Origin of the sequence: Aurantimonas marianensis, from assembly GCF_024195285.1 — a bacterium.
GTDB lineage: Bacteria > Pseudomonadota > Alphaproteobacteria > Rhizobiales > Rhizobiaceae > Aurantimonas > Aurantimonas marianensis.
The window spans coordinates 1-56,914 of record NZ_JALHBS010000090.1; the positions used below are offsets into that span (position 1 = coordinate 1).

The 56,914-nt window shown below is 63.5% G+C and carries 52 protein-coding genes and 1 pseudogene (1 of these 53 cut by a window edge); 30 read left to right on the plus strand and 23 right to left on the minus strand.

Annotation, left to right across the window (positions count from 1 at the left end):
* Positions 1–304: pseudogene (glnA, locus tag MJ956_RS14530) on the plus strand (glutamine synthetase); the annotation flags it as partial.
* 564 nt (positions 305–868) lie between these two features.
* Here glnA and ldtR read toward each other — a convergent pair.
* Both ldtR and MJ956_RS14540 read right to left on the minus strand, forming a co-directional pair.
* A complete protein-coding gene (gene ldtR / locus MJ956_RS14535; RefSeq protein ID WP_253965161.1) occupies positions 869–1,378 on the minus strand; it encodes a transcriptional regulator LdtR in 510 nt (169 codons plus the stop codon).
* 158 nt (positions 1,379–1,536) lie between these two features.
* On the minus strand, positions 1,537–1,959 hold the full coding sequence (locus MJ956_RS14540) for a DUF6163 family protein (protein ID WP_253965162.1): 423 nt from the start codon (positions 1,957–1,959) through the stop codon (positions 1,537–1,539).
* Between the two features lie 339 nt (positions 1,960–2,298).
* Between MJ956_RS14540 and hemB the strand changes: the two genes are divergently transcribed.
* From hemB to MJ956_RS14565, 5 genes are all read left to right on the plus strand, one after another.
* Positions 2,299–3,264 carry a porphobilinogen synthase gene (gene hemB / locus MJ956_RS14545; protein WP_253965220.1) on the plus strand — a complete coding sequence of 322 codons (966 nt, stop codon included), beginning with the start codon at positions 2,299–2,301 and terminating at the stop codon, positions 3,262–3,264.
* A gap of 97 nt (positions 3,265–3,361) precedes the next feature.
* On the plus strand, positions 3,362–3,832 hold the full coding sequence (locus MJ956_RS14550) for an RDD family protein (protein WP_253965163.1): 471 nt from the start codon (positions 3,362–3,364) through the stop codon (positions 3,830–3,832).
* A gap of 81 nt (positions 3,833–3,913) precedes the next feature.
* Positions 3,914–5,740 carry an SLC13 family permease gene (locus MJ956_RS14555; protein WP_253965164.1) on the plus strand — a complete coding sequence of 609 codons (1,827 nt, stop codon included), beginning with the start codon at positions 3,914–3,916 and terminating at the stop codon, positions 5,738–5,740.
* 16 nt (positions 5,741–5,756) lie between these two features.
* Positions 5,757–6,506 carry an arginyltransferase gene (locus MJ956_RS14560; RefSeq protein ID WP_206455067.1) on the plus strand — a complete coding sequence of 250 codons (750 nt, stop codon included), beginning with the start codon at positions 5,757–5,759 and terminating at the stop codon, positions 6,504–6,506.
* Positions 6,507–6,623: 117 nt separating this feature from the next.
* On the plus strand, positions 6,624–7,550 hold the full coding sequence (locus MJ956_RS14565; RefSeq protein ID WP_253965165.1) for a DMT family transporter: 927 nt from the start codon (positions 6,624–6,626) through the stop codon (positions 7,548–7,550).
* A 57-nt stretch (positions 7,551–7,607) separates the two neighbouring features.
* Here the strand turns inward: MJ956_RS14565 and parC are convergent, their stop codons facing one another.
* On the minus strand, positions 7,608–9,860 hold the full coding sequence (gene parC / locus MJ956_RS14570; protein WP_253965166.1) for a DNA topoisomerase IV subunit A: 2,253 nt from the start codon (positions 9,858–9,860) through the stop codon (positions 7,608–7,610).
* A 214-nt stretch (positions 9,861–10,074) separates the two neighbouring features.
* Between parC and MJ956_RS14575 the strand changes: the two genes are divergently transcribed.
* Positions 10,075–11,256 carry a hypothetical protein gene (locus tag MJ956_RS14575; protein WP_253965167.1) on the plus strand — a complete coding sequence of 394 codons (1,182 nt, stop codon included), beginning with the start codon at positions 10,075–10,077 and terminating at the stop codon, positions 11,254–11,256.
* A 79-nt stretch (positions 11,257–11,335) separates the two neighbouring features.
* Here MJ956_RS14575 and aspS read toward each other — a convergent pair whose 3' ends face one another.
* Complete coding sequence (gene aspS, locus MJ956_RS14580; protein WP_253965168.1) at positions 11,336–13,123, minus strand: aspartate--tRNA ligase; 1,788 nt, start codon at positions 13,121–13,123, stop codon at positions 11,336–11,338.
* Between the two features lie 185 nt (positions 13,124–13,308).
* On the opposite strand from aspS, the gene rnd reads away from it, so the two are divergent.
* Positions 13,309–14,466: a ribonuclease D gene (rnd, locus tag MJ956_RS14585; protein ID WP_253965169.1), complete on the plus strand. Its 1,158-nt coding sequence runs from the start codon at positions 13,309–13,311 to the stop codon at positions 14,464–14,466.
* A 10-nt stretch (positions 14,467–14,476) separates the two neighbouring features.
* Here rnd and MJ956_RS14590 read toward each other — a convergent pair whose 3' ends face one another.
* The 5 genes from MJ956_RS14590 to MJ956_RS14610 all read right to left on the minus strand — a co-directional run bounded on the left by MJ956_RS14590 (position 14,477) and on the right by MJ956_RS14610 (position 20,895).
* Positions 14,477–16,036: a Ppx/GppA family phosphatase gene (locus tag MJ956_RS14590; protein ID WP_253965170.1), complete on the minus strand. Its 1,560-nt coding sequence runs from the start codon at positions 16,034–16,036 to the stop codon at positions 14,477–14,479.
* Positions 15,984–18,230 carry an RNA degradosome polyphosphate kinase gene (locus MJ956_RS14595; RefSeq protein WP_253965171.1) on the minus strand — a complete coding sequence of 749 codons (2,247 nt, stop codon included), beginning with the start codon at positions 18,228–18,230 and terminating at the stop codon, positions 15,984–15,986. Before MJ956_RS14595 ends, MJ956_RS14590 begins: the two co-directional genes overlap by 53 nt.
* A gap of 116 nt (positions 18,231–18,346) precedes the next feature.
* On the minus strand, positions 18,347–19,060 hold the full coding sequence (locus MJ956_RS14600) for a P-loop NTPase family protein (protein WP_253965172.1): 714 nt from the start codon (positions 19,058–19,060) through the stop codon (positions 18,347–18,349).
* Between the two features lie 12 nt (positions 19,061–19,072).
* A complete protein-coding gene (locus MJ956_RS14605) occupies positions 19,073–20,242 on the minus strand; it encodes an AI-2E family transporter (RefSeq protein WP_253965173.1) in 1,170 nt (389 codons plus the stop codon).
* Positions 20,239–20,895, minus strand: a complete 657-nt coding sequence (locus MJ956_RS14610) for a CDP-alcohol phosphatidyltransferase family protein (RefSeq protein WP_341482732.1) — start codon at positions 20,893–20,895, stop codon at positions 20,239–20,241. Before MJ956_RS14610 ends, MJ956_RS14605 begins: the two co-directional genes overlap by 4 nt.
* A gap of 41 nt (positions 20,896–20,936) precedes the next feature.
* Here MJ956_RS14610 and purM point away from each other — a divergent pair, with 41 nt between their 5' ends.
* The 5 genes from purM (at position 20,937) to MJ956_RS14635 (ending at position 23,976) form a co-directional block, all read left to right on the plus strand.
* Positions 20,937–22,004, plus strand: coding sequence for a phosphoribosylformylglycinamidine cyclo-ligase (purM, locus tag MJ956_RS14615; RefSeq protein WP_253965174.1), 1,068 nt, complete (start codon positions 20,937–20,939; stop codon positions 22,002–22,004).
* A complete protein-coding gene (purN, locus tag MJ956_RS14620) occupies positions 22,001–22,693 on the plus strand; it encodes a phosphoribosylglycinamide formyltransferase (protein WP_253965175.1) in 693 nt (230 codons plus the stop codon). Before purM ends, purN begins: the two co-directional genes overlap by 4 nt.
* Positions 22,694–22,749: 56 nt before the next feature.
* Positions 22,750–23,010, plus strand: coding sequence for a type II toxin-antitoxin system ParD family antitoxin (locus MJ956_RS14625; protein WP_253965176.1), 261 nt, complete (start codon positions 22,750–22,752; stop codon positions 23,008–23,010).
* Positions 23,000–23,287 carry a type II toxin-antitoxin system RelE/ParE family toxin gene (locus tag MJ956_RS14630; RefSeq protein WP_253965177.1) on the plus strand — a complete coding sequence of 96 codons (288 nt, stop codon included), beginning with the start codon at positions 23,000–23,002 and terminating at the stop codon, positions 23,285–23,287. The genes MJ956_RS14625 and MJ956_RS14630 overlap by 11 nt, the downstream gene beginning before the upstream one ends.
* Before the next feature lie 92 nt (positions 23,288–23,379).
* On the plus strand, positions 23,380–23,976 hold the full coding sequence (locus MJ956_RS14635) for a hypothetical protein (protein ID WP_253965178.1): 597 nt from the start codon (positions 23,380–23,382) through the stop codon (positions 23,974–23,976).
* Here the strand turns inward: MJ956_RS14635 and MJ956_RS14640 are convergent, their stop codons facing one another.
* Both MJ956_RS14640 and MJ956_RS14645 read right to left on the minus strand, forming a co-directional pair.
* Positions 23,977–26,088 carry a molybdopterin oxidoreductase family protein gene (locus tag MJ956_RS14640; RefSeq protein WP_253965179.1) on the minus strand — a complete coding sequence of 704 codons (2,112 nt, stop codon included), beginning with the start codon at positions 26,086–26,088 and terminating at the stop codon, positions 23,977–23,979.
* A gap of 155 nt (positions 26,089–26,243) precedes the next feature.
* Positions 26,244–27,356, minus strand: coding sequence for an alkene reductase (locus MJ956_RS14645; RefSeq protein ID WP_253965180.1), 1,113 nt, complete (start codon positions 27,354–27,356; stop codon positions 26,244–26,246).
* A gap of 202 nt (positions 27,357–27,558) precedes the next feature.
* Here MJ956_RS14645 and MJ956_RS14650 point away from each other — a divergent pair, with 202 nt between their 5' ends.
* From MJ956_RS14650 to MJ956_RS14660, 3 genes are all read left to right on the plus strand, one after another.
* A complete protein-coding gene (locus MJ956_RS14650) occupies positions 27,559–28,401 on the plus strand; it encodes a 23S rRNA (adenine(2030)-N(6))-methyltransferase RlmJ (RefSeq protein ID WP_253965181.1) in 843 nt (280 codons plus the stop codon).
* Positions 28,402–28,467: 66 nt separating this feature from the next.
* Complete coding sequence (locus tag MJ956_RS14655) at positions 28,468–29,004, plus strand: hypothetical protein (RefSeq protein ID WP_253965182.1); 537 nt, start codon at positions 28,468–28,470, stop codon at positions 29,002–29,004.
* A 15-nt stretch (positions 29,005–29,019) separates the two neighbouring features.
* Positions 29,020–29,619 (plus strand): glutathione S-transferase family protein, encoded by a 600-nt coding sequence (locus MJ956_RS14660; RefSeq protein ID WP_253965183.1) that lies wholly within the window; start codon positions 29,020–29,022, stop codon positions 29,617–29,619.
* A gap of 37 nt (positions 29,620–29,656) precedes the next feature.
* Here MJ956_RS14660 and MJ956_RS14665 read toward each other — a convergent pair whose 3' ends face one another.
* Positions 29,657–30,325, minus strand: a complete 669-nt coding sequence (locus tag MJ956_RS14665) for an outer membrane protein (RefSeq protein WP_253965184.1) — start codon at positions 30,323–30,325, stop codon at positions 29,657–29,659.
* 386 nt (positions 30,326–30,711) lie between these two features.
* Between MJ956_RS14665 and uvrC the strand changes: the two genes are divergently transcribed.
* From uvrC to MJ956_RS14685, 4 genes are all read left to right on the plus strand, one after another.
* Positions 30,712–32,757: an excinuclease ABC subunit UvrC gene (gene uvrC, locus MJ956_RS14670; protein ID WP_253965185.1), complete on the plus strand. Its 2,046-nt coding sequence runs from the start codon at positions 30,712–30,714 to the stop codon at positions 32,755–32,757.
* Between the two features lie 90 nt (positions 32,758–32,847).
* A complete protein-coding gene (pgsA, locus tag MJ956_RS14675) occupies positions 32,848–33,429 on the plus strand; it encodes a CDP-diacylglycerol--glycerol-3-phosphate 3-phosphatidyltransferase (RefSeq protein ID WP_253965186.1) in 582 nt (193 codons plus the stop codon).
* A 53-nt stretch (positions 33,430–33,482) separates the two neighbouring features.
* Positions 33,483–33,692 carry a MoaD/ThiS family protein gene (locus MJ956_RS14680; protein ID WP_253965222.1) on the plus strand — a complete coding sequence of 70 codons (210 nt, stop codon included), beginning with the start codon at positions 33,483–33,485 and terminating at the stop codon, positions 33,690–33,692.
* Between the two features lie 2 nt (positions 33,693–33,694).
* A complete protein-coding gene (locus tag MJ956_RS14685; protein WP_253965187.1) occupies positions 33,695–34,210 on the plus strand; it encodes a molybdenum cofactor biosynthesis protein MoaE in 516 nt (171 codons plus the stop codon).
* A 125-nt stretch (positions 34,211–34,335) separates the two neighbouring features.
* Here the strand turns inward: MJ956_RS14685 and ndk are convergent, their stop codons facing one another.
* Positions 34,336–34,758, minus strand: a complete 423-nt coding sequence (gene ndk, locus MJ956_RS14690) for a nucleoside-diphosphate kinase (RefSeq protein WP_253965188.1) — start codon at positions 34,756–34,758, stop codon at positions 34,336–34,338.
* 182 nt (positions 34,759–34,940) lie between these two features.
* Here ndk and MJ956_RS14695 point away from each other — a divergent pair, with 182 nt between their 5' ends.
* On the plus strand, positions 34,941–36,848 hold the full coding sequence (locus MJ956_RS14695; RefSeq protein WP_253965189.1) for an ABC-F family ATP-binding cassette domain-containing protein: 1,908 nt from the start codon (positions 34,941–34,943) through the stop codon (positions 36,846–36,848).
* Positions 36,849–36,975: 127 nt separating this feature from the next.
* A complete protein-coding gene (locus tag MJ956_RS14700; protein ID WP_253965190.1) occupies positions 36,976–37,653 on the plus strand; it encodes a hypothetical protein in 678 nt (225 codons plus the stop codon).
* A gap of 61 nt (positions 37,654–37,714) precedes the next feature.
* On the opposite strand, the gene MJ956_RS14705 is transcribed toward MJ956_RS14700, so the two are convergent.
* Both MJ956_RS14705 and MJ956_RS14710 read right to left on the minus strand, forming a co-directional pair.
* The gene (locus MJ956_RS14705; protein ID WP_253965191.1) at positions 37,715–38,167 is read right to left on the minus strand and encodes a DNA polymerase III subunit chi; all 453 of its coding nucleotides are present in this window, start codon (positions 38,165–38,167) and stop codon (positions 37,715–37,717) included.
* A 24-nt stretch (positions 38,168–38,191) separates the two neighbouring features.
* Positions 38,192–39,697 carry a leucyl aminopeptidase gene (locus MJ956_RS14710; protein ID WP_253965192.1) on the minus strand — a complete coding sequence of 502 codons (1,506 nt, stop codon included), beginning with the start codon at positions 39,695–39,697 and terminating at the stop codon, positions 38,192–38,194.
* A 247-nt stretch (positions 39,698–39,944) separates the two neighbouring features.
* Between MJ956_RS14710 and MJ956_RS14715 the strand changes: the two genes are divergently transcribed.
* The 6 genes from MJ956_RS14715 (at position 39,945) to rsmA (ending at position 47,693) form a co-directional block, all read left to right on the plus strand.
* Positions 39,945–41,138 (plus strand): LptF/LptG family permease, encoded by a 1,194-nt coding sequence (locus tag MJ956_RS14715; protein WP_253965193.1) that lies wholly within the window; start codon positions 39,945–39,947, stop codon positions 41,136–41,138.
* Positions 41,135–42,217, plus strand: coding sequence for an LPS export ABC transporter permease LptG (gene lptG / locus MJ956_RS14720; RefSeq protein ID WP_253965194.1), 1,083 nt, complete (start codon positions 41,135–41,137; stop codon positions 42,215–42,217). The genes MJ956_RS14715 and lptG overlap by 4 nt, the downstream gene beginning before the upstream one ends.
* A 48-nt stretch (positions 42,218–42,265) precedes the next feature.
* Positions 42,266–44,710, plus strand: a complete 2,445-nt coding sequence (locus tag MJ956_RS14725; protein WP_253965195.1) for an LPS-assembly protein LptD — start codon at positions 42,266–42,268, stop codon at positions 44,708–44,710.
* A 150-nt stretch (positions 44,711–44,860) separates the two neighbouring features.
* Positions 44,861–45,805: a SurA N-terminal domain-containing protein gene (locus tag MJ956_RS14730; protein ID WP_253965196.1), complete on the plus strand. Its 945-nt coding sequence runs from the start codon at positions 44,861–44,863 to the stop codon at positions 45,803–45,805.
* On the plus strand, positions 45,802–46,860 hold the full coding sequence (gene pdxA / locus MJ956_RS14735) for a 4-hydroxythreonine-4-phosphate dehydrogenase PdxA (protein ID WP_253965197.1): 1,059 nt from the start codon (positions 45,802–45,804) through the stop codon (positions 46,858–46,860). Before MJ956_RS14730 ends, pdxA begins: the two co-directional genes overlap by 4 nt.
* The gene (gene rsmA / locus MJ956_RS14740; protein WP_253965198.1) at positions 46,857–47,693 is read left to right on the plus strand and encodes a 16S rRNA (adenine(1518)-N(6)/adenine(1519)-N(6))-dimethyltransferase RsmA; all 837 of its coding nucleotides are present in this window, start codon (positions 46,857–46,859) and stop codon (positions 47,691–47,693) included. Before pdxA ends, rsmA begins: the two co-directional genes overlap by 4 nt.
* Before the next feature lie 3 nt (positions 47,694–47,696).
* On the opposite strand, the gene gmk is transcribed toward rsmA, so the two are convergent.
* The 8 genes from gmk to MJ956_RS14780 form a co-directional block, all read right to left on the minus strand.
* Positions 47,697–48,362 (minus strand): guanylate kinase, encoded by a 666-nt coding sequence (gmk, locus tag MJ956_RS14745; protein ID WP_253965199.1) that lies wholly within the window; start codon positions 48,360–48,362, stop codon positions 47,697–47,699.
* Positions 48,359–49,246, minus strand: coding sequence for a YicC/YloC family endoribonuclease (locus MJ956_RS14750; protein WP_253965200.1), 888 nt, complete (start codon positions 49,244–49,246; stop codon positions 48,359–48,361). Before MJ956_RS14750 ends, gmk begins: the two co-directional genes overlap by 4 nt.
* Before the next feature lie 39 nt (positions 49,247–49,285).
* Positions 49,286–50,380, minus strand: a complete 1,095-nt coding sequence (gene mltG / locus MJ956_RS14755; RefSeq protein WP_256477901.1) for an endolytic transglycosylase MltG — start codon at positions 50,378–50,380, stop codon at positions 49,286–49,288.
* A gap of 127 nt (positions 50,381–50,507) precedes the next feature.
* On the minus strand, positions 50,508–51,773 hold the full coding sequence (gene fabF / locus MJ956_RS14760; protein WP_253965202.1) for a beta-ketoacyl-ACP synthase II: 1,266 nt from the start codon (positions 51,771–51,773) through the stop codon (positions 50,508–50,510).
* Positions 51,774–51,813: 40 nt separating this feature from the next.
* A complete protein-coding gene (locus MJ956_RS14765; protein WP_026358398.1) occupies positions 51,814–52,050 on the minus strand; it encodes an acyl carrier protein in 237 nt (78 codons plus the stop codon).
* Between the two features lie 178 nt (positions 52,051–52,228).
* Positions 52,229–52,966, minus strand: a complete 738-nt coding sequence (fabG, locus tag MJ956_RS14770) for a 3-oxoacyl-[acyl-carrier-protein] reductase (protein WP_253965203.1) — start codon at positions 52,964–52,966, stop codon at positions 52,229–52,231.
* Between the two features lie 42 nt (positions 52,967–53,008).
* Positions 53,009–53,944, minus strand: coding sequence for an ACP S-malonyltransferase (gene fabD / locus MJ956_RS14775; protein ID WP_253965204.1), 936 nt, complete (start codon positions 53,942–53,944; stop codon positions 53,009–53,011).
* A 129-nt stretch (positions 53,945–54,073) separates the two neighbouring features.
* A complete protein-coding gene (locus MJ956_RS14780) occupies positions 54,074–54,418 on the minus strand; it encodes a hypothetical protein (protein WP_253965205.1) in 345 nt (114 codons plus the stop codon).
* Here MJ956_RS14780 and MJ956_RS14785 point away from each other — a divergent pair.
* Together MJ956_RS14785 and rpsF are read left to right on the plus strand one after the other, a co-directional pair.
* Positions 54,305–56,275 carry a putative bifunctional diguanylate cyclase/phosphodiesterase gene (locus MJ956_RS14785; RefSeq protein ID WP_423724889.1) on the plus strand — a complete coding sequence of 657 codons (1,971 nt, stop codon included), beginning with the start codon at positions 54,305–54,307 and terminating at the stop codon, positions 56,273–56,275. The genes MJ956_RS14780 and MJ956_RS14785 overlap by 114 nt on opposite strands.
* 389 nt (positions 56,276–56,664) lie before the next feature.
* A protein-coding gene (gene rpsF / locus MJ956_RS14790; RefSeq protein WP_253965207.1) for a 30S ribosomal protein S6 crosses the window boundary here: on the plus strand, positions 56,665–56,914 show its 5' portion. Its footprint extends 197 nt past the window's final position; 250 of the gene's 447 nt are visible here — the first part of the coding sequence; the start codon lies at positions 56,665–56,667; its stop codon lies beyond the right edge, outside the window.

Consider the following 56,914-nt stretch of genomic DNA (forward strand, 5'->3'; position numbering starts at 1 on the left):
CCTCGCCTTCGCGGCCATGCTGATGGCGGGTCTCGACGGCATCAAGAACAAGATCCATCCCGGCGCCGCCATGGACAAGGATCTGTACGATCTGCCGCCGGAGGAACTGAAGGAAATCCCGACGGTCTGTCGTTCGCTTCGCGAGGCGATGGAAGCCCTCGACAGCGATCGCGACTTCCTGAAGGCCGGCGGCGTCTTCGACGACGACCAGATCGATGCGTTCGTCGACCTGAAGATGGCGGAGGTGCTGCGGTTCGAGATGACGCCGCATCCGGTCGAATTCGACATGTATTATAGCGTCTAGCTTCGGCGCCCCGGATCGAAGGATCAGCCGTCTTTTCGAGGGGCTGGAGCTGAGCGATGGAAAATGGCTCGGATTGTGGGGCGGAACGCCCCCGATCCGAGCCATTTTTCTATGCGAGCACCATCCGGCAATTGCCCTTCGGCACCGTGGCGCGGTCCGGATATATGTTCGCGACGTACCGCATGATCCTCTAGGGACTGTGGCGCGGCGATGTCGGAAGCTCTTCCCGGGAACCAGTGCCAAAGGGGCGGCTGTTGGGCGCGCGTGCGAGCCTCGCCAATGAACGCGGACATTTCGTTATCCAGCGGTCAAATTCGAAGGCCGCCGGGCTATGCGGGGACGATGAACCCGCCTCGGGCAACACTGCGTGGAGGCGGCATGGAAAACGCTTGTTCCCATGGCACCGTCCATGAAGCATGATGAAGAGCTTCAGGCAGTGCCAAGGTCTGAAGTTCCCCCATAACCGCGGGCACGCCAGTCTACGACGGAGCCGACCTGCCGAGCCTCAGGGGCGCACGCCATACCACGGAGTAGATCGGACCACGGCGAATTCCACGCTTCTCACTAGAGGCGGTAGAGGATCTGATCGTTCCAGAAACGATCGAGCCGCTGCAGCGAGCGGTTCATCTTCTGAAACTCCTGCTCGTCGAGTCCGCCGACCTTGTCGATGGAGCCGATGTGGCGGTCATAGAGTTCCGCGACGATGGCCGCGACGGCCATGCCCGCCTCGGTCAGCGAAACGCGCACGGCGCGGCGGTCCACCCGCGACTTCTGATGATTGATGAAGCCGAGATCGACCAGCTTCTTGAGATTGTAGGAGACGTTGGAGCCCAGATAGAAGCCGCGGCTGCGCAGTTCACCGGCGGTCAGCGTGGAGTCGCCGATATTGAAGAGCAGCAGCGCCTGCACGGCGTTGATGTCGGTGCGACCGTTGCGATCGAACTCGTCCTTGATGACGTCCAGAAGCCGCCGATGCAGCCGCTCGACCAGTTGCAACGTTTCGAGATAAAGCGACTTCAGTTCGTTTTTCGCCGAGGGCTGCGTGGCGACTTCGCTCTTGATCTGCGCGTTCATAGTATTGCTCCGATGTTGTCTTGATGGATGTTCTATGTCGACCCCATCTTGAGAACCAATCTATGCGACGCATCTAAAATTCGACTTAAACCGCAGGCTTAATGCAAGCTTACGCTCACCCGAACAATTTTTTTGCTTAACAAGACCTCTCCCGTCGGTCAGTAGCCGCGGGCCAGCCGGCGCTCGCGCCAAGCCAGAAAGCGGAGAATGCCAAGCAGAGACAGACCCGATGCATGAAAGGCGAGCCGCAGCAGCCCGGACCCGAAGAGCTCGGGAAAGCCGAGATACATGACCGCCTCGAGCATCGCGATCAGGATCCAGACGACCGAACCCCAGCCCACTGTCATCCACAACCCGATGCCCGCTACCGGATAAAGCACCGCCAATGTCGGAGCGGTCAGCTTCCACCAGATCGGCATCAGGTCGAAGCGCGCGAGAGGGCCGGCTTCGATGCCGACAAGCCGAATCCAGTAGCCTACACCCGCGACGAACATGGCAATCGCCGATACGCGGCAGAGCCATGTGATCAGGCTGCGAGTCAGGCTCCCGACCTTGTCTTGCGGCGCAAGTCCGATCGTCACATCTTCCCTTTCCCGGCCTGCGAATGGAACCCGGTCGCAATTACCCCGCGAAAACGGTCGACAATCGAGACCGGTGGCGAGGAATCGGCGATATGTCCATTCGTAGCCGGACCCTATTGTCGCGCGGCCGACCCCGTCAATCTTGAACTCGCGCGTCTGACCGCATAGGCAAATCCGTGTTGGCGCCTTGTGGACCTTGTCCGCAGCAGCAGGTGAGACACCCGCATACGATTGCGCAAGACCAAGAACGAACAAAGGACGGACACCCCCATGACTCAGCCGAGCGGTTCCCTCCCTTCCATAAGCGAACGGATCGATGCCGCGACCGGCGGCCTGAGAATGCGGCGGCTGCGGCAGGCGGACTGGTCCCGGCGGCTGGTTCGGGAGACCGCTGTCGGGGTTGATGACCTGATCTGGCCGATTTTCGTGCGCGACGGCGACGGCGAGCCGGAATCCGTGCCCTCGATGCCGGGCGTATTCCGTCTCTCGGTGGAAGGCTGCGTCGATGCCGCGCGCCGAGCGCGCGACCTCGGCATTCCGGTCCTCGCGCTGTTTCCCTACACCGACGCCTCGAAGCGCGACGAAGGTGGTTCGGAGGCGCTGAACCCAGCCAATCTCGTCTGCACCGCAAGTCGGGCGATCAAGGCCGCCGTGCCCGATGTTGGCATTCTTTGCGACGTCGCCCTCGACCCTTATACGAGCCATGGCCATGACGGCCTGCTGGTGGGCGATCGCATCCTCAACGACGAAACGGTGGACATGCTCTGCCGCCAGGCGGTCGTGCAGGCGGAGGCCGGCTGCGACATCATCGGGCCCTCCGACATGATGGACGGCCGCGTCGCCTGCATCCGAGCCGCGCTCGACGCGGCCGGCCATCGCGATACACTGATCATGTCATATGCGGCGAAATACGCCTCGGCCTTCTATGGGCCGTTTCGCGACGCTGTCGGCTCGGGCTCCATGCTCAAGGGGGACAAGCGGACCTATCAGATGGACTACGGCAATCGCGACGAGGCGATTCGCGAGGCGGCCCAGGATATTGCCGAAGGCGCCGACATGATCATGGTCAAGCCGGGCATGCCCTATCTCGACGTCGTCGCCCGCCTGGCGGGCGAGCTCGGTGTGCCGACCTTCGCCTATCAGACGTCGGGCGAATATGCGATGATCATGGCGGCGGCCCAGAACGGCTGGCTCGACGGCGATCGGGCGATGATGGAGAGCCTTGGCGCCTTCAAACGGGCGGGGGCAGCCGGCGTGCTGAGCTATTTCTCGCCAAAGGCCGCCGAAGCGCTGCGCCGCCGCTGAGCCCTCCTTCGGGAAGGTGTCGGCACGTTGCGCCAATGCGATCCCCTCCCCATCTCAGCCTCACGCAACCAAGATGAATGACAGAGGGCCTGCCGTGATGGACCGAACCGCGAACCTGTCGAAGGATTTTTCGACCACCGATCTGGATTCGCCGCGCCTTTACGAAGGCGTGCGGACGCGCCGGATCGCTTCTTTCGTCATCGACTATGCCCTGGTGCTTTTCCTGTCGGTGCCCGTCGCGATTCTCATCTTTCTTCTCGGCATCGTCACGCTGGGAATTGCCTGGGGCCTCTATGCGGTTCTGCTGCCCTTGATCGCGATCGTCTATATCGGCTTCACGATGGGCGGAAACAGGCAGGCGACCCCGGGCATGCGTTTTGCCGGCGTCCACGTCGCGCGCCTCGACGGCGAACGCGTCGACCCTGTCCTCGCCGTCCTGCATGGCGTTCTGTTCTGGGCCTCGGCCTCGGTCCTGACCCCGCTCGTTCTGCTGGTCAGCCTTTTCACTGGTCGCAAGCAGCTGCTGCACGATCTTCTGCTGGGCACTGTCGTCGTCCGCGATCGCTGAGCCAGGACAGAAAGAGACGCAGGTTGCCAACGGGGTAGCGGAGAACGATAAGGTTCCGCGGGCAACGGAACGCGGCGCCACATGGATTCGATACACGTCTGGGCCACCTATCTTCTCATTCTGGTGAGCGTGGTCGCCTATGCATGGGAGCGATGGCCGATCGAGGCCGTCGCGGCGGCTTCGCTCAGTGCCTTCCTGCTCCTCTTCGCAATCGCGCCGTATCGGGATGCCGCGGGCTTCGCGGTCACGAGCGGCGACCTGCTTTCGGGATTTTCCAATCCGGCTTTGATCACGGTGCTCGCGCTGCTGATCGTCGGACAGGGACTTTTCGCCACCGACGCCATGGCGCAACCGACGCAGTGGCTGACGGAGATCGGCGGCTCCGTCGGCGCGCGCGCCATCGTGATTGTCCTTCTCAGCGCGGCCTTGCTTTCGGCATTCCTCAACAACACCCCGGTCGTCGTCATCTTCATTCCGATCCTGACGATGCTCGCGACCCAGCGCGGCATCTCGCCGGCCCATGTCTTCATGCCGTTGTCCTTCCTGTCGATTCTCGGCGGCATGACGACGCTGATCGGTTCGTCCACCAATCTTCTGGTCGCGGGTGTCGCCGCCCGATCTGGCATCGAGATCGGCTTTTTCGACATCACCGTTCCGGGTCTCGTGATCGCGATCGTCGGCGGAATCTACGTGATCCGGTTCATGCCGCGCATCCTCACACCGCGGCAAGGATCCGAGGGCCGCGTCGCGGATGCCGGCGGCAAGCAGTTCCTCGGCGAGATCGACATCACCGAGGGCCACGCCTTTGAGTGGCTCACCGCGAGAGCGGGCCTGTTCCCGGGTCTCGGCGATCTGATGCCGCGCATGATCCTGCGCGGCGAACGAACGATACTACCGCCCTTCGACGACATCACGCTGGCGGCCGGCGACCGTTTGATCGTGACGGCGACGCGGCGCGCCTTTTCCAAGGCGCTGTCCACCGGCAATCTGACGGTCAAGACGCTGGACCCCTCGGCGGAAACACTGAGCGACCAGACCAACAAGATCGGCCCCGACATGGTCATGGCGGAGGCGGTGGTCGCGCCGGGATCGCGCTATGCCGGCCGCACGATGCAATATTCGGGACTGCGCACCCAGTTCGGCATCACGCTCTTCGGCCTTCAGCGCAAGAGCCGTATGGCGCGTTCCGCGCTGTCGGAAATACGGCTGGAGCCCGGCGATACCTTGCTGCTTTGCGGTCAGGCGAGCGCGATCGCGAAGCTGAGGGGCAACCACGACCTGCTGCTGCTGGAATATTCCGCCCAGACGATTCCGCAGAGCGCCAAGGCGGGCCTCGCCGCGTCCATCTTCTTCGCCATCGTCCTCATGGCGGCGACCGGCGCCCTCCCCATCGAGGTGCTCGCGGTCGTCGGCGCCCTCCTGATGGTCGCCACCGGATGCCTGACGGTCGGCGAAGCGGCGCGCGCGTTCGATCGATCGATCTTCATGCTGATCGGCGCCTCGATCGCCGCCGCGGTAGCACTGGAACGAACGGGCGGCGCCGCGATGATCGCCGAGGCTGCCGTCGCGGCCCTGGCAGGACTGACGCCCTGGGCCATCCTGTCCGCCCTCTTTCTGGTCATCGCGATCATGACGAATCTGCTATCCAACAACGCCACTGCCGTTCTTTTCACGCCAATCGCGCTCGATCTGTCGCGACGACTGGGAACCTCGCCGGAGGCGTTTCTCGCCTGCGTCATCTTGGCCGCAAACGCGTCCTTCGCAACGCCGATCGGCTATCAGACCAACCTCCTGGTCATGGGGCCGGGGCGCTATCGCTTCATCGACTTCGCCAAAGCCGGTGTTCCCCTCGTGATCCTCGTGTGGTTAACATTCTCGATCGTGGCACCATGGTATTATCCACTCTGAGGGAGGCGCTTCGGCAGTGACAGTTCATCACCCGCAAACGCCGCAATTCTTCCTCACGTCGCCCTCCCCCTGCCCGTATCTCACAGGTCAGGCCGAGCGGAAGGTGTTCACGCACCTAGTCGGCGAGCGCGCCCCGAGCCTGCTCGACCTCCTCAGCCAGGGCGGATTCCGGCGAAGCCAGAACATTGCCTACAGGCCGGCCTGCGAATCCTGTCGAGCTTGCGTTTCCGTCCGCATACTGGTCGACGAGTTCAGGCCGAGCCGCTCTATGCGCCGAATCTTGGCGCGCAACCAGGATCTGGTCGGCCGTATGGGCATGCCGGCTCCGTCGAGCGAACAGTATTCGCTGTTTCGCCGCTATCTCGACGATCGGCATACCCATGGCGGGATGTCGGAGATGAGCGTCCTGGACTACGCGATGATGGTCGAAGACAGCCAGGTCGACACGCGGCTGGTCCAATATCGCCTGCGGGGACCGGATTCGTTCTTCAGCGAGCAGTCTGACGGCGATCTCGTCGGCGTCGCGCTCAGCGACGTGATGGGCGACGGAATGTCGATGGTCTACTCGTTCTTCGAGCCGGAGGAGAGGTCCAGAAGCCTGGGCACCTACATGATCCTCGACCATATCGAGCGGACCAGGAATCTCGGCCTGCCCTATCTCTATCTCGGCTACTGGGTGAACGGCTCGTCGAAGATGGACTACAAGATCCGGTTTCAGCCGCAGGAGCACCTGATGCCCAAGGGCTGGGAGCGCTACGCTGGCTGAGCGGCGCGTCGTCGGATGCGCATTTCCGGCCGCCGTGTTTCGCCGTCGCTCGCGAAACTGCTAAGGTGAAGCGTATCGGCACGATCCGGCGGCGCCCCTCGTTCATTACGGAATTTTATGTCTGTCCCGCCGCAAGCGAGTGTATCGTCGTCGTCATCCTACGCGCAGGGCCTCGCGCTTGTCGGGTTCGGTGGTTTCGTCCTGTCTTTCGATATTCCGCTCATCCGGTTGTCGGAGAGCGCCTTCTGGACCGTCCTGCTGGTGCGCGGCGCCCTCACCTGTCTTGCGGCGGTGCTCATCTGGCGGATCGACCGCGCGCTGTTCCCGCGCGGCCAGAAACTGATCGCCGGGCGCGCGGGGCTTGTTGTCACGGGCATCTATTCTCTCGCGGCCGCGAGCTTCGTCTTTTCGGTCTTCAACACGAGCGCCGGCAACGTCGTCTTCATCCTTGCCTTCAATCCGATGTTTTCGGCGATCCTGTCCTGGCGGCTGGTCGGCGAGCGGCCGTCGACACCGACGCTGCTGGCCATTCCCGCAACCCTCTTCGGCGTTCTGCTGATCATCGGAGCCGGCTTCGAGACCGGTAACTGGATGGGCGCCCTCGCCGCGCTCGCCACCGCCTTTCTTATCGCACTCGCGATCACGCTTGCCCGACGCAGCCGCACCGACATGCGTTACGCCGCGGCGCTCGGCGCCTTCCTGCCGGCGCTGATCGCCGTTCCGTTCGTTGCCGCCGAGGGCATCCATTCCGAAGCGATCGGTTGGCTGGCGCTGAATGGCGCGGTGATCATTCCGATCGCGTTGATCTGCCTCGCGCTCGGGCCGATGTTCGTGCCGGCGCCGATCGTTTCCATGGCCTATCTGGTGGAGACCGTCCTCGCGCCCGTCTGGGTCTGGATGGTGTTCGCCGAGCGGCCGACGGATTTGGCGCTTGCCGGCGGCATCGTCGTCGTCGGGACGCTCGTGGTGCACTCACTCGTCGAACTCGGCCGCGCGCGGCGATCCCGGCGGCGCAGCATAGCGGTCGCATCCCGCCACGTGTGACGGGAGCGACAGGCGCTCACTTCGTCAGCGATCGAGTCGACGCGATGCCCGGCGACCTCAGCCGTCGAACTTGTTGGTCTTTGGAAAGCCCTTCGGCACCAGACGGCCGGCCTGCGCCCGGTCGCCGCGCCATTCCAGCAGCTCGGCTTCGGAGCGAGTGAACATCCGACCGGCGGAATCCGACCACACCAGGCCGCCCGCCATCCGGAAGACCTTGGCGTCCGAGACCCCGCCATCCTTGTAGCGCTGCAGCCGCACGCCCTTGCCGCGCGTCATCTGCGCCACCTGCGATAGCGGGAAGACCAGCAGCTTGCGGTTCTCGCCGACGATCGCGACGTGATCGCCCTCGCCGACCGTCGGTGCCAGCGACAGTGCGGTCTTGCCCGAAAGGTTCATCAGTTGCTTGCCCTTGCGCGTCGCCGAGAGCATGTCGGCTTCCGCCACGACGAAGCCGTTCCCGTCGGACGAGACGAGCAGACGCCGGCGGTCTGGATCGGCCACGAAACCAATGGCGATGTCCTGCTCGTCGTCGAAGTCGAAGGCAAGACGAATCGGCTCGCCCTGCCCGCGCCCGCCCGGCAGCTTGTCGGCGCCCAGCGTGAACGCCCGTCCGCCCGTCGACAGAAACAAAAGCTTGTCGGTCGTCATGGCATGGAAGGCGAGCTTCAGACCGTCGCCTTCCTTGAAGGTCAATGTCGAGAAATCCGCCAGATGCCCGCGCATGCCCCGCAGGAAGCCCTTTTTGGACAGAACGACGGTCACCGGCTCCTTCTCGATCAGCGCGACGGCGATGTCGTCGAGTGCCCGGCTGGGCGCGTCGGCGAAGAGCGTGCGGCGGCGCCCGAGTCTGGTCTTCTTGGAATAGGTTTCGAGGACGTCGCGGATCTCGCCGGCCACCGACGACCATTGCTTGTCATCGGAGGCGAGAAGCGCTTCCTTTTCGGCTTTCTCTTCGGTGAGCCTCCCGAACTCGCGTCGCAGCTCGAACTCCTCCAGCTTGCGCAAGGAGCGCAAACGCATGTTGAGAATCGCCTCGGCCTGCACGTCGGTCAATTCAAAGGTTCGGATCAGCACCGCCTTCGGCTCGTCCTCCTCGCGGATGATCCGGATCACCTCGTCGAGGTTGAGAAAGGCGATCAGATAGCCGGCCAGCACCTCCAGGCGCCGCTCGATCTGCCCGAGCCGATAGCGGGCTCGCCGCACCAGCACTTCGCGCTGGTGGGCGAGCCACTCGCTCAGCACCTCCCTGAGCGACATGACCTTCGGCACCTTGCCGCCGGACAGGACGTTCATGTTCAGCGGGATGCGCGATTCCAGATCGGTCAGCCGGAACAGCGATTCCATCAAAAGTTCCGGATCGACGGTCCGGCTCTTCGGCTCGATGACGACGCGCACGTCCTCGGCGGATTCGTCGCGAATGTCGGCAAGCAGCGGCAATTTGCGCGCTTGCAGCAACTCGGCGATCTTTTCGATCAACCGCGACTTCTGCACCTGATACGGGATTTCGGTGACCACCACGACGTAGCCGCCGCGGCCCTGATCCTCCTTCTCCCAGCGGGCGCGAACCCGGAACGAGCCACGGCCGCTGTCATAGGCCTCGCGAATCTGCGCGGGGCTGTCGACGATGACACCGCCGGTGGGAAAATCCGGCCCCTGCACGAAGCGCAGCAACGCATCGGTCGAGGCGTCCGGATTGTCGATCAGCTTGAGCGCGGCGTCGCAGAGTTCGGCGGCGTTGTGCGGCGGGATCGACGTCGCCATTCCGACCGCGATGCCTGACGAGCCGTTGGCCAAGAGATTGGGGAACGCCCCCGGCAGGACGATCGGCTCCTGATCCTCCTCATTGTAGGTCGCGCGGAAATCGACCGCGTCCTCGTCGAGGCCGCGCAGGAGCAGCGTCGCGACGTCGGTCATGCGCGCTTCGGTGTAGCGCATCGCCGCCGGGCTATCGCCATCGACATTGCCGAAATTGCCCTGACCGTCGATCAGCGGATAGCGGATGGCAAAGTCCTGGCTGAGTCTAACCAACGCATCGTAGATGGACGCGTCGCCATGGGGATGGAACTTGCCCATCACGTCGCCGACGATGCGGGCGCATTTCTTGTAGCCCTGGCCTGGATCGAGCTTCAGAACGCGCATGGCGTGGACGATCCGTCGATGAACGGGCTTCAGACCATCGCGAACATCGGGTAACGCCCGCCCCATGATCGTCGACAGCGCATAGGCGAGGTAGCGCTCCTCGAGTGCCGCCTTCAGGTCGATCGCTTCGATGTTGCCACCGCCCGACGGCGGCTCTACAGCCTTGCCCATGGGGCTGGTCTAGGACACGATGGCGACCGGAACAACACCGGAACGTGGTTATTCAAGCATTTGTGGGCGACGAGCGCCGGCACGGACGCCCTAATTCCGTCGCTTGCCGCCCCTCCCCTTATCGCGAGGGGCCTTCCGACCTACAATATGCGCGACACCGGCCCACCTTTTCATCGCGCCGCCGCGCGCCCGGGTTCAAGCGAAAGGTTCTCTCATGCTCGCCAGGACACGCATTTCCCTCGCCACGACGACGCTGCTGCTGCTGGGCTCAACGTCGGCATTTGCGGTCGACGCCGATGCCTTCGCCCAGCGGCTCAAGGCCGTGGCGCAGAAGCAGAACATGTCGCTCAGCTTCGACAGCATTGAAGCCGAGGGCGAAAATGTCGTCCTGAAGGGCGTTTCGGGCGGCGAGGCCGATGAGAATGGCAAGGTCGCCGAGATCACATTCGAGAACGTCTCCGGCTCGACCGCTGACGGTTGGGACGTCGAGCGGATCGCGTTTCCCGACTTCGACGAGACCGAGGATGGCGTGCGCACGCGAATCGGCGGGGTCGTGATCGAGGGCATGGAACTGGTCGGCACGACTGCAACCGACGTGCCGGCGGCAATGAAGTTCTCCGACTTCTATTTCCAGGGCGCCTCGATCGGCTCGTTGGAGGTCGAGAAGGACGGGAAGACGGTCTTCAGCTTGGCGGATGCGTCCCTGAACAACGAGATCGGCGACGACGGCACCTTCACCGCCGATTTCGATTTCGGCGATTTCACCGCCGACCTCACCACCGGGGAAGACGCCGAAGCCACCAAGGCGGTCCAGGAGATCGGTTACGGTAAGCTCAGCGGGACAATCGCCGGTTCCGCCACCTGGAACCCGACCAGCGGCCTCCTCGAACTGGACCCGTTCGACATCGAGGTAAAGAACGCCGGCGACCTGTCCGTCACCTATGGAATTTCAGGCTACACGCCAGCCTTCATCGAATCGCTGCAGCAATTGCAGCAGCAGATGGCGGCCAGTCCGGATAATCAGCAGGCATCCGGCATGGCGGTCATGGGGCTGATCTCGCAGCTCTATCTAAACTCGGCCGAGATCACCTTCGTCGACGATTCGCTGACCGGCAAGCTGCTCGACTACTACGCGGGGAAAAACGGACAGACGCGCGAGCAGCTGATCCAGGGGCTCACCGGCATGTTGCCCATGTTCCTGTCCTACCTGCAGAATCCCGAATTCCAGAAAGCCGTCACCGATGCGGTGACGGCCTATCTCACCGATCCGAAATCCTTGTCGATCAGTATCGACCCCGCCAATCCTGTACCCGTGACGCAGTTGATCGGCGCGGCGATGGGCGCCCCGCAGACGCTGCCGAGCGTTCTCTCACTCACCGTCAGCGCCAACGACTAGGCGCTGGCGGTACCAATAGAGCCGATCGCCGGTCCCGTGATCGCTTGCCTGGGCGCCGTTCGCGGAGGCAAGCGATCGATCAGCTTTTTGCCGCGGGAGCCAGACGCAGGCCAAGTTCGCGCAGCTGGGCCGGACTCGCCTCATTGGGCGCGCCCATCAGCAGGTCATGCGCCTGCTGGTTCATCGGGAACATGGCGATCTCGCGCAGGTTCTTGGCGCCGCACAGAAGCATGACGATGCGGTCGACGCCCGCTGCCATACCGCCATGGGGCGGCGCGCCATACTGGAAGGCCCGGTAGAGACCGCCAAAGCGCTCCTCGACCGTCTCCTTCGAATAGCCGGCGATCTCGAAAGCCTTCACCATGGTCTCGGGTAGGTGGTTGCGGATGCCGCCGGAGGCGATCTCGAAACCATTGCAGACGATATCGTACTGGAATGCCTTGATCGCCAGCGGCTCGTCGCTCTGCAGCGCTTCCATGCCGCCTTGCGGCATCGAAAAGGGATTGTGGGCGAAATCGACCTTCTTCTCCTCTTCCTGCCATTCGTAGAAGGGAAAGTCGATGATCCAGGCCAGTTCGAACCGATCGCGATCGACGAGGTCCAATTCTTCGCCGACCCGCATCCGCGCGGCGCCGGCGAAGGCCGCAAAGGCGTCCGGCCGACCGGCGACGAAGAAGCAGGCGTCGCCCGCCTCGAGGCCGAGTTGCGTGCGCAGCGCCTCGGTGCGCTCCTCGCCGATGTTCTTGGCGAGCGGTCCGGCACCGGACAGCCTGCCCTCTTCTTCGCGCCAGAAGATGTAGCCGAGGCCCGGCTGCCCCTCGCCCTGCGCCCAGGAGTTCATCCGGTCGCAGAAGGCGCGCGAGCCGCCGGTCTTCGCCGGGATCGCCCAGATTTCGACCGCCGGATCGTTGGCGATCATGTTGGCGAAGACCTTGAAGCCCGAACCGGCGAAATGTTCGGTGACGGCCTGCATCTCGATTCGATTACGCAGGTCCGGCTTGTCGGTGCCGTATTTGCGGATCGATTCGGCATAGGGAATGCGTCGAAAATTCTGGCTGACAGGCTTGCCGTCGGCAAAGCTCTCGAACACGGTGCGGATCACCGGCTCCATCGCCTGCAGGATGTCCTCCTGCTCGACGAAGCTCATCTCGACGTCGAGCTGATAGAACTCCCCGTAAAAGCGGTCGGCGCGCGGGTCCTCGTCGCGGAAGCAGGGCGCGATCTGGAAATACCGGTCGAAGCCGGACATCATGATCAGCTGCTTGTATTGCTGCGGCGCCTGCGGCAGCGCGTAGAACAGGCCGTTGTGCAGCCGAGACGGCACCAGGAAGTCGCGCGCGCCCTCCGGCGAGGAAGCGGTCAGGATCGGCGTCTGGAACTCGAAGAAACCCGCGTCGCCCATCAACTGGCGCATTTTCGAGACGATCTGCGTGCGCCGCATCATGTTCTTGTGCAGCGTCTCGCGGCGAAGGTCGAGGAAGCGGTATTTCAGCCGGATGTCCTCCGGATACTCCGGTTCTCCGAACACCGGCAGGGGGAGTTCCTTGGCGGGCGACAGCACCTCGATCTCGCGGGCGAACACCTCGACCGCGCCGGTCGGCAGCTTGGCGTTGACGGTTTCGTCCGAGCGCGCTTTCACTTCCCCATCGATGCGAATGACCCATTCACCACGCACCGTTTCCGCCACCGCGAAGGCCGGCGAGTCGGGATCCACGACCACCTGCGTCAGGCCGTAATGGTCGCGCAGGTCGATGAACAACAGGCCGCCATGATCGCGGATTCGATGGGCCCAGCCGGACAGGCGGACGGATTGGCCGACATCGTCCTTGCGAAGGGCGGCGCAGCTGTGACTGCGATAGCGGTGCATGGCATTCTCTCTTGGATCTGGCTCGGGTCCGGCCGCGGGTCGGCGTGCGAAGGCACGGTTTCGCGGCTCGATTGAATCGCCGGGGACAAGCGCATGCAGCTTTCGTCCTGTCAAGATTTCACCGGCGGTGTGCCGCATCCGCCTTTCGCCCGGCCCCGCGATCGGGCTAAGGGTACCGGATGCAAATGATCACCACGACCGCTGACCTTGCCAAGGCCTGCACTGACCTCGCCAGCGCCGACTACATCACCGTCGACACCGAGTTCATCCGCGAGACGACCTTCTGGCCGGAACTCTGTCTGATCCAGATGGCTTCCGACCATCTCGCCGTACTCGTGGACCCGCTGGCCGATGGAATCGATCTGGCGCCGTTCTTCGCCCTGATGGCCGATGAGACCGTGGTCAAGGTGTTCCACGCGGCGCGGCAGGATCTGGAGATCGTCTACAAGCTCGGCGGCATCTTGCCCAAACCGCTTTTCGACACCCAGGTCGCGGCGATGGTTTGCGGCTTCGGGGAATCGATTGCCTACGACCAGCTCGTCGCGCGGACCACGGACGGGCGGATCGACAAGACCTCGCGTTTTACGGACTGGCGCCGCCGCCCGCTCAGCGAGCAACAGCTGGCCTATGCGCTTGCCGACGTCACCTATCTGCGCGACGTCTATCGCGAGTTGAGCCGGCAGCTGGAGGCCGACAATCGCGGCCACTGGCTGGCCGAGGAAATGGCGATCCTGGCGGACCCGGCCACTTACGACCTGCATCCGGACGATGCATGGAAGCGGCTTAAACTTCGGGTGCGCAAGCCGATCGAACTGCAGGTGATGAAGGAACTCGCCGCCTGGCGCGAACGCGAGGCGCGCGACCTCGACAAGCCGCGCGGACGTATCCTGAAGGACGACGCGATTTACGAAATTGCCCAGCAGCAGCCGGCTGACGAACAGGCGCTCGGCCGCCTGCGGACGATCCCCAAGGGCTTCGAGCGTAGCGCCGCCGGCCGGGAGATCGTGGCGGCAGTGAGCCGCGCGCTGGCGGTGCCGAAATCGGATCTTCCTCCCATTCCCCGCTCCCGGCAACTGCCCGAGGGCACAGCGGCTGCGGTCGAATTCCTGAAGGTCCTGCTGAAGATCGTCGTCGAGGAAAAGGGCGTCGCCGCCAAGATGATCGCGTCGGGCGATGACCTGGAAAAGCTCGCCTGGAAGGGCGAGGACGCCGAAATCGCGGCGATGTCGGGCTGGCGCAGGGAGATTTTCGGCGAACGAGCGCTCGGGCTGCTGCAAGGCGAGACGGCCCTCGTCTATCGCAATCGCAAGGTCGAAGTTGTCGCGCTTGAAGGGAACGCGTGAGGCGGCGCGGCTACCGCACTTCCATGCGCAGCGTCTTGTCGACGGTCCTGGCGAATTGCTGAAGTCGGCCTTCGGGCCGCTCCCCGATCAGCGCGGCAAGCGCGCGCGGGATCACCAGCGTGAAACCCCCGCGCGGATCCTGCGCCCATTTGACCTGATCGAGTACGCCCGGCATCGACGCCGTCAGCAGATAGCTCACGCGGAACAGCGATGCGAGAATGCGGGCACGCGTCATCAGCCGATCCTCGATCAGACGCTCGAGTTCGGGCAGTTGCACCTGCTCGAAGCTGCCCTCGTGCCGGTAGTAGTTGGTGAGGCCGAGATAGGCGCGGCCACGATGATCGACCGCCGGAAACGCGGCATGGGCGATGATCGAGAGGGATTGCTTGCCGCGATAGTCCGGATGTGCGCGCCAGCCGATATCGGCGAGCAGACAGGCGGCTTCGCGCAGCCGCTCCTCGTCCTCGGTTTCCTCGATTCCGAACGCCTCGAAGGTCCGTTGGCTCCATTCGACGAGTTCCAGCGCATGGGCGGGCGAGCGGGACCGCAGGATCGATAATTCGCGCGCCGCTTCGATCAGCGGATCCCTGGCCTTCTCGGCATCCGGTAGCAGCGAATAAAGATAACCCTCGCGCACGCCGAGCGCCGACATCACGATCTTCGACGGCTTGAGGTGACGCAGCACGCTTTTCAGCGCGACGGCGCCGTAGGCAAGTAGTGGCCGGCGCGACTTGGAGACCGCGCCGATTCCCGGCAGTTTCTCCGGATCGCCGCGCACGATAGCGTCGAGGAAGTCCTCGATGCCGACGGCGTCGATTTCGTAACCATGCATGACATGCAGGGGGTATTTGGTCTGCGCCATGTGAAGCTTGGCCAGGTTGCGCCATGTACCCCCGACGGCGAAGAAGGGCCGCCCCTCGCCTTTTCCGGCGAGACCGCAGGCGGCAAAATGGCTATCGGCGATCGCCTGCGCCCGCGAAAGATCCCCTTCCGCCAGGTCGCGCAGACGCAAACCGCCGAGCGGCAAGGTCAGCCCTCCCTCGAACTGACCGCCATGGATGTCGACCAGTTCGAGACTGCCGCCGCCGAGATCGCCGCCGATGCCGCTGGGCGAATGGAAACCCGCGAGCACGCCCTCGGCCGCATAGCGGGCCTCGTCGGCCCCCGAGAGGATCACGATCGGGGACCCGATCGCTTCTTCCGCCGCGACGATGAAATCCGGTCCATTCTGGGCTTCGCGCGCGGCCGCTGTCGCGATCGGATGAAGTTCGACGACATTGGCCTGCTCGGCAAGCTTGCGAAAGCGCCTGAGCGCGGCCAACGCGCTATCGATGGCTTGCGGATCGAGCCGGTTGCTCTGGGTCAGCCCCTTGCCCAACCCGCTCAGTACCTTTTCGTTGAACAGAACCGTCAGGGTCCGGCAATTGCCTTCGTAGATGACCAGACGAACGGAGTTCGATCCGATATCGACGACGCCGACGGGTTGGCGGTCCTGAAGCCGGCCCTGCGCCATCGGCTCAGTCGAAACGCGCGTGGTCCGCGCGCTGCCGCGCGATGAGTTTTGGGGCATCCGTTTTCAGTGCTTTCCCGCGCCCCGAAAGACTCGGATTGGTCATGAAGTAGCGTTGGGCGTTGAACGGCTGTTCGCCCGGTGAGGGGACGATATGGCGCGACGTCCCGTCGGCGGCTACCGACCAGCTCTGCTGATTGTCGAGAATGTTCCCGAGCATGATCTGCGATAGCACCTGACTGTGGACAGTCGGCGTGGTGATGGGCACCAGTGTCTCGACCCGGCGGTCAAGATTGCGCGGCATCATGTCGGCCGAGCCCATATAGACGATCGCGGCCTCGGAGGGCAGTCCCTGCCCGTTACCGAAGCAGAAGATACGGCTGTGCTCGAGGAAGCGGCCGACGATCGACTTGACGCGGATGTTGTCGGACAGGCCGGGGACACGCGGTCGCAGACAACAGATGCCGCGCACCACGAGATCGATCTCGACGCCCGCCTGGCTCGCTCTGTAGAGCGCGTCGATGATCGCCGGATCGACCAGCGAATTCATCTTCATCCAGATCTGGCCCGGACGCCCCGCCCGCACATGAGCCACTTCGCCCTCGATGAGACCGACGATGCGGCTGCGCATCGTCAGCGGCGAGATCGCGAGCTTCTTGACATCGGCCGGTTCGGCGTAGCCGGTGATATAATTGAACACCAGCTGGACGTCGTGCGCGATGTCCGGGTCGGCGGTGAAGTAGGATAGATCCGTGTAGATCCGCGCGGTGATCGGATGATAGTTGCCCGTTCCGATATGGACGAAGTTGACGAGCTTTCCGTCTTCCCGCCGAACGATCAACGATAGCTTGGCGTGAGTCTTCTTCTCGATGAAGCCGAAGACCACCTGGACGCCCGCCCGCTCGAGATCGCGAGCCCAGCGGATGTTGGCCTCCTCGTCGAAGCGCGCCTTCAATTCCACCAGCGCCGTCACGGACTTTCCGGATTCGGCGGCATCGACCAACGCCCGCACGATCGGGGATTCGTTGGACGTGCGATAAAGCGTCTGCTTGATCGCGATTACGTTCGGGTCCTGCGCCGCCTGCCGCAGGAACTGCACCACCACGTCGAACGATTCGTAGGGGTGATGAACGATGATGTCCTTCTCGCGGATGGCGGCGAAACAATCGCCATTGTGCTCGCGGATGCGCTCGGGAAAACGCGGGATGTAGGGTTTGAACTTCAGATCGTCGCGCGGCAGTTTGCAGATCTGCGAGACCGAGTCGAGCGCCAACATGCCGTCCATGACCGAGACGCGCGCCTCCGGCACCGCGAGCTCTCCGGCGACGAAGTTGCGCAGCGCCGCCGGCATGACCGAGTCGAACTCGATCCGGATCACGGACCCGCGCCGTCGCCGTTTCAAGGCGCTTTCGAAATGGCGGACAAGATCCTCGGCCTCTTCCTCGACCTCGATATCGCTGTCGCGGATAATCCGGAAGGTTCCCGCGCCCTTGACCCTGTATCCTGGGAATAGCCGGCCTATGAACAGGGCCACGATACTCTCCAGCGGCACCAGGCGGATGAGCCCCTTGTCGGTCGGCGGCATCTCGATGAATCGCTGCAGCGCCGGCGGCAGCCGCAAAAGCGCATTCATCGGTTGTGAATCACGTTCGCGTAAAAGGGCGAGCGCAATCGAGAATCCCAGATTGGGAATGAATGGAAACGGATGCGCCGGGTCGATCGACAGCGGCGTCAGGACCGGGAAGATCGTCTCGTCGAAATGCTTCTCCAGCCAGGTCCGGTCGTCGCGCTTGAGATCTCCGGCGCCGACGATCTGGATGTGCTCCTGCCGAAGCTCCTTGACGAGCTGCGCAAGGGAGGCCTGTTGCTCCTCCTGAAGATGCTCCACATCGTCGAGAATCCGGTCGAGCTGTTCCTGCGGCGTCAGGCCGTCGATGCTGCGGACGGTGATTTTTTCGCGCACCTGACCGGCGAGACCGGCCACCCGGACCATGAAGAATTCGTCGAGATTGTCAGCCGAGATCGACAGGAAGCGAACGCGCTCGAGCAATGGATGCGAGACGTTCTGCGACTCTTCGAGCACGCGCCGATTGAACTGAAGCCACGAAATCTCCCGATTGATAAAACGGTCAGCCGGCAACTCGCTCTCGGCAGCCCGATCAACCTTCGCGGCTGCCTCCACTTCCGCCGGCGGTGTCTCCAGGATGACGGAAGCCTCCGAGAGGATCGGCGGCGTTTCGTCCGTGTCCGGCATGTCGGCCGGGAGCTCAACGGCCGTTTCCCGTGGCCCTTTCGCAGCGCCGTCAGCCGGCTTGCGCGCACGGGGTTTCCTCGATTTTGTCCGGGGCGTCGGTGATGCGGTATCCATGATCAGTCCTCCGTCGCGACCGGGTAGCGGGCCGGCACGACTGCCTGATGACGCACCGCTTCACTCTCGCGGTCAAGCACCCGCTTGAGAAGACGCGTGCTGATGCGCTCCTTCGATGCCAAGGCCTCGCGATCGACGGCCGCGACGACGCGGCGGGCCGAATCGAGCGAACGTTCCATGCGCTCGGCCAGATAGCGGACCATCCGCGGCGCTATGTCGAGCTGGCGATCGGCGAAAAGCTTGACCAGGACGCCGGCCAAGAGGTCATCGTCGGGGGCTCCGAGCTCGGCGACCGTCGCCGCGCAGAGGCGCGAGCGAAGATCGGAAAGCACGAACGCCATCCCCGCCGGCGGCGTCCGGCTTGTCGCAAGCACGCTCCCGGCACCCAGCCGCGCGGCGTTGACGAGGCTGAACAGGTCGGTCTCCGACAAGCGCGAGCGGTCGAGATCATCGACGACGATGCGAAATCCTGGCTCGGCGAGCCGGGCGACCAGACCGCCCGGCTCCGCGGTCCGCGCGCCGGCCCGTTCCGCCCACACATTCGCGAGATGCGTCTTGCCCGCTCCGGGCGGTCCCACGATCAACAGCACCGAATGCCGCCAATGCGGCCAGCTGTCGACCGCTTCGATGGCGAGCCGGTTGGACGGCGAGACGACGAGATCGTCCCGTGCGAGCGAAGCGGCGTGGGGGAGGTCGAGGGGGAGTTGCGACGGCATGGCGGCCTCGCCCTATTCCCCGACGCCCTGACGAGGGGCACCTTTGGTCACCGATGTCGGCGCCGAGAATTCCTCGGCGGAGACGCGCATGGTGTCCTCCACGGGAGCGGGCCGGCCATAATACATCTCGCTCTGCAAGTATTGCGCGATCGCGAAGCGGGCCAGAACGCCAACGGCCGCGGCAGCGGGAACGGCGATCAAAAGTCCGACGAAACCGAACAGCGCACCAAAGGCGAACAACGCGAACATCAGCCAGACCGGATGCAGGCCGACCGACGCCCCGACCAGTTTCGGCTGCAGGATATTGCCCTCGAAGAACTGCCCCGTGAAAAAGATCGCCGCCACCGCGACGATCCAGATCCAGTCCGGCCAGAACTGGACCAGCGCCACCCCGACGGCGAGTACAAGACCGACGGTCGAGCCGATATAGGGGATGAAGGAGATCAGACCTGCGAAAAGGCCGATGAGCAGCCCGAAATTGAGCCCGGTGAGCGTCAGTCCGACGGCATAGAACGTCCCCAGAATCAGACAGACGCTGCCCTGGCCGCGCACGAACCCGGCGACCGAACGGTCGATGTCGCGCGCCAGATGCCGAACGGTCGTAATGTGCTGGCGCGGTATCCAGGAATCGACCTTGGCGATCATCCGATCCCAGTCGAGCAGGAGATAGAAGGCGACGACCGGCGTCACAACGAACAAGGCCACGAAATTGACCACGGCCAGCGACGAAGTCCAGACGGAACCGAGGAAGGACGTGATGAACCCCGTTCCTTCACTGACGATATTGGCGAAATCCTGCTTCAGGGTGGTTTCATCCCCGGAGAACAGGAACGCCAGCGGCCCGGTCCGCGCGGCGGCGGCCAAGCCCTGCAGACGATCGAGATAGTCGGGCACGCGCGCCGCAAAGCTTGCGGTCTGGCTGCCGATAACCGGTACGAGGATCAGGACCGCCGCGGTGAAGATCGCCGCGAAAAGGACCAGAATAACGACAGTCGCCGCAACCCGCGAAAAGCCGTGGCGCTCGAACCAGTCCGCCACCGGATCGAGGAAATAGGCGATCACCATACCGAGCACGAAGGGTAGGAGGATGGCGGAAAAGAGCCATAGCAGCAGCACCAGCAAAAAGGCGGCAATGCTCCAGAACAAGACCTGCCGGCGGATCAGCGCACTTCGGTCGCTCATGTCGGATCGCCTTCCTCGCGCTTCGGATCATCGTCGGATGCCATGTGCCGAAGCCATTCGACGAGATAGGCGGTGGCGGATAACCCGGTCAAGACCGCGGTGATCGCGACGAGAACGAGGATCAATCCGCCGAGAGACAAGCCGAAAGCGGGCTCGGCAAGAGCCACCGCCGCCAGTACGAGCTGTGCCAAGGTCGTCATTTTGGAGATCAGAAGTGGGCGAACCTTTACCGGCTGCCCCATCACATAGGACAACAGCACCGCGGCGATGATGAGGAGATCGCGGCTGACCACGGCGACGGCCAGCCAGGCGGGCAACCGCCCAAGCAGACCGAGGCCGACGAACACCGTCATCAGCAGCACCTTGTCGGCGATCGGATCGAGATAAAGGCCGAGAGTCGATTGCTGGTTGAAGTGGCGGGCGATCGCCCCGTCGACCGCATCGGAAACGCCGGCTAGGATGAAGATCAGAAAAGCCAGAAGCCAATCGCCCTCGATCAATGCCCAGACTAGGATCGGGACGCCGAGAAGCCGGGCGATCGAGATGAAGTTCGGGACGGTCATGCGACCGCACCAGTATTTGACGAGAACCGCTTGCTCGCTCTCCGACACATCGTGACAATTCCTCGCCTCATGGCACCGGGTCTTGCTCACGTGCCGCTATCATGTCAACTCGGCGGAAACAGGCGGGAACCATGACAGATACGAGCAACTCTCTGACCTACCGGGACGCGGGAGTCGATATCGACGCCGGCAATGACCTCGTACAGCGTATCAAGCCGCATGTCCGCTCGACCCGGCGCCGCGGCGCCGACGGCGAAATCGGCGGCTTTGGCGGCCTGTTCGACCTCAAGGCGGCCGGCTTCGACGACCCTCTTCTGGTCGCGGCGAATGACGGCGTCGGCACGAAGCTCAGGATCGCCATCGAGACCGGCCTGCACGACACGATCGGCGTCGATCTCGTGGCCATGTGCGTCAACGATCTCGTGGTCCAGGGCGCCGAGCCGCTGTTCTTCCTCGACTATTATGCCACCGGGCGGCTCGACCCCTCGGAGGGCGAAGCCATCGTCAAAGGCATCGCGAGCGGCTGCCGCCAGGCCGGATGCGCGCTGATCGGCGGCGAAACCGCCGAAATGCCGGGCCTTTATGCCGAGAAGGACTACGATCTTGCCGGCTTTGCCGTCGGCGCCGTGGAACGCGACCGCCTGCTTCCTGCCGGTACGATCGAAGCCGGGGACATGATCCTCGGGCTGGCGTCCTCCGGGGCTCACTCGAACGGCTATTCGCTGATCCGCCGCATCGTCGAGCGGTCCGGCGCGCGCTATGGCGACCCGGCACCCTTCGACGCCGAGCGCACGCTGGGCGAAGCCCTGATCGAGCCGACCCGCATCTATGTCAAGCCGCTGCTTTCGGCCTTCGCCGAAACGAAAGGCATCAAGGCGCTGGCGCATATCACCGGCGGCGGCTTCGTCGAAAACATTCCGCGGGTCCTGCCGGAAACGCTGAGGGCCGACATAGACCTGTTCGCGGTTCCGGTGCCGCCGGTGTTCGGCTGGCTCGCCAAGGAAGGTGGCGTCGCCGAGACGGAGATGCTGCGCACCTTCAATTGCGGTATCGGCATGATCGTCGTCGTCTCAGAGGCCGACGCGGCGACGGTCGGCGCGATCCTGCAGACGGCGGGCGAGACGGTGGTTCCGCTGGGGCGCATCCTGCCGCGCAAGGACGCGGCGGTGACCTTCAACGGCGCGTTGCCGCTACCATGAATGGGATCCGCCGGCAGAGGATCGCGATCCTGATCTCCGGGCGCGGCACCAATATGACCGCCCTCGCCGCTGCCTGCATGGACCCCACCTATCCGGGCCAGATCGTTGGCGTCATTGCCAATCATGCCGACGCGCCGGGCCTTGAGACGGCCGAGCGCTCGGGCCTCACCGCCATCGCCGTCGAACAGAGCGCCTTCGCCGATCGCGCCAAGCACGAGGCGGCTGTGCTCAAGGCGCTGGACGATCTCAAGCCGGACGTCGTCTGCCTCGCGGGCTACATGCGGATCTTGTCGGAAGGCTTCGTGCGGCACTACACAGGGCGCCTGATCAACATCCACCCGTCGCTGCTGCCGCTGTTTCCCGGCCTCGACACCCATAGGCGCGCGCTGGCGACCGGCATGCGGGTGCATGGCTGCACCGTCCACTTCGTCACCGATCGCATGGACGAGGGACCGATCATCGCCCAGGCGGCGATCGCGATCGAGCCGGGCGACACGGCCGAGACGCTGGCGGAGCGGCTCTTGCGCGCCGAGCACCGGCTGTATCCGCACGCGCTGCGGCTGGTGCTCGATGGCACGGTGCGCATGGTCAGCGGCCGCGCGATCGTCAAGGGCTCGCGCGCGCCCGCCGCGCCGGGCGACGACGATCCGCCCTACATTCTGGTGTCGCCGGAGGCGCGAAGGGGGTGAACAGATCGTTTGGCAGTCTTTGCCAAAATGCTGTAAAATGGTCAGGAGGTATCACCATGGCGACCATGAACGTTTCCCTGCCCGATCGGATGAAGGCATGGGTCGAGGCCCAGGCGGAAGCCGGCCGGTACAGCAATGCCAGCGACTACGTGCGCGACCTGATCCGCCGCGATCAGGACCGGGCCGGGAAGATCGCTCATATGCAGGCGCTCGTGACCGAGGGACTGGAGAGCGGTATCAGTTCCCGCTCGATGGACGAGATCGAAGCGGGCGCTCGCCGGGACGCCGACATCGATCCCGCCGGAGATGACCTATAGGCTGACGGAGAAGGCAGCGGACGACATCCAGTGCATCTATGCGAACGGCATCCGCCTGTTCGGAGCCCGACAGGCGGCCCAGTACCACGCCCGCCTGCGCCGGAACTTCGAGACGCTGGCGCGCCACCCGGAACTCGCCCGCGAGCGAACCGAACTCGCGCCGCCTGTCCGCGTTCATCCCTGCGGTTCCCATGTCATCGTCTATGTGATCGATCAGAACGGTGTTCTGATCGTCCGCGTCCGCCACGGTCATGAGGACTGGTTAAATGCGGAATGACCGCTGACCGTCGAACTACACGACAATCGAATGCTCCGCGACAGAGGGCGCTTGAAACGGAATACGATGGTTCTATTTTACAAGAGGAGAGCTTGATCAATTTTTTTGTATGTCCTAAGATTTCCAATATTGCGTTGAAATCTTTGGTTTGGTTTATGACGATCAAAAGCAATTTGTCGATTGAACAACGCTTGGAATTGGTATGCGAGGCCATCCGATATTGTCAGAAGGTCCGCAACATGGGGATGGTAAAGGCAGCTTGGTCTAAAGCCTTGCGAGAGCCAATTTTCTTCATGTGGGAACGCCGGAACGGTGGAAAGAGAACAGCAGCGCAGTTTCAGTCCTTGAATGCATCCGGTCGTGACTGGGGTAGCCGTGAGATCGTTTATGATCATGCTGTACCATTTACATCCTTATCAGATGACTTGATGGCTATTGCCAATCCTAAACCAGAAGTTGTTCGAGAGATCCTCGATAAAAAGCTCGTCTGCTGTGTCATTACCAAGGACGAAGATCGTGCTCTGATAAAAGCGGGTTTGAACAGCAAGATGCCAGAAGCTTGGGATGGCGAGGACCCCTTTGCGCGTTACAAATCGGTCGGGATCAAATTCGAGCCGAACCCACGTTGGAAATACGAGCCCCGAAACAGAATTATCAGTTCTGTTTCGTCCGATACCTCGCCAGCCTAGCTATGCGCCACCCCGCAACCACACGCAATTGTCGTGGAACGCGGCGCCGCCGAAGGGCGCGACCGGATCGGCGCCGGTCAGCGTGTTGATCCCCTCCCCGTCGAGGAAATCCGTGTTCGCCCAGATCCCCTCATGAACGAGGACGCCGGGCTTTACGGTTTCCGTGACGGTCAGCGACAGCCGCACCTCGCCCCGCTCATTGCCGATCGTCACGATATCGCCCGCGACCAGCCCCTCGCGAGCCGCGTCTTCGGGATGGATCATCAGTTCGGGCGCCCCTTCCCGCGAGCGCGAGCCGGTGGTTTCGGCGAAGGTCGAATTGAGGAACTGCCGCGCCGGTGACGTCGCGAGCCGATAGGGATGCGACGCGTCGGCCGCCTCGATCAGCTCGGCATGATCGGGGAACACCGGCAGACCCGCGACCGGCCCCTGCGGCCCGAGGCTGTCCGGCGGCCGGTTCGGCGCATAGCCACCGGTCCAGTCGGGCTTGAACCGGAACTTGCCGTCCGGCCAGGCGAAACCGTTCAGGAAATGCGCCTCCTCGAAGGGCGGCTGACAGTCGATCCAGCGGTCGCGTTTCAGCCCCTCATAACCCTCGGTGTGGCCGGCTTTCTTCACCATGTTGTCGATGAGGTCGCGCTCGGTCAGCCCAAAGCCCGGCCGGTCGGCGACGCCGAGCCGCCTGGCCAGCTCCTCGAAGACGAAATGGTTGGTCCGCACCGTCTCCGGCGGCTCGACAAGCTTCGGCCCCAGCACGATGTGGTTCTGGCCGCCGCCGCGATAGATGTCGTCATGCTCCAGGAACATCGTCGCCGGCAGCACCAGATCGGCGAGCCCGGCCGTATCGGTCATGAACTGCTCGTGGACGCAGGTGAACAGGTCGTCGCGCGCCAGACCCCGCCGCACCGGCCGTTGCTCCGGGCAGACATTGGCCGGATTGGTGTTCTGGATCAGCATCGCCGCAACCGGAGGCCCATCGCACAGCGCCTCGGCATCGCCGGTGAGCACCGCGCCGATGCGCGACTGGTCGAGGGTGCGGATCGACGGGTCGCGATAAGCGGTGCCCATGATCTCGCTCTTGTCGAGGCCGAAGATGTCGGAATTGGAGTGGAAGGCGCCGCCGCCCTCGTGTTGCCAATGGCCGTAGACGGCGGGGACCGACATCACCGCGTGCATCGCCACGGCGCCGTTGCGCTGGCGGGTAAAGCCGTAGCCGAGGCGGAAATAGCTGCGTTGTGTGCGGCCGATCAGCGCCGCGAAGGCCTCGATCGCCTCGACGTCGAGCCCGGTGATCGCCGCCGCCCATTGCGGCGTGCGGGTCGCAAGGTGCGCTTCCAGCCCGGCCGGATCGTCGGTGTAGCGGGCGAGATAGCCCCGGTCGGCGGTGCCATCCCGAAAGGCGATGTGCATCAGCGCGCAGGCGAGCGCGCCGTCGGTGCCGGGCCGAAGCTTCAAGGCCAGATCGGCCTGCTTCATCGTCGCATTGTCGTAGATGTCGATGACGACGATCTTCGCACCGCGCTCCTTGCGGGCTTTGGCCGCGTGGGTCATCACATTGACCTGCGTCGCCACCGCGTTGGTGCCCCAGATGATCACGCAGTCGGATTTCGCCATCTCGCGCGGGTCGGCGCCCCGCATCGCGCCGGCACCGACGAACCAGCCGGTCCACGCCATGTTGGTGCAGATCGTGTCGAACTGGCCGGAATAGCGCTTGGCGTGGCGCAGCCGGTGGATGCCGTCGCGCTGCACCAGGCCCATCGTGCCGGCATATTGATAGGGCCAGACCGCCTCGGAGCCGTGCCTGGCTTCGGCCTTGAGGAATTCCTCCGCCACCAGATCGAGCGCGTCGTCCCAGCCGATCTCGCGCCAGCCGCCCTCGCCTTTCGCGCCCACCCGCTGCAGCGGCTTCAACAGCCGGTCCTTGTGATGGATGCGCTCGGCGTAGCGGGCGACCTTGGCGCAGATCACCCCCGCGGTGTAGTCGTTTGCCGCCGCGCCGCGCACGCGCCCGATGGTGCGGCCGTCGAGCAGTTCGACATCGAGGGCGCAGGTGGACGGGCAGTCATGCGGGCAGGCGGAATGCCCCATGGTGACGGGAAGCGGCTTGTTCATCCCTCATCCATAGCGCAGCCGGTGACACCGCCAAAATTCATTTTGGCGATCGCATCCATTCGCGGCGCGGTGGAAGTCGGTCTGAATGTGGTTGCCGCGAGAAAAAAAGCCGGAACGTGCGTTCCGGCCCTCTTCTCGCTGTCGCCGTCGCCCGATCAGGCGGCTTCGGCGTAGCGGGTCCGCTCCTCTTCGCTCAGCGCCGGGTAGTCGAGATAGCCTTCCTTGCCGCCGCCATAGAACGTCGCCTCGTCCCACTCGGCCAGCGGCGCATTGATTTCGAGCCGCGCGACCAGATCCGGATTGGAGATGAACGGGCGGCCGAAGCAAATCAGATCCGCCTCGTCCGTCTCGATCCGCTCGATGGCCAGCTCGCGGTCATAGCGGTTGTTGCCCATGTAGAGGCCATCGAAATGATCCTTCAGCGTCCACGCCTTGAAGGCGTGCGGATCGCGTTCGGTGCGCGTCGCTCCCTCGATGACATGGAGATAGACGAGCTTGCGCTTCGACAATTCCTCGACATAGCGGGTGAACAACGGCTCGGGATCGCTGTCGCGAAGATCGTTCGCCGGGCTTACCGGCGAGATGCGGATGCCGACCCGGTCGGCACCCCAGACCTTGACCACCGCGTCGACGACTTCCAGCGGGAAACGCATACGGTTTTCGATCGAGCCGCCGTAATCGTCGGTCCGCTGGTTGGCGCCGTCGCGCAGGAACTGGTCGAGAAGATAGCCATTGGCCGAGTGGATCTCGACGCCATCGAAGCCGGCCGCCTTGGCGTTTTCCGCCGCCTTCGCATAGTCGGCGACGATGCGCGGCAATTCGTCCCGCTCAAGCGCCCGAGGGGTCTCTGCGTCCTTGAGGCCATTGGCGGTAAAGGCCTGCATCTGCGGTTTTATCGCCGATGGGGCGACGGGCAGCGCGCCGCCGGGCTGCAAATCGGGGTGGGACACCCGCCCGACATGCCAGAGCTGCAGGAACATCTTGCCGCCCTCTGCATGGACGGCATCCGTCACCTTCTTCCAAGCCGCGACCTGCTCGTCGGAAAAAATGCCGGGCGTCCAGGCATAGCCGCGACCTTCGGGCGAAATGTTGGTCGCCTCGGCAATGATCAGCCCCGCGCTCGCCCGTTGACGGTAATATTCGACGTGCAGGTCGTTCGGCACGCCCGCCTCGTTGGCGCGGCTGCGGGTCAGCGGCGCCATGACGACGCGGTTGGCGAGCTTGATCGGGCCGAGATCGACGGGCTGAAACAGTTTCGACTGAACCATTGCGGTGTCCTTTCGTGAATGCCAAGACGAGAGAAGTTGGACGTCGTGTCGCAGCCCAAGATGGGATTTCGCCGCGGCGCGGTAAGGCCCATGAACGCAGCGTTCGTCACGAAAGCTCCTGTTCGGGCGAGCCGCAACACCGGATCGCCGCGGGGTGAACGCCAATGCGCCCCCGCCGCGGGATCATAAGAACGGGAGCAGGATGAACTACCGCCACGCCTATCACGCCGGCAACTTCGCGGATGTCGTGAAGCATGTTCTGATGAGCCGGTTGATCGACTATCTGAAGCGCAAGGACAAGCCGTTCCGGGTCTACGACACCCATGCCGGGCGCGGCCTCTATGCGCTGTCCGCGAACGAAGCGGTTCGGACCGGCGAGCATGCCGAGGGAATCGGGCGCCTCCGCGCTGCCGCCGAATTGACGACGAACCCGCTCTTTGCGCCGTATTTCACCGCGCTGCAGCCGGACATGGAACAGGATCGTTATCCCGGCTCGCCGCTGATCGCGCGGCGCCTCTTGCGCCCGCAGGATCGCCTGTCCGCCTACGAGCTTCATCCCGAGGAGGCGACGGTGCTGAAAGCGGTGTTCGCCGGCGACATCCAGACCAAGGCGATCGAACTCGACGGCTGGCTCGCCCTCGGCTCGCATGTGCCACCGAAGGAAAAGCGCGGACTCGTTCTGATCGACCCACCCTTCGAAAAGCCGAGTGAAGTGGAGGATATCGTCCTGGCCCTCGGCAAGGCGTTGCGCCGCTGGCCTGGCGGGACCTATGCGCTCTGGTACCCGCTGAAGCGGCGCGAGGCGGTGAATGTTCTGCATGACGGGCTGCGCACGCTCGGGATCGCCGACATGGTGGCTGTCGAATTCTTCCGCGAGCCGTATTCGACGGACCAGCGCTTCGTCGGCACCGGCATGGTCGTCATCAATCCACCCTTCATGTTCGCCGAGGAAGCCGAAGCGATCATGAAAGCCCTGCTGCCGGTGCTGGGGCGCGACCCCGGCGCAACATACGAGGTTTTTGCGCCTCCTGCCGTCGAGGCCTGACGGCACCACGACCATTTTCATGCTAATCGTCGATCGGATCAGTCTTCCAAGCCGCGGGTTACCATCATGCGCCGTCTTCTCACCGCTCTTCTCGCCGCGTCCCTCGCCAGCCTGGTGCTGACCGGCCCGACGACCGCTGCGGACATGCAACGCTTGCAGGCGCCCGCCGTCGCGAGCGCCAATGTTCCGGCCTGCGACGACGCCGACGTTCTGGCCGAGGTCGAAGACCAGTTCGAATATGGCGCCCCGCGCATGCTCGAAACCAAGCTCGAAATCCTCGAATTCAGCGGTATGATCGAGACCGGCTATTTCCCGCAAAAGCTGGACGCTCCCCTCCCCAGCAGCCCGATCGAGCGTCGCTACTGCCAGGCGACGGCGTTGATTACCGACGGCAAGCAGCGGACCGTCTACTACGTCATCGAGCACCCGATGGGGTTCGCCGCGGCCGGCGGTCATCTCGGCAGGTTCTCGCCAGTGAAATCCTGGCGGGCCGAGGGCTGCGTGCTGGGGCTTGACGACTGGCACGTCTATGGCGCCGATTGCCAGTCGCTTCGTCGGTTCCCGGCGGCGGGACGCACCACTCCCGACTATGTCACGAAATAAGGTCGATCCACCGCCATGCGTCTGTACTATTCTTCCGCCTCGCCGTTCGCCGCCAAAGCAAGGATGGCCGCGCGCCATTGCGGCATCGATGTCGAGAGTGTCTCCGTCGACACGTCTGCGGAGCCCGCCGATCTGCTCGCCGCCAACCCACTCGGCAAGATTCCCGCTCTGGTCCTCGACAACGGCACCTCGGTCTACGACAGCCGCGTCATCTGCGACCTGTTCGACCGGATGAGCGGCAACCAGCTCGTCCCGCAGGAACTCGACGCCTGGCGTTCGGTCAAAACCTTCGAGGCCGCCGCCGACGGGGTCGGCGACGCGCTGATTCTCGGGGTTTACGAAGTGCGTTACCGGCCGGAGGAAAAACGCCACCCGGATTGGGTCGACAAGCAGATGCGCAAGGCCGATCGTGGCCTGGCGTTCCTGGAAGACCATATCGCCGACCTCCCCGACGAGCCGACGACCGCCCATTTCGCGCTGGCGGGCCTGCTCGGCTGGATGGCCTTCCGTTTCGAGGGAAAAATCGAGCGCGAGCGACCGAAACTGGCGCAATGGCTCAAGCAGTTCCCCGAGAGCTTCCCCGCCTACGGGGAATTGCAGCCCCGCGCGGCATGACGCTTCGGCGCCAGGGCGTCCGACGATCCGGCCGGCATCAGAATTTCAGCGCGATGCCGGCGCGGATCGAGTGCTCGTCGAAGCCCGACGAGACGCGGGTATTGCCGAGGTCGTAGGTCTCGCTGCCGAAGTCAGAATAGCGATATTCGAGCCGCGACGTGACATTGTCGGTGATCTTGGCCTCGATGCCGGCGCCGAGCGTATAACCAATGCTGGTCTGGCTGTCGGATGCACCGCCCAGGGACAACTCGTTGCGAGACGCGGCAACGCCGGCGGTTCCGAAGACGAGGAACGGGTCGACCGCAACGCCGGCCCTGGCCCGCAGCGATCCGAAAATACTGGTTTCAGCGTCGATCGGCGCTCCGACGGCGCCGTTGAATCCGCGGCCGTCCACGCCGGAACCGCCAATGTCGGCCTCGATGCCGTAGACCAAACGATCGGTCTGCAAATTGTAGCCGGTGTAGACACCTCCGACGAAGCCCTCGCCATCGAACTCGGCACCACCCGACTGATCGAAATTGGAGGTATTGTAACCGACGAAAGCGCCAGCATAGGGGCCGGACCAGACGTAGACCGGAACCGACGGGGCGAACGGTGCCGGCTCGGGCGGCTGCGGCGTGTCCAGGACCGTGTCGGCCGCGTTGGCGGACGTTGCCAACAAAGCAAGCGTCAGCCCGATCGCCAAATGTCGAAGCGGCGTCACCATAGGGCTTCTCCCATCTTCAACCGACCAAGTTCCGCTCACAACGAAGCAGAGGAGGTCCGGAACGCGTTCGTCAAAATCACATCGCATTCACCACCGGTAGATGGGGTGCCTCGTGCCACGCGAACAGGATCTGGCCGGGGTCATGGCGTGACGATGAACGGATTTTTTGTCGCCGTTGCGAATTTGCAACTTGCGCATCGTCGCCCTGCCAGTGGCGCATCCCGGCCGGCGGGCTGGCCTCCGAAAGACCCCTGAACTTTTCCCTTTCGCGCGATCATATAAGAAGACCAGATGTTACAAACGGGCGGACACCAGCCGATCGCGTCCGCAACGCTTTCCAGATAATCCGGCCGAGCGCTGAGCCGCGCGGGCCGACCCGGGATGACATGACCGCCGACACGCAAGACTTCGACGACGAGCTCGTTCCCGAGCCGGGGAACGCAACCACCGAAACAGCCACCGGTGCCGGCGCGTCGCTGGTCGCGACGATCGACTGGGACGATGCCGGCAAGTTCGTAGCAGGCGACCGCGTCGGGGTTGAGTTGATCACGGCGTTGGCGAAACGCCTGCCGAATCAGCCGGGTGTCTACCGCATGTTCGGCAAGGATGGCGAAGTTCTCTACGTCGGCAAGGCACGCTCCTTGAAGAAGCGCGTGACGAGCTACACGCGGATGGGCGGTCACACCCAGCGCATCGCCCGCATGATCCGCGAAACGCGGCAGATGGAATTCGTCACGACGCGCACCGAGACCGAGGCGCTGCTGCTCGAAGCCAATCTGATCAAACGCCTGAGGCCGCGCTTCAACGTCCTGATGCGGGACGACAAGTCGTTTCCCTACATCCTCGTCAGCGAGGACCACGAGGCCCCGGCCATCATGAAGCATCGCGGCGGGCGCTCGCGAAAAGGCAGCTATTTCGGCCCCTTCGCCTCGGCCGGCGCGGTGGGCCGCACGATCAACTCGCTGCAACGGGCTTTCCTGCTGAGAACCTGCACCGATTCGGTCTATGAAAGCCGGACGCGCCCTTGCCTGCTCTATCAGATCAAACGCTGCTCGGCGCCCTGCACCGGCGAGATCGGGATCAACGATTATCAGGGCCTCGTGAACGAGGCGAAGGCGTTCCTCTCCGGCCGCTCGAACCAGATCAAGAGCGGCATGGCCGCCGCGATGCAGGAAGCCTCGGAAGAGCTCGATTTCGAGCGCGCCGCCGTCTACCGTGACCGTCTCGCCGCGCTCTCGCACGTTCAAAGCCACCAGGGCATCAACCCTGCCGGCATCGAGGAGGCCGACGTCTTCGCGATCCATCAGGAGGGCGGGCTGACCTCGATCCAGGTGTTCTTTTTCCGTACCGGCCAGAACTGGGGAAATCGGGCTTATTTTCCCAAGGCCGATCCCTCGCTGGAGGCAGCCGAGGTGCTAGGGGCCTTCCTGGCGCAATTCTACGACGACAAGCCGGCTCCACGGTTGATCCTGCTGCCGATCCAGGTCGAGGACGAAGCGCTGCTCGCCGAAGCCCTCAGCGTCAGGGCCGAACGGCGGGTCGAGATCGCTGTTCCCTCGCGCGGGCTGAAGAAGGATCTGGCCGACCATGCTGCCGCCAACGCCCGCGAGGCGCTGGGACGCCGGCTGGCGGAAACCTCCTCACAGGCGCGGCTGCTCAAAGGCCTGCAGGAGACCTTCGCCCTGCCCCATCCGCCCCGGCGAATCGAGGTTTACGACAATTCCCACATCATGGGCACGAACGCGGTCGGCGCGATGATCGTCGCCGGGCCGGAGGGGTTCGCCAAGAACCAATATCGCAAGTTCAACATCAAGGGCGCGGACATCACGCCGGGCGACGATTTCGGGATGATGAAGGAGGTGATGACGCGGCGTTTCTCGCGGCTGCTCAAGGAGCATGGCGAGGGCCCGCAAGCGCCCGAGCCGGTCTGCGAAGATGACGAGGATGACGACGCACTGACCGACACCGCGATGCCGGCCTGGCCCGACCTCGTCCTGATCGACGGCGGCAAGGGGCAGATTTCCGCCGTGCGCGGGATCTTCGCCGAACTCGGCATCGCCGACAAGGTCACCACGATCGGCGTCGCCAAGGGCGTCGATCGCGACGCCGGGCGCGAGCGATTCGTCACCGAGGGCCGCGAGCCGTTCTCGCTGCCGCCGCGCGATCCGGTGCTGTATTTCCTGCAACGGCTTCGCGACGAGGCGCACCGTTTCGCGATCGGCTCGCATCGCGCCCGGCGCAAGAAGGAACTGGTGAAGAACCCGCTCGACGAGATCGCCGGCATCGGACCGAGCCGCAAGCGGGCCCTGCTCCACCATTTTGGTACGGCCAAGGCCGTTTCGCGGGCGGCTTTGAGCGACCTGCGCGAGGTCGAAGGCGTCTCGGCCACAATGGCCAAATCGATCTACGACCATTTTCACGAGCGGGGATGAAAATCGTCACGTTTCGTAGCAATGATGACGGTTGACGCGAGGCCGGCTGGCAGGCTTGTACTGGCGCGCACAGCCGAAGCGGACAATCTCATGGCATCTCGGGCGTTCAGCCTTCCCAACATTCTCACCTATGCGCGCATCGCTTGTGTGCCGCTGGTCGTCCTGTGTTTCTTTGTGGAGGGACGGCTGAGCAGCCCGGACTATGCCCGCTGGTGGGCGTTGTTCATCTTTGTGGCGGCCAGCATCACCGACTTTTTCGACGGTTACCTGGCGCGCGCCTGGCAGCAGACATCGACGATCGGACGCATGCTCGATCCGATCGCCGACAAGCTTCTGGTCGCCGCGTCCCTGCTGTTGCTGGCCGCCGACGGCACGATCGCGGGGTGGAGCCTGTGGGCGGCGATCGTGATCCTGTGTCGCGAGATTCTGGTCTCCGGGCTCAGGGAATATCTGGCCGAGCTGAAAGTGTCGGTCCCGGTTACCCGGCTCGCCAAATGGAAAACGACGATGCAGATGATCGCCATCGGCTTCCTGCTGGCCGGCCCCGCGGCCGACAAGATCGTCTCCTTCACCACGGAAACCGGCATCGGGCTCTTGTGGATTTCGGCGATCATCACACTCTATACGGGGTACGACTACTTTCGCGCCGGACTTCGGCACATCGACGTTTGACCCGCGCGCCTCTGGATCGCGGCGCGGCGGAAACCCATCTATGTTTCTGAACGATTGCCGAGGAAGAGGTGGAACTACCGGCCGGCGTCACCACCGTCGAGGATCTGCTGCATTGGCTGAAGGGCCGCGGCGAAACCTACGACATGGCGCTGCAAGCGCCCGAGATCATCCGCGTCGCGATCGACCACGAGCATGTGGATCACTCCGAACCGGTCGCCGGGGCCAGGGAAATCGCACTGTTTCCGCCAATGACGGGCGGCTGACCATGGCCGCGGAAGCCGACCGGGGCGAGAACAGCGAAGCACCGCCGGGTCTGTTGCCGGTGGTGCGGATTCAGGCCGACCGCATCGACATTGCCGCCGAGATCGCGGCCATGGCCGGGGGCGAGGCGATGGGCGCGATCGGCGGCCTCGTCAGCTTTTCCGGCTTTTGCCGCGACGAAGGCGGGCGTCTTCACGCTCTCGAACTCGAACACTATCCGGGGATGGCCGAGCGCGAAATCGAGCGGATTGCCCGCGAGACGATCGCACGCTGGCCTCTGCTTTCCTGCCGTGCCATCCACCGTTTCGGCGTGATCGCGCCGGGCGAGGAGATCGTCTTCGTCGCCTGTGCCTCGGAACACCGCCAGGCGGCCTTCGAGGCGGCCTCCTATCTGATGGACTTCCTCAAGACGCAGGCGCCGTTCTGGAAGCGGGAGCATCTGAAGGACGGAACGGCGGGCGGCTGGGTCGAGGCGAAGGACACCGACGACAGCGCCGCCGATCGCTGGCACCGGCTCTGACGCGAGAATGGATTGCCGTGTTCGACGGGCCGCGCGATCGCCGCCACCGTCGTCGAACATAAAAACGGGAGGCACGTGGCCTCCCTCCAAAACCCTTATATTGGGTTGCATTCAGACCGACGGCTTCAGCCGACAATCTCGATCTCGGAGAACCAGTAGGCGATTTCCTGCCGCGCGGTCTCCGGCGCATCCGAGCCATGCACGGAGTTTTCGCCGATCGACTGTGCGTGTGCCTTGCGGATGGTGCCCTCGGCCGCGTCGACCGGATTGGTCGCGCCCATGATTTCGCGATTGCGCGCGATGGCGTTCTCTCCCTGCAGAACCTGGACTATCGTCGGACCCGACGACATCGACTCGACGAGCTCGCCGAAGAAGGGCCGCTCCTTGTGGACCGCATAGAAGCCCTCGGCTTCGCGGCGGCTCATCCAGACCCGCTTGGACGCGACGACCGTCAGACCGGCTTCCTCCAGCATCTTGGTGATGGCGCCCGTCAGGTTGCGACGAGTGGCATCGGGTTTGATCATCGAGAACGTGCGTTCGACCGCCATGGCGTGGTCCTTTTCAAAAATGGCCGGGAAAAATGTGGGCGACCTATACAAGCCGACCCGCTTACGGGCAAGGCGCGTATGAAGCCGAATCGGATCGTGCTCTCGATCGCCGTGGCCCACTTGGCGGTCCGAGGGCGCCAGGCCCCCTTTCGCACTGCGGCATACCGTGGCAAAAGCCGCCCATGCTTCAGATCACCGACCTTTCCGCGCGCGTCGCCGGACGCCTTCTCATCGATCACGCCAGCCTTACGTTGCCAACCGGCACCAAGGCTGGTCTGGTTGGACGCAACGGCGCCGGCAAATCGACCCTGTTTCGCGTCATCACCGGCGATCTCGCGGCGGAGACAGGCACCGTCTCGCTCCCAAAGAATACGCGACTCGGCCAGGTCGCGCAGGAGGCGCCGGGCACCGAAGAGTCGTTGATCGAGATCGTCCTGAAGGCCGACACGGAGCGTCTTGCCCTGCTTGAGGAGGCCGAGACGGCAAGCGACCCGCACCGCATCGCCGACATCCATGTGCGGCTGGCCGACATCGACGCCCACTCGGCCGAAGCCCGCGCTTCCGCGATCCTGTCCGGTCTCGGTTTCGACATGGCCGCGCAGGCCCGTCCCGCCTCGTCCTTTTCCGGCGGCTGGCGCATGCGCGTGGCGCTCGCGGCGGTGCTGTTCTCGCGGCCGGACCTCCTGCTGCTCGACGAGCCGACCAACTATCTCGACCTCGAAGGCACGCTGTGGCTGGAGAACTTCGTCGCTCGCTACCCCTATACGGTCATCGTCATCAGCCATGATCGCGACGTTCTCAACAATGCCGTCAATTCGATCATCCATCTCGACCAGAAGAAGCTGATCTTCTATCGCGGCGACTACGACCAGTTCGAGCGCCAGCGCGCCGAGAAGCTGGAACTTCTGCAGAAGGCGATCGTCAAGCAGACCGCCGAGCGCAAGCACATGGAAGCCTTCGTCGAACGCTTCCGGGCCAAGGCGTCCAAGGCAAGACAGGCGCAGTCGCGCCTGAAGGCGCTGGAGCGGATGCAGCCGCTGCAGGGCATCGTCGAGGAACATGTCACGCCCTTCGTCTTCGATGCGCCCGAAAAATCCGCCGCCTCCCCGATCATTCGCATGGAAGGCGTTTCGGTCGGCTACCAGCCGGGGCGCCCGATCCTGTCGAAACTCGACTTGCGGATCGACACCGACGACCGCATCGCTCTCCTGGGGCAGAACGGTAACGGCAAGTCGACCTTCGCCAAGCTGTTAGCCGAGCGGCTGAAGGAACAATCCGGCACGGTCACCCGCGCGCCGGGGCTCAAGATCGCCTTCTTCGCCCAACACCAGATCGACGATCTTCGCCCGGCCGAAAGCGCCGTCCAGCACGTCCGCCGGTTGATGCCGGACGCGCCGGAGGCGAAGGTGCGGGCCAAGGTTGCCCGGATGGGCCTGCCGACCCAGAAGATGGATACGGCCGCCGAAAAGCTGTCGGGCGGTGAAAAGGCGCGGCTGTTGATGGGGTTGGCGACACTTGACGCGCCAAACCTGCTGATTCTGGACGAGCCGACCAACCATCTCGACATCGAAGCGCGCGAGAGTCTGGTGCGCGCCCTCAACGACTATCCGGGCGCTGTCATCCTGATCAGCCATGACCGCCATATGGTCGAGGCGACGATGGACCGGCTGTGGGTCGTTGCCGAGGGGACGGTGTCGCGCTACGATGGTGATCTGGAAGACTACAAGAAGCTGGTCCTGTCCGGCGCTACGAAGGGCAGCGGCGTGCAAGACCCCGGTGACGGCGTGCCCGCCCCGGAGCCCGCGCCCATTTCCAAGATCGATCAACGGCGGATCGCCGCCGAGAAGCGCGAATCGCTCAAACCGCTGAAGAAAAAGATCAGCCAGCTCGAGATTCAGATCTCGCGGTTGCAGAAGACCATCGAAGGGCTGGACGAGTCGCTCGGCGATCCGGCGCTCTACACACGCGATCCGGCACGGGCGAGCGCCCTCAACAAACAGCGCTCCGATGCGGCAAAGACGCTGGCGTCATGCGAGGAAAACTGGCTAGCGCTTACCGAGGAGCACGAGTCGGCGATGGCGTCGCAATAACATCGCGGCCGTGAGATTCTTCCGGTCGACGCAGTGAACGCGCGATCAAGTCCTATCGCCAGAGCGGGTTTTCATCACTGGCGCAGTCCAGGACAATCTCCTCTTCCTACAGGAACCGTTGGACGGCATGTTACGCTACTTTCGAACCGCCGGCATACTGGCGCGTGAAACAGTGATCGTCGCGATCACCCGGCGGTCACGCGCTGAAATCGTCGCTTTCCTGATTTTGGCCCTGCTCTCGCTCACCGTGACATGGACGGGCAGCCTCATTTTCGAGCCGACGGCCGGGAAGGCCGACTATCCGGCGGAGAATGGCTGGCACGAACTCTTGCAAGCGGCGCTGCTGCTGTCCGCAGCCGTTCTGTTTTACGCAGCGGCAGTCCGGTTCGGGTTCGAAATTTTCTATTTCAGCCTGTTCGCCGCCTTCTTTTGCGGCCTCGCGGTTTTGCGCGAAACGCCTCGGTGCGCCAGCTCCTATTACGAGGGCGGACCGTGCCTCAGCTCAGACGGCAAGCTGATCATCGGCTTCGCGCTGGCCGCCACGGTGATCGCTCTGCTCGCCTGGCGGCGCATACCGCTGGCGCGGCAGGTCCGCGATCTAAACCTCTTGTGGATCTTGCCGGTCGGCTTCAGCGGCCTGATGCTGATCGCGGCGGAGATCATGGGCAGCTACTACATCGAGGTCTGGAAGGAAGAGACCCTCGAACTCGCCAGTTACGTCAATCTCACCGTGTTCGCGATGGTGCTTAACATCCGACCCGGATGGTTCGACAGTCGGCCGCCCGGAGCGCATATGCCGCCCTAGATCGTCCGTCTTCGGTCCGACTGCCCCAGATGCTCACGATTTCGGGCGTCAACGTCGTCGATCAGGCCTTTTTCATCCAGCGGCCCTCATCCGTCTGCTGCCAGTACGTGACAGCGTGTCCGGCCGCCTTTTCGATCTTCCACCGCTCCCGCGCCCGCGCGATCTGCGCCTCGTCATGGCCATCGAACAAGTAGACCGCGCGGACATAACGGTCGAGCGGCGGCGGTGTCGCTCCTTCGACCAAAAAACGAACCTGCGGGTCATTGTCTTCACGGCCGGCCTCGACCGTCAACAGGATCGGCTGTAGCGCGCCGGAGCCGTCGGAATCGCTGCCGTGCGGCAGGAAGCTCTCGTCCCGATAGACCCAAAGATGATGGTCGAGAGCATCGCGACGCTCCTCGCTGGCGAACTGGACGACGACGCGCCAGCCCTTGGCCAAGCTTCGCTCGAGGAGGCCCGGCAGGGCATCCTCAAGGCGACTTTCCGTCAGATGATAGAACAGGATTTCGGTCATCCGACGCTCTATCTCCGGCCCGACCTATTGAGACTGATAGTGATCGGCGACCAACTGGTTGAGCAACCGCACGCCGTAGCCCGACGCCCAGGACTGGTTGTATTCATTGGACGGCGATCCCATCGCGGTGCCGGCGATGTCGAGATGCGCCCAGGGAACATCGTTGACGAAACGCTGCAGGAACTGCGCCGCGGTGACCGATCCGGCGGCGCGACCGCCGCCGATATTCTTGATGTCGGCGAACTTGCCTTCGATCATCTTGTCATATTCGGGAGCAAGCGGCAGACGCCAGACCTTCTCACCGGAGGTCCGGCCAGCGGCGGCGAGTCGCTCGGCGAGTTCGTCATTGTTGGAGAAGAGCCCGGCATGATGATTGCCAAGCGCCACGATGATGGCCCCGGTCAGGGTGGCCAGATCGATCATGAATTTGGGCTTGAACCGATCCTGGCAATACCAGAGCGCGTCGGCGAGCACCAAGCGTCCCTCCGCATCGGTGTTGAGGCCCTCGATCGTCGTGCCGGACATCGCCTTGACGATGTCGCCGGGGCGCTGGGCGTTCCCGTCGACGGCGTTCTCCACCAATCCCACGATGCCGATCGCGTTGACCTTGGCCTTGCGTCCCGCCAGCGCCCGCATCAGGCCAGTGACCGCCGCCGCACCGCCCATGTCGCCCTTCATGTCCTCCATCGAGGCTGACGGCTTGATCGAAATGCCGCCGGTGTCGAAGACGACACCCTTGCCGACAAAAGCGATCGGCGCCTCGCCTTCGGCGCCGCCGTCCCAGCGCATGATCGCCAGTCGCGGCGGGCGCGGCGAGCCCTGCGCAACACCGAGAAGCGCGTCCATCTTCAGATCGCGCATGTCCTCTTCCGCCAGAATCTCTACCTTGAGCCCGTGCTCAGCCAGCGCGGCGATGCGGTCGGCGAACTCGACCGGCCCGAGAGTATTGGCCGGCTCGTTGACGAGATCGCGAGCAAGCATCGTTCCCGCGGCGACCGCTTCCGCGTCCTTGTAAGCGGCTCTTGCCGCATCCGGATCGTCGACGGCGATCGCGATCCGCGTCACCACGTCGGGCTCCTCGGGCTCCTCGTCTTTCTCCGGCTTCTTGGTCTTGTAGAGATCGAAATCGTAGGATCGCAAAGTCACGCCGACCGCAAGGGCCGCTGCGTCCTCCGCGCTGATAACTCCCCCCGCAGGCTGCTCGCAGAGCACGGTAACGGATTCGGCGCCTTTGGTCTTCGCGGCGATCACCCCGCCGATCTTCAGCCAATCCTCTTCCACAAGGGCCTTGTCGGAATGGGTGCCGACGACCAAAAGGCGATCGACAGCCACCTCGCCCGGTGCCAGAAGATCCAGCGTGGCCAGCGACTTGCCCTTGAATTTGGCAACCTTCGCGGCCTTCTCCACCAGCGCCTTCACCTGGGCATCGATGCCGTCGGCCAGCACGCCGGCTTTCCCGGCCAGCAGAACCATGACGCCTTTGGGCGTCGCATCGCGCGAGACGAATTCGATCGTTGGAAGGTTGGCCATGAAAACTCCTGCAAGATGGTCTGACTGGAATTGGTCGGCAGTCGTGGTAGAGGCGCGCGCCCTATGATGGTCCCGGCCAAAGGCTTTGCAAGAGCGTCCCCAACCGCTAGATTGCGTTGACCACGGCTCGTCGCCCTTCTTTAGCCAAGCTACTACATTCATGTGGGTGCTTCCGGCTTCCCGTCAGCCTCGTACGCTAAGGCCGGGAGTAACGCCAGCGGGCGACACGTTGTAACACGCGAGTCTCATGACACTCCTCGAACGATATCTCTTCAAGCGCGCTATCACCTATGCCGCCGCGTCGCTGGCGTCGCTGGTGTTGATCGTGTGGATTGTGCAGGCGCTGTCCCGCATCGATATCGTCAAGACCAGCGCTTCGGCGGCCGGCAACATCTTCTGGATCGCCCTGATGCTGCTGCCGGATCTGGCGGCCGGCGTGGTCCCGTTCGCCATCCTCATCGGCGCGATCCAGGCACTGAACTCGTTGAACACCGATTCCGAGCGGCCTGTCATCGCCGCGTCAGGCGCCTCGCAGTGGGTGATCGCCAAACCCATCGTCGCGCTCGGCCTGATCGGCGGACTGATCATCTTGTTTATTGCCCATGTCATCGGCCCGGCCTCGGCAAGTGCATTTCAAAATGGCTTACGGTCGATCAATGCCGACACGATTACCCTGTTTCTGCAACCGGGCCGGTTCGAACGGGTGCAGCCGGGGCTCGTGGTCAGTATCGGGGCGGCACGCGGCTCGACCGTGGAAAGTCTCGTCATCGCCGATTCCCGCGATGAGGCGACCGATCTGACCTATTTCGCCCGCGAGGCACAAATTCTGGAACAGGACCAGCAATCGCTGCTCCTGCTCTACGACGGTCAGTTACACCGCCGGAACAAATCCGACGGCGGGATTTCCGTGATCGAGTTTCAGACATACGCGTTCGACCTTGCCGAGCTGAGACCCACTGCGCGCGGCGACTGGATCCGCGCGTCCGAACGCAGCACCTTCGCCCTTATCTGGCCGGACCCGAACGATGCGCTTTCTCAGTCGAGGCCCGCCGTCCTGACGGAGGAACTGACGGACCGGATGACGAACTGGCTCTACGCACTGGCATTTGCCTTGTGGGCGGTGGTGATCGCCGGCCAGCCGCGCACCAATCGACAGGGTACCGGACCGGCGATGGCTCTCGGTCTCGCGGGAGGCCTGGGACTGAAGGCGGTCGGCTTCGTGACGCTGTCGTTGATCGAGGAAAGCTTCATTTGGGTCCTCGTGACATACGCGCTGCCGTTGAGCGCTATCATCCTGAACGCCGTCCTGATCGGGCGCGATTTCAATCTGTCCCGCTGGTCGCTCTTCGAGAAGTTCACGAACGCATCGTATCGAATTGGTGCCGCGATAGGGCGTTGGGGACCGTTTCGCCAGTCGGCGCAAGGCACGGCCGGACGATGACCAACTGGACCTTGAACCGCTATTTTTTCCGGCTTTACCTGGTCAGTTTCCTCTCGACGCTCCTGGCCGTCTTCGCGCTGATCTATCTGATCGACATGATTGAAATCAGTCGGCGCGGCGGGTTGCCTGATCTGGGAATCGGAGCAATGGCCCTGTTTTCGGCATTGCGCGTCCCCTCGTTCATCGGCCAGGCCTTTCCTTTCATCATCCTGTTCTCATCGGTTTATACGCTGCTAACGCTCAATCGCCGGCTTGAGCTCGTCGTTGCCCGCGCCTCGGGTGTATCGATCTGGCAGATCCTGATCCCGTTCACCGTCGGATCGGTACTCATCGGACTCGCCGCCACCTTCGTCTACAATCCGCTGTCGGCCTATACGAAATCCCTGGCCCAGGACATGCAGGCATCGTCTGACGACCCGGGATCCGCCACTAGTTCCGATCGGGTCCCGTGGCTGCGGCAGAACAGCGAGGGCGTCAACTCGATTCTCGGAGCGACCACGGTGGCCCGCAATGGCGCGCTGCTGGCTGGGGTTTCGGCGTTCGTGCTCGATGATGACGGCATCGTGAGCGAGCGCATCGACGCGCCTCGCGCCACCTTGGGCGAAGGCGCGTGGCTTCTGGAGAAACCACGGATCACGCGGATCGGCTCTGTTCCGGAGTACCCGGCGACTTACCGGCTCCCGACAAGCCTCAAGCCGGAATATATCGAACAGCGCCTGGCTGACCCGGAGGCGATCTCGATTTGGGAGCTTGGATCGAAGATAGACGTGGCGGCAAGCCTTGGCTTTAACTCCATGGCATTTTCGATGCAGTATAATACGCTGATTGCCCAGCCGGCGTTGTTCATCGCAATGACCTTGCTCGCCGCGACCGTTGCGACGAGGTTTTCGCGGACTGGCCAATCTGGTAGGACGATTGCCGGTGGCGTATTGGCCGGTTTCATGCTGTACGTCGTGACGTTTCTGGCGAAAGCCCTGGGTAGCAACTCGGTGGTTCCGCCTGTAGTCGCCGCCTGGTTTCCGGTCCTGGCGGCGGGACTGGTTGGGGTAACGATCCTGCTCCATCAAGAGGATGGCTGAGTCATGAATGCGAGGGGGACCGATCGCCAACGACAAGGATGGGCTCGGTTGCGTCTGAACACCTATCTTCTGGCGGGCACCGCAGCGTTTGGCCTGGGCGTTGGGGGCGCGCCGGTGCATGCGCAATCGTCACTGCCGACCGACATCGCCGCTCCCGAAGGGGCGCAGATGTTTCTCGAGGCCGACACAGTCACATACGACAGCGACAGATCAGTCGTGACTGCGTCCGGGGGCGTCCAGATCGACTATGGTTCCTACAAACTGGTCGCCCGACAGGTTGTCTACGACCAGAGGACCCGTCGATTGCTCGCGTCCGGCGATGTCGAATTGCAACAGCCCGACGGCAATAAGGTCTACGCGGATACGCTCGACATCACGGACGATTTCCGCGACGGCTTCGTCAAGGCGCTGCGAATCGAGGCCCCCGACAACACGCGTTTTGCCGCCAGGGAGGCAGTGCGTCGCGATGGCAGCGTGACGACCTTCCAGCAGGGCGTCTATACGGCGTGCGAGCCATGCCAGGCACATCCGGAACGGGCGCCGCTGTGGCAGGTGAAGGCCCGCAAGATCGTCTGGGACCAGACTGAGAAGGAAATCCGCTACTATGGCGCGCGCTTCGAATTCTTCGGCGCGCCGATCGCTTACCTGCCCTATTTCCAGTCGCCGGACCCCACGGTCAAACGCAAGTCCGGCTTTTTGACGCCGGCATTCCGTTCCTCCGAAGAATTGGGCTACGGACTGCGCGTTCCTTATTTCATCGCGCTGTCGGACGACAAGGATGTCACGGTCGCGGGCACTTACTATACCAAGCAGGGATTCCTTGCCGAGGCCGAATATCGGCAGGCAGTCAGCAACGGCTTCTTCACGCTGCAGACGGCGGGAATCATCCAGCAGGATCCTGACGCCTTCGCCGACGATAATACGAACACATACAACACACCGGATTTCGACAACACCAATCGCGGCATGATCGGCACGACGGGTCAATTCGCTCTAACGGACCGCTGGACATTCGGTTGGGATGTGCTGCTCCAATCGGATGAAAACTTCTCGGCGACCTACGACATCGCGAATTTCGACTCGACGCTGCATACGTCGGAAATCTATCTGACCGGTCTCGGCGACCAGAGCTATTTCGACCTGCGGGGACAGAAGTTCGATTTTCAGTCGATCGATCCCGACCAGAGCGATACGCAGCCGCTCGTTGCCCCGTCCCTCGACTACGAGCGGATCGAGCAGGAAACCGTGCTCGGCGGCGAAGTGAAGCTCGACCTCAATGTCGCTTCGCTCTACCGCGACGAGGATTCGGTCACGCCGATCTGCAACACCTCTTCGATCATCCTCGACGGCCGCTTCAAGACCTGCCGGACGCCGACTGACGGCTATCTCTATCGGCCCGATCTTGCACGATATAACGGCCTCGAGGGCGATTACACGCGCGCCAGCACCAACGCGCAGTGGAGCGATCACTATACTCTCACTTCCGGCCTGGTGCTCGCCCCGACACTCGGTCTGCGCGGCGATCTCTACACAGCCGACATGTCGTCCGACGGCTTCACCAATTTCGTCTTCGAACAGACTGCCGACGTCAATCGCGACGGCGCCGTCCGTACCGTGGGTGTCAATCAGGGCGCCTTCGACCTCGAGGAATCCGGTGCCCGCGGCATGGCGACGGCCGCGATCGAGGCACGCTATCCTTATCTGATCGAAACCGCGAACGCCTCGCATGTGATCGAACCGATCGGCCAGCTCGTGGTTCGACCGGATGAAACCCAGATCGGCTTCCTCCCGAACGAAGACGCGCAGAGCCTCGTCTTCAACACCGGCAATCTGTTCCAGCTCGACAAGTTCTCCGGCTACGACAGGATCGAGGGCGGAACCCGCGCCAACGTCGGACTGCGCTACGCCGGAACGCTCGATAGCGGCTACACGATCGACGCCGTCGTCGGGCAGTCCTACCATCTGGCCGGAATCAATTCTTTCGCACAGACCGATCTGGCGCTCGTCGGCTACGACTCCGGCCTTGAGACCGACCGTTCCGACTACGTGACGTCCTTGGCGTTCGGCACGCCCATCGGCCTCGAAGTCGGCGCGCAGGGTCGGTTTGACGAGATCGACTACGCCCTGCGCAGAAGCGATGTCTACGGTTCCTATGCTTCCGGCTTGCTGGGTGCGCAGGTCACCTACACGGAAATTGCGGCCCAGCCGACCTATGGTTCGATCTCCGATCGCAGCCAGGTCACGGCCTCGGGCAGCCTGAAATTCGCAGAAAACTGGACGGCTTCCGGCGCTTTGGGCTACGACATCGAAAACAGCGCCGTGGTCGAAAAGACGTTTGGCATACAATACGCCGACGAATGTTTCAGCCTACTGGTTTCCTATAGTGATACGATCGATCGCTATACGCAGGAGTCGAATTCGACGACCCTCATGTTCCAGGTCGGCCTGCGAACCATTTCCGATTTCAGTCAATCCTACGATCTGGGCAAATAGAATAGTCCTGAAGCCGGCCTCGTCGGACGGGAGCCGTCCTGAGCCGCTGGCGCGCGAGGCACCTGCCCATTACCATCCTTTCGCCAAAGCCGCGCTATAGGTGACCTTCTGATGTGCCTGCACGCCATTATCAAGGGAGTTGGTCGGACCATGACCGTTCGGAATTTCATCAACCACACGGCCATCGTTTTCGCGTTCGTTGCCGCCTCTGCGACGATGGTCGCCACTACAGCCGCTCCTGCCCTGGCGGCCTCCGAGATCAGCATTGTCATCAACAACCAGCCGATTACGACCTTTCAGATCCGCCAACGCGCGGCCTTCCTCAAGCTGCGCCGGGTCGGTGGCAACACCACGCAGAAGGCCACCGAGGAACTGATCGACGAGGAACTGAAAAAGCAGGAAATCCGTCGCCGCGGGATCAATATCCCCGATGCCGCGGTCGAGGAAGCCTTCGGAAAATTCGCGGCGGAGAACAAGCTGACGCCGGCGCAATTAGGCGAAGTGCTGTCGCGCGCCGGTTTTTCCGCAAGCGCGTTCAAAGATTATATCCGTGTCCAGATGGGCTGGGGTCAGGCCATACAGTCGAAGCTGCGCTCCAGCGAAAAGCTCAGCGAGCAGGAAATCGTCCAGCGCATGCTCGCTCAAGGCGGCGAGAAACCGACGACAACCGAATACACGCTGCAACAGGTCATCCTGGTGATACCCGACGGTGAGCGTAAGTCGCTCATCGGCAAGCGAATGAGCGAAGCCAATGCCATGCGGTCGCGCTTCCGTTCTTGCGAGGCGACCTACGATGTCGCCAAGTCGCTGCGGGACGTCACCGTCCGCGATCTCGGCCGCGTCGCCCAGCCGGAATTGCCGCCGCGCTGGAAGGACGACATCATCAACGCCTCGGTCGGCAGGACGACCCCGGCGAAGGAAACCGAGCGCGGCGTGGAGTTCATCGCCGTTTGCAAAAGCCGCAGCATCTCGGACGATATCGCCGCCGGCATGGTATTCCAGTCACGCGACCTCGAGAAGCTGGGCGAAGGCGGCGAGCCGGACGCCGCCTTCCTCGAAGAACTCAAGAGCAAGGCCCAGATCGTTCGCCGATGAGCCCATCGGCCGCCAATGCCTCGCCCCACCTGAAGCCGATCGCGGTCACGGTGGGGGAGCCCTCGGGGGTGGGGCCCGACATTGCGCTGGCGATCCATGCGCGCCACGGGGGCGACTTGCCAGCGTTTTTTCTCCTCGCGGACCCGGAGATGCTGGCCGAACGGGCGAACCGTCTCGGCTATGACGTTCCCATCCGCGCCATCGCGGCGCCTTGCGAGGTCGAAGCGGTCCGGTCCGGCGAACTGGCGGTGCTGCCGTTGGTAAACCGACATCTGGAAGCGCCCGGCGTGGTCGATCCGATCAACGCGGCCGGCACAATCGAAGCGATCGACCGGGCGACGGCGCTGGTTCTCGAGGGCCAGGCCGCCGCGCTGGTCACAGGCCCAATCGACAAGAAGGCGCTCTACGACTTCGGGTTCCGCCATCCGGGCCACACGGAGTATCTCGCCGATCTGTGCGCGAAACGGGTCGGTGCATCGTTCACCCCGGTGATGCTCCTGACCGGCCCGGAACTGTCATGCGTACCGGTGACGATCCACATTCCCATATCCGCGGTTCCCGGCAGCCTGAATGCGGAACTCATCGAAACGACCTGCCGGATCGTCGCGGCCGACTACCAGGCTCGGCTGGGCATCGCCTCGCCGCGGCTCGCAGTGTCGGGACTCAATCCCCACGCGGGTGAGAAGGGCGCGATCGGCGACGAGGATGAGACCGTCATACGGCCGGCGATCGCGCGTCTGCGCGCTGCCGGTATCGACGCCTTCGGGCCGCTGCCGGCCGACACGATGTTTCATCCGGCTGCTCGGCGCGGCTACGACGTGGCCATCTGCATGTACCACGATCAGGCGCTGATCCCGGCGAAGACAATCGCCTTCGACCAGACGGTGAACGCGACGCTCGGCCTGCCGATCATCCGAACGTCGCCCGACCACGGCACGGCCGCCGACATCGCCGGGACCGCCAAGGCGCGTCCCGACAGCTTCCTAGCGGCGCTTCGCCTCGCCGGCCAAATGGCGGCCAGGGCCGCCGTTGCCAATACGGCCACGGGTGAATGAGCTCGCCCGATGGGCTGCCGCCTCTGCGCGCCGTGATGCTCGAGCATGGCCTTGATCCGAAGCGCGGCCTCGGCCAGAATTTTCTGCTCGATCTCAATCTCACGGCACGTATCGCACGCCAGGCGCATCCGCTTGCAGGCGCGACGATCGTCGAGATAGGGCCCGGACCCGGCGGACTGACACGCGCCCTGCTGGCCGAGGGCGCCGATCGCGTCATCGCGATCGAAAAGGACGCACGCTGTCTGCCGGCGCTCAAAGCGATCGCGGATCATTACCCGGGTCGTCTCGAGATCATCGAAGCCGACGCCCTGACGATCGATCTGGCCGCGCTGGCACATGCCGGGCCGCTGAAGATCGTTGCCAACCTGCCCTACAATGTGGGTACCCAACTGCTGCTGAACTGGATCGCGACAGCGCGCTGGCCGCCCATGTGGTCAAGCCTGACGCTGATGTTCCAACGCGAGGTGGCCGAACGCATCGTCGCTGCGCCTGGCTCCGATCATTACGGCCGCCTCGGTGTGCTTACCGGCTGGCGGACGCGCGCGCGCATCCTGTTCGACATCTCGCGCGAGGCCTTCACGCCGCCGCCGAAGGTGACCTCGTCCGTGGTCCATCTGCTGCCGATAGCCGACCCCGAGCCGGCTTCGCTCGACGCACTCGAGCGGGTGACCGCAGCAGCCTTCGGCCAGCGCCGGAAGATGCTGCGCCAGAGCCTCAAGCCACTCGGTGGCGAGGCATTGCTCGAAGCGGCAGAAATCGACCCACGGCGGCGCGCCGAGACGCTGACCGTCTCGGAGTTCGTCCGTCTCGCGAATCACATCCGTAGCGCGTAGCCTTCAATCGATCTCTTCGGCGAGCAGCGCGGCGGTAAAGTCGAACAGTCCCGGCCGCCGGTCGCGGCGAAGCCGCTCGGCATTGATGATCGATCGTACCGCCGAAAAGGCGCGGTCCAGATCGTCATTGACGACCACATAATCGTAGTCCCGCCAGCGCTCGATCTCGATACGCGCATTCTTCAGTCTTACCGCGATGGTTTCGCCCGAATCCTCGGCGCGGCGCAAGAGCCGTGCTTTCAGTTCGGCCATCGACGGCGGCAGGATGAAAATCGAAACGATGTCCGCCTTGGCCTGCTCCTGCAGTTGCAAGGCGCCTTGGTAGTCGATGTCGAAAAGCATGTCCCTGCCCTCCCGCATCGCCTTCTCGGCCGCATCCCGAGGGGTGCCGTAGAAGTTGCCATGCACCTCGGCCCATTCGAGCAAAGCATCGCCGGCTCGCATCCGCTCGAACTCCGCCCGGTCGATGAAGCGGTAGTGGACGCCGTCGATCTCGCTTGCCCGGCGCTTGCGCGTGGTGACGCTGACCGACAGCGAGAAACGCGGGTCGGAGTCGAGGAGATTGCGCGCGATCGTGGATTTCCCGGCGCCCGACGGCGAGGAAAGGACGAGCATGAGGCCGCGGCGTGCGATCGCCAGCAGCGATTCCGTGTCGAAGATCGACGTCATTCTATGTTCTGCACCTGTTCGCGGAATTGATCGATCACCACCTTCAACTCCAGGCCGATGGCGGTCAGCGACGTCGAATTCGACTTCGAACAGATAGTATTCGATTCGCGGTTGAATTCCTGCGACAAAAAGTCGAGTCGCCGCCCGATCGGGCCGCCCGCGTCCAACAGCGCCCTGGCCGCTCCCACATGGGCCCCGAGACGATCAATTTCCTCCCGGATATCGGCGCGCGCCGCAAGGATCGCCGCCTCCTGATGCAGACGGCCTTCATCAAGGCGCTCGTCCGTATCGAGGAGCCGGCTGACCTGGCTTTTCAGCCGCTCCCGGATCGCGTCGACCGATCGACTCGGGTCGTCTTCAGCGCGCCCGACCAACGCTTCGATCTCATCCAGACGAGCCGCCAGTATCTCGGCCATCGCACGGCCTTCCGTTTCCCTGGCCGCTGTCAGCTTCTCCACTGCCGCGAGGAAACCTCGGGCCACGCCCTTTTGACGCAGTTCCAAGGATTCGGGCGGTAGCGCTCGGTCCGCAATCTCCACAATGCCCTTGATCGCCATGATACCGTCGGCGGATGGCGGGGCGGCATGGCCGTCTGCGACAAGACGACTTGAGAGAGACAGGACCTGCCCCAGCATCGCCTCATTGACCGAAAACGCCGGCAGTTCGTCGTCTCGCCGAATCTGTAGGCTCGCCTGAATGTTTCCCCGTGTAACTTGTGTGGCCGCCAGCCGACGGCTGTCCGCCTCGATCGCCTCGAAGCCTGGCGGCAGTCGGAAGCGAAGATCGAATCCCTTACCGTTGACCGAGCGCAGCTCCCACACGAAGTCGACGCCATCGGTGGCATCCTCGTGGCGGGCAAAGCCCGTCATGCTCTGGACGGGCATCGCCTCCCCCTCTCGTCTCATCACGCGGTCGCCGGTTCGTCAGTCTGCCGCTTCCGCCGCGTCGAGCCGCTGCTGTCGCTCGAAAGCCCGGTACTTCTGCACATTGCGATTATGCTCGTCGAGCGTGGAGGAAAAGACGTGCCCGCCGGTGCCGTCGGCGACGAAATAGAAATCGTCGGTCTCGATCGGATTGGCCACGGCTTCCAGCGCGGCGCGGCCGGGGTTGGCGATCGGGCCCGGCGGCAGCCCCTTGATCTTGTAAGTGTTATAGGGCGTGTCGCTGTCGATGTCGGATTGCGTGACCGGCCTGTCGCTCGGCTTGCCGGCGCCGCCATAGACGCCGTAGAGAAACGTCGGATCGGACTGCAGCCGCATGCCCTTGTTCAGGCGATTGATGAAAACCGACGCAACATGCGGACGTTCGCTGGCTATCCCAGTCTCCCGCTCCACGATCGAAGCAAGGGTGATGAACTCCCCGACATCCTTGACCGGAATGTCGGGATCGCGCTGTGCCCAGATCTCGGCGACCAGATTGTCCTGGGCCTCCTTCATGCGCTGCACGAGTTCCTCGCGGGTGACGCCTCGCTGCACGAGATAGGTGTCGGGCCGCAAGGTGCCCTCGGGAAGCATGTCCGGCATCTCGCCGGTGAGAACCTCCGCTTCGGCGATCCTCTCGTAGACCTTCTCGACGGTCCAGCCTTCCGGCACCGATACCGAATGGGTGATCGAGGCACCCGCGCGAAGCTTTTCCATAACCTGACGCATGGACGTGCCCGGAGCGAAACCATACTCTCCGGCTTTCAGCGTGCCGCCGGCTCCGGCGAAACGAACGCCGTATTCGAAGATTTGCGCATCGCTGATGATCCCCTCGCGTTCGAGGCCACTCGCGATCGTCTGCACGCTGGTGTTGCGCGGCACGACATAGGTCGTTTCCTCGCGCAGCGGTCCCTGGCCCTCGAACTGGCTGTTGCCCCAATAGACGACCGCGCCTGCGCCGAGCATCAGAAACAGCAAGGCAGAAAGACAGAAGTTCAGGAAAATGACGAGCTGATTGCGAGAGTGGCGCGAACGTCGGCTCGCCCCCCGGGCGGACGACCGCTCCCGGTCGCCTCTCCCATGCGCGTTCCGAGCCAATACGGCCCCTTGTCGGTCGGTCACCGGATCACCCTTGAATGATACGCTTCATGGTCGCCGAAGCACCACTGGAATGTGGCAAAAGACGGGACGACGAAATTCGCCGCCGTCTCGATCACGGGATCAATCAGTCGGCATAACGCCGCAGAACCAGCGACGCGTTGGTTCCACCGAAGCCGAAGGAGTTCGACAACGCGACGTCGATCCGCTTCTCGCGTTTCACATGTGGCACGAGATCGATCTTCGTCTCAACCGACGGATTGTCGAGATTGAGCGTGGGCGGCGCCGTATTGTCGCGGATCGCCAGCGCCGAGAAGATCGCCTCGACCGATCCCGCCGCGCCGAGAAGGTGGCCGATCGCCGACTTGGTCGACGACATGGTGATGCCGTCGGCCGCATCGCCGACAAGGCGTTCGATAGCGCGAAGCTCGATCTCGTCGCCGAGCGGCGTCGAGGTTCCATGAGCGTTGACGTAGTCCAGATCCGAGGCCGAGATGCCAGCCCGCTTCATCGCGGCCGCCATGCACCGGTAGGCGCCGTCACCATCCTCAGCCGGCGCGGTAATATGATACGCATCACCCGAGAGACCGTAGCCGATGACCTCCGCATAGATGCGCGCGCCGCGGGCTTTGGCGTGCTCCAGCTCTTCCAGAATGACAATACCGGCCCCCTCGCCCATGACGAAACCGTCCCGGTCGCGGTCGTAGGGCCGTGAGCCCCTGGTCGGCTCGTCATTGAAGTGAGTCGATAGAGCCTTGCACGCGGCGAAACCAGCCAGCGACAGCCGCCCGACCGGCGATTCGGCGCCGCCGGCCACCATCACGTCCGCATCGCCAAAGGCGATCAAACGGGACGCATCGCCAATCGCGTGCGCTCCGGTGGAACACGCCGTCACCACCGAATGGTTCGGCCCTTTGAGACCATTGCGGATGGAGACGTGGCCGGAGGCCAGATTGATCAGACTGCCGGGAATGAAGAACGGGCTGACACGGCGCGGCCCCTTTTCGGCAAGGATCAGCGAGGTCTTCTCGATGCCGCGCAGACCGCCGATCCCGGACCCGATGAGAACGCCAGTCGTAATCTGGTCCTCATAAGCCTCCGGGTGCCAGTTCGCGTCATCCAGCGCCTCCGAGGCCGCCGCGACGGCGTAGAGGATAAAATCGTCAACCTTGCGCTGCTCCTTCGGCTCCATCCAGTGGTCTGGATCGAAGGTGCCGCTCTGGCCATCGCCACGCGGAATCTGGCCCGCGATCCGACAAGGTAGATCGTCGACCTCGAAGCTCTCAATCCGCCCCAGGCCGCTTTCGCCGTTCAGCAGACGCTTCCATGTGACGCCGGCACCCGCCCCGAGGGGGGTCACCATACCGACGCCCGTGATGACTACTCGTCTCATCAATCGCTCAATCGCCCCGGCGGACGCTCCGCCAGAAACGTCAGGCCTGGTTCTTTTCGATGAACTTCACCGCGTCGCCGACCGTCAGGATCGTCTCGGCGGCGTCATCGGGAATCTCCACGCCGAACTCTTCCTCGAAGGCCATGACGAGTTCGACCGTGTCGAGGCTGTCGGCACCCAGATCGTCGATGAAGCTCGCGTTCTCGGTAACCTTTTCCTGTTCGACGCCCAGATGCTCGACGACGATCTTCTTCACTCGCTCAGCGGTATCGCTCATGTTCAGTCCTCTATTGCGATTGGTGCTGCCGCTTTCGTTAGACGTGGGGCGGCGCTTTATCAAGCATGGTGGTTCCACGGTGTCGCGAGCCGCGCAACGAAAACAGCAAAATCTCTTCTTGGTGGCGGGCGCTTAGCATGCTCCGTCGCGCGGGCCAAGCGTCGCGCGCGGGATGGCGTCAGATCATCGCCATGCCGCCATTGATGTGAAGGGTTTGCCCGGTGACATAAGCCGCCTCGTCCGACGCCAGGAATACGGCGGCGGCCGCGATTTCACCCGCCTTGCCCATACGCTTCATCGGGATCGCTCCCATGATCGCGTCTTTCTGCTTGTCGTTGAGCTTTTCGGTCATGGCGCTGGCGATAAAGCCGGGCGCGATGCAGTTCACCGTGACGGATCGGGAAGCGATCTCCTGGGCGAGCGACTTGGAGAACCCGATCATTCCCGCTTTCGCCGCGCAGTAGTTCGCCTGCCCCGGATTGCCGGTGACGCCGACGATCGAGGTGATGTTGATGATTCGACCGAATCGGCGGCGCATCATCGGATGCGTCAGCCCTCGGGTCAGACGGAAGGCCGCCGTCAGGTCGATCTCGATGACACTGTCCCAGTCCTCGTCAGACATGCGCACGAACAACCCGTCGCGCGTCACCCCGGCGTTGTTGACCAGGATATCGACCCCCTGCATCTGGCTCTCGACCGTTTCCGCCAAAGCCTTTTGCTCGTCCCTGTCCGCCAGATTGGCGGGAAACACCATCGCCCGATCTCCGAGCGAGGCGGCGATGTCGTCCAGCTTCTCGCGACGGGTGCCGTGGAGACCGACGGCGGCACCGGCGCCGTGCAACGCACGTGCTATCGCCTCGCCGATCCCGCCGCTGGCACCGGTAACAAGCGCCTTGCGCCCGGTCAGATCGAACATCCCTGTTCCCTTCTCTCGTTTTCTGTTCATGCCGCCTGTGTATCAGCCACCTTCGACAAAGACCCGCACGTCGTCCGCGGTTCCAATAGACTTCGCCTCCAGAGTGCGATCGATGCGGCGCGCCAACCCGGCCAGCACCTTGCCGCTGCCGACCTCCACGAGGCTGGTCACCCCGGCGCCCGCCAGCCATTCGACACTTTCGCGCCAACGGACCTGGCCCGTCACCTGGCGCACCAGTCTTTCGCGTATCTCGTCCGGATCGGAGGTCGCGCTCGCCGTGATGTTGGAGACGACCGGGACGGCCGGCGCATTGATCCTCGCCCCGGCAAGCGCCTCGGCCATCCGATCGGCGGCCGGCTGCATCAGGCGGCAATGGAAAGGCGCCGAGACCGTCAGCGGGATCGCCCGCTTGGCCCCGCGCTCGGGGGCCAACGCCACTGCCCGATCGACGGCTTTCCTGTCGCCGGAGATGACGATCTGCCCGCCGCCATTGTCGTTCGCCGGCTCGCAGACGCCGTCCTCGGCAGCGTCCTGGCAAAGCCGCACAACCTCGCCCACCTCGAGCCCCAAACTCGCGGCCATCGCCCCCTGCCCCGGCGGGACGGCTTTCTGCATGGCAAGGCCGCGGATGCGCAAGAGTTTTGCGGCGTCGGCAAGGGTCAACGCACCCGCCGCCGTCAGCGCCGAGTATTCTCCGAGCGAATGCCCCGCGACGTAACTCGCCCGGCTCACATCGAAGCCTTCCGCTTCGAGCGCCCGGATGACCGCCATGGATACGGCCATCAGGGCGGGCTGAGCGTTCTGGGTCAGGGTCAGCCTTTCCTCGGGGCCTTCGAAGATCAACGTCGATAGCTTCTCCCCGAGCGCCTCGTCGACTTCCTCGAAAACCTTGCGGCTCTCGGCGGTGGTGTCGAACAGTGATCGCCCCATGCCGACGCTCTGACTGCCCTGCCCTGGGAAGACCAATGCCATGGTCATGCGAGTACTCCCGATCATCGTCTTAAGTGACGCACGCAATGGTTTGGGGAAGGCATCCCTGTCAAGGGCGCCGGCAATGGCGGCGAAGTATCGTGATAAAGCGAACGCCTGCCGGCTTTGGTGATCAACTTAAGATTGTTTCAATGGAATCGACTGAAAATATCGATCGACCGACATCGACGGCATGATCACAGGTTCATCGGCGGCGGAATCGACATTGAAGGTACGCTTCAGATGACGAAGGCGGGTTTTTCCGACCAGGGGCGCATCACGGCCGAGCATGCCATGATGCGAGAGATGCTCGACAACTCGGACCATGGCGTCGTGCTCTATGATCACGATCCCGCCGAGGGTCAGGTCGTGGCCTTCTTCAACGCCCAGGCGGCGAGCTATATGGAGCTTCCCGCGAGCATGTTGCGCGTCGGTCTCCCGCGCCGCGCCATCACAGCGTTTTGCCAGCAACGAGGCGATCATCCCGACGACTTCATTTCAGCCGAGCATCTTGCACGTCTGGAAAACGGGGCCGCCGCGGAGATCCTCGCGCGTCGCCCTTCCGGACGGCGAATTCTGGCCCGCTCCTTTCCCAGAACAGCCAAAGCCGGTTCGCTCACTCTCTATATCGACGTGACCCGCAGCATCGCCAGCGCCGAACGATTGCGCGAAAGCCGCGCCGAATACCGCGCCATGGCCGAGACCGCCCCAATCGGCTTCATTAGAATCGACGCGACGGGAAAAGTGCTGTTCGCGAATTCCGCCGCGGGCGAGATATTCGAGGGGGCCCCCTCTCAGACTGATCTCTTCGCGCGCATCAGCCCGACCGATGGCGAGTCTTTCGCGGACAAGATCCGCATGTCACAGAGTTTCCAGGCCGAACTCAAGATGCCGTACCATTCGCGGCACCTGATCGTGGCGATGTCACCGTGGAACGAGGCTCACGCCGTCCCCGAACGCATGTTGGCGCTGACCGACGTCACGTCGCTGACCGTTGCCCGCAAGCAGATCGAGCATATGGCCCGACATGACCCCTTGACCGGGCTCGGCAATCGCACGCTTTTCGCGGAGACCTGGGCAAGATTGATGAACGGTGGCGAGAGCCACCAAACCGTCGGCGCCATGATCACTCTCGATCTCGATCATTTCAAGCTCGTCAATGACGACTACGGGCACGGGGTCGGCGATCTGCTGCTGCGAGACGTCGCCGACCGCATCCAGTCGGGTTTGGAACGAAACGCAGCCGCCTTTCGCCTCGGAGGAGACGAATTCGCCGTGGTGATCGAGAAGCCTAATTCGGGCGAATGCCTGGCAGTGGCGAACGCGTTGGTGGATCTCCTTTCACAACCCTTTCTGATTGGCGATTTGACGCTGACCATCGGCTGCTCGGCGGGCATAGCGTCGATGCCGGGCGACGGCAGGACCATCGATGATCTACAAAGAGCGGCAGATGTCGCACTGTATCAGGTCAAGCGAAACGGTCGCAGCGGCGTTGCTCATTTCGACCCCGCCCAGGAACGGGAGATGGGCGAGCGGCGGCGCATGGAACTGGATTTGCGCCGCGCTGTCTCGGAGGAATCGTTCACTCTCGTTTATCAGCCGCAACTGGACCTCCAGACGGGGCGGACCACCGGGATGGAAGCTCTGATCCGATGGGAAAACAAGCGCCTGGGACGGATGGTGCCGCCGTCGCAGTTTATTCCCATCGCCGAGAGCTGTGGACTGATCACGCTGATCGATCTTTGGGTGATCCGCACCGCGGTCGAACGCATGCGTGCGTTCATCGATGCCGGCATCGAGCATCCCTATACCTCGATCAACCTGTCTCCCATCTCATTGGCACGTGAGGAAATTGTCAGCCAGTTGATCCACGCTCTTAAAAGGCACCGCGTTCCCCCGGAACTTCTGGAGATCGAGATCACGGAAAGTGTGGCGATCACCGAAAAAGAGTTGGTCGAAAAAACCCTGCTGGCCATCCAGAAGGCAGGTATCAAGGTCGCGATCGACGATTTCGGCGCCGGGCATACAAGTCTGGCATATATCCAGGCTCTGCCGATCAACCGCGTCAAGATCGACCGTTCGATCATCAATGGCATCGGACGGGACGAATCCACCCACGCCATCGTTGCCTCGATCCGTGACCTGTGCGGTCGGCTCGGACTGAAACTCACCGCGGAAGGAATCGAGACGGCGGAACAATGGGAAGAACTGCGCGACCTCGGCGCGATCGAAGGGCAAGGCTATTATCTGGGGCACCCGGAAGCACCCGAAATTCTGCTCGAGCGGCTGCAAGGAGAAATGCCGAGCGGTTCGCTCCGCCCCGGCGCCGCAACGGCCTGACCTCCAAGCACTGGAACCCGATCCGCGCAGCCGCGCCGGATGGACCTGCCGACATGGCTGCAGCTTGACGCGCGTGCCGCGACGGCGCCGATAGTAGCCGCAGCGACGCCGCCGTTGCCGCAATTTCAACAAAGGCTTGAAAAACCCGCGCAAACCGGATAGGTCCGCGACCGTCAATGCTTGGGTCTCAGCTGGGGGCTGAACGGAAGGCTGCCGGATTGCCGGCAACAAGATGCCGCAGGGCATCGGCTTCCCGTGTCTCCGCTCTCGACGCTCTCGTACAGGCGCCTTTCCAATTCGACCCGATCTCGGGTTTCGCAGGGAAGTCGCAGAGGCTTAGCCGCTGTACCCAGGCAAAATGCGAACGTAACATGGAAAGGCGATAGCGCATGGCTCTTTACGAGCACGTATTCCTCGCGCGCCAGGACATCTCCAATCAGCAGGTCGATCAGCTCGTCGAGCAGTATCGCGGCGTGTTGGAGTCGAATGGCGGGTCGGTCGGCAAGGTCGAGAACTGGGGTCTCAAGACCTTGACCTACCGGATCAACAAGAACCGCAAGGCCTATTACACCCTCATGAACATCGACGCCCCGTCGGCGGCGGTCCAGGAAATGGAGCGCCAGATGCGCTTCAACGAGG

Bases quoted from the DNA above. Each gene is read 5' to 3' on its own strand.
- ldtR (WP_253965161.1), bottom strand. From the start codon at position 1,378: ATGAACGCGCAGATCAAGAGCGAAGTCGCCACGCAGCCCTCGGCGAAA.
- hemB (WP_253965220.1), top strand. From the start codon at position 2,299: ATGCGGCGGCTGCGGCAGGCGGACTGGTCCCGGCGGCTGGTTCGGGAG.
- MJ956_RS14550 (WP_253965163.1), top strand. From the start codon at position 3,362: ATGGACCGAACCGCGAACCTGTCGAAGGATTTTTCGACCACCGATCTG.
- MJ956_RS14555 (WP_253965164.1), top strand. From the start codon at position 3,914: ATGGATTCGATACACGTCTGGGCCACCTATCTTCTCATTCTGGTGAGC.
- MJ956_RS14565 (WP_253965165.1), top strand. From the start codon at position 6,624: ATGTCTGTCCCGCCGCAAGCGAGTGTATCGTCGTCGTCATCCTACGCG.
- parC (WP_253965166.1), bottom strand. From the start codon at position 9,860: ATGGGCAAGGCTGTAGAGCCGCCGTCGGGCGGTGGCAACATCGAAGCG.
- MJ956_RS14575 (WP_253965167.1), top strand. From the start codon at position 10,075: ATGCTCGCCAGGACACGCATTTCCCTCGCCACGACGACGCTGCTGCTG.
- aspS (WP_253965168.1), bottom strand. From the start codon at position 13,123: ATGCACCGCTATCGCAGTCACAGCTGCGCCGCCCTTCGCAAGGACGAT.
- rnd (WP_253965169.1), top strand. From the start codon at position 13,309: ATGATCACCACGACCGCTGACCTTGCCAAGGCCTGCACTGACCTCGCC.
- MJ956_RS14590 (WP_253965170.1), bottom strand. From the start codon at position 16,036: ATGCCCCAAAACTCATCGCGCGGCAGCGCGCGGACCACGCGCGTTTCG.
- MJ956_RS14595 (WP_253965171.1), bottom strand. From the start codon at position 18,230: ATGCCGGACACGGACGAAACGCCGCCGATCCTCTCGGAGGCTTCCGTC.
- MJ956_RS14600 (WP_253965172.1), bottom strand. From the start codon at position 19,060: ATGCCGTCGCAACTCCCCCTCGACCTCCCCCACGCCGCTTCGCTCGCA.
- MJ956_RS14605 (WP_253965173.1), bottom strand. From the start codon at position 20,242: ATGAGCGACCGAAGTGCGCTGATCCGCCGGCAGGTCTTGTTCTGGAGC.
- purM (WP_253965174.1), top strand. From the start codon at position 20,937: ATGACAGATACGAGCAACTCTCTGACCTACCGGGACGCGGGAGTCGAT.
- purN (WP_253965175.1), top strand. From the start codon at position 22,001: ATGAATGGGATCCGCCGGCAGAGGATCGCGATCCTGATCTCCGGGCGC.
- MJ956_RS14625 (WP_253965176.1), top strand. From the start codon at position 22,750: ATGGCGACCATGAACGTTTCCCTGCCCGATCGGATGAAGGCATGGGTC.
- MJ956_RS14630 (WP_253965177.1), top strand. From the start codon at position 23,000: ATGACCTATAGGCTGACGGAGAAGGCAGCGGACGACATCCAGTGCATC.
- MJ956_RS14640 (WP_253965179.1), bottom strand. From the start codon at position 26,088: ATGAACAAGCCGCTTCCCGTCACCATGGGGCATTCCGCCTGCCCGCAT.
- MJ956_RS14645 (WP_253965180.1), bottom strand. From the start codon at position 27,356: ATGGTTCAGTCGAAACTGTTTCAGCCCGTCGATCTCGGCCCGATCAAG.
- MJ956_RS14650 (WP_253965181.1), top strand. From the start codon at position 27,559: ATGAACTACCGCCACGCCTATCACGCCGGCAACTTCGCGGATGTCGTG.
- MJ956_RS14655 (WP_253965182.1), top strand. From the start codon at position 28,468: ATGCGCCGTCTTCTCACCGCTCTTCTCGCCGCGTCCCTCGCCAGCCTG.
- MJ956_RS14660 (WP_253965183.1), top strand. From the start codon at position 29,020: ATGCGTCTGTACTATTCTTCCGCCTCGCCGTTCGCCGCCAAAGCAAGG.
- MJ956_RS14665 (WP_253965184.1), bottom strand. From the start codon at position 30,325: ATGGTGACGCCGCTTCGACATTTGGCGATCGGGCTGACGCTTGCTTTG.
- uvrC (WP_253965185.1), top strand. From the start codon at position 30,712: ATGACCGCCGACACGCAAGACTTCGACGACGAGCTCGTTCCCGAGCCG.
- pgsA (WP_253965186.1), top strand. From the start codon at position 32,848: ATGGCATCTCGGGCGTTCAGCCTTCCCAACATTCTCACCTATGCGCGC.
- MJ956_RS14685 (WP_253965187.1), top strand. From the start codon at position 33,695: ATGGCCGCGGAAGCCGACCGGGGCGAGAACAGCGAAGCACCGCCGGGT.
- ndk (WP_253965188.1), bottom strand. From the start codon at position 34,758: ATGGCGGTCGAACGCACGTTCTCGATGATCAAACCCGATGCCACTCGT.
- MJ956_RS14695 (WP_253965189.1), top strand. From the start codon at position 34,941: ATGCTTCAGATCACCGACCTTTCCGCGCGCGTCGCCGGACGCCTTCTC.
- MJ956_RS14700 (WP_253965190.1), top strand. From the start codon at position 36,976: ATGTTACGCTACTTTCGAACCGCCGGCATACTGGCGCGTGAAACAGTG.
- MJ956_RS14705 (WP_253965191.1), bottom strand. From the start codon at position 38,167: ATGACCGAAATCCTGTTCTATCATCTGACGGAAAGTCGCCTTGAGGAT.
- MJ956_RS14710 (WP_253965192.1), bottom strand. From the start codon at position 39,697: ATGGCCAACCTTCCAACGATCGAATTCGTCTCGCGCGATGCGACGCCC.
- MJ956_RS14715 (WP_253965193.1), top strand. From the start codon at position 39,945: ATGACACTCCTCGAACGATATCTCTTCAAGCGCGCTATCACCTATGCC.
- lptG (WP_253965194.1), top strand. From the start codon at position 41,135: ATGACCAACTGGACCTTGAACCGCTATTTTTTCCGGCTTTACCTGGTC.
- MJ956_RS14730 (WP_253965196.1), top strand. From the start codon at position 44,861: ATGACCGTTCGGAATTTCATCAACCACACGGCCATCGTTTTCGCGTTC.
- pdxA (WP_253965197.1), top strand. From the start codon at position 45,802: ATGAGCCCATCGGCCGCCAATGCCTCGCCCCACCTGAAGCCGATCGCG.
- rsmA (WP_253965198.1), top strand. From the start codon at position 46,857: ATGAGCTCGCCCGATGGGCTGCCGCCTCTGCGCGCCGTGATGCTCGAG.
- gmk (WP_253965199.1), bottom strand. From the start codon at position 48,362: ATGACGTCGATCTTCGACACGGAATCGCTGCTGGCGATCGCACGCCGC.
- MJ956_RS14750 (WP_253965200.1), bottom strand. From the start codon at position 49,246: ATGCCCGTCCAGAGCATGACGGGCTTTGCCCGCCACGAGGATGCCACC.
- fabF (WP_253965202.1), bottom strand. From the start codon at position 51,773: ATGAGACGAGTAGTCATCACGGGCGTCGGTATGGTGACCCCCCTCGGG.
- MJ956_RS14765 (WP_026358398.1), bottom strand. From the start codon at position 52,050: ATGAGCGATACCGCTGAGCGAGTGAAGAAGATCGTCGTCGAGCATCTG.
- fabG (WP_253965203.1), bottom strand. From the start codon at position 52,966: ATGTTCGATCTGACCGGGCGCAAGGCGCTTGTTACCGGTGCCAGCGGC.
- fabD (WP_253965204.1), bottom strand. From the start codon at position 53,944: ATGACCATGGCATTGGTCTTCCCAGGGCAGGGCAGTCAGAGCGTCGGC.
- MJ956_RS14780 (WP_253965205.1), bottom strand. From the start codon at position 54,418: ATGATCGCCTCGTTGCTGGCAAAACGCTGTGATGGCGCGGCGCGGGAG.